Annotated in this window: 53 protein-coding genes (1 of these 53 only partly in view); 24 read left to right on the forward strand and 29 right to left on the reverse strand. The window is 64.9% G+C overall.

What is annotated here, in order from left to right; genetic code table 11:
- Positions 1-292 (reverse strand): IS110 family transposase (locus ABD050_RS12930; RefSeq protein WP_343889783.1); only part of this gene is annotated, 292 nt, incomplete at its 3' end.
- Between the two features lie 503 nt (positions 293-795).
- On the opposite strand from ABD050_RS12930, the gene ABD050_RS12935 reads away from it, so the two are divergent.
- From ABD050_RS12935 to ABD050_RS12950, 4 genes are all read left to right on the forward strand, one after another.
- Positions 796-1,212 (forward strand): group II truncated hemoglobin, encoded by a 417-nt coding sequence (locus ABD050_RS12935; protein WP_343889784.1) that lies wholly within the window; start codon positions 796-798, stop codon positions 1,210-1,212.
- 394 nt (positions 1,213-1,606) lie between these two features.
- Positions 1,607-1,993 (forward strand): hypothetical protein, encoded by a 387-nt coding sequence (locus ABD050_RS12940; protein WP_343889785.1) that lies wholly within the window; start codon positions 1,607-1,609, stop codon positions 1,991-1,993.
- A gap of 242 nt (positions 1,994-2,235) precedes the next feature.
- Positions 2,236-2,517, forward strand: a complete 282-nt coding sequence (locus ABD050_RS12945; RefSeq protein ID WP_343889786.1) for a type II toxin-antitoxin system Phd/YefM family antitoxin — start codon at positions 2,236-2,238, stop codon at positions 2,515-2,517.
- Between the two features lie 73 nt (positions 2,518-2,590).
- The gene (locus ABD050_RS12950) at positions 2,591-2,926 is read left to right on the forward strand and encodes a hypothetical protein (RefSeq protein WP_343889787.1); all 336 of its coding nucleotides are present in this window, start codon (positions 2,591-2,593) and stop codon (positions 2,924-2,926) included.
- A gap of 41 nt (positions 2,927-2,967) precedes the next feature.
- Here ABD050_RS12950 and ABD050_RS12955 read toward each other — a convergent pair whose 3' ends face one another.
- Entirely contained in the window at positions 2,968-3,204 is a 237-nt protein-coding gene (locus ABD050_RS12955) for a DUF6429 family protein (RefSeq protein WP_343889788.1), read from the reverse strand.
- A 101-nt stretch (positions 3,205-3,305) separates the two neighbouring features.
- Positions 3,306-4,160, reverse strand: coding sequence for a hypothetical protein (locus tag ABD050_RS12960; RefSeq protein WP_343889789.1), 855 nt, complete (start codon positions 4,158-4,160; stop codon positions 3,306-3,308).
- A 342-nt stretch (positions 4,161-4,502) separates the two neighbouring features.
- On the opposite strand from ABD050_RS12960, the gene ABD050_RS12965 reads away from it, so the two are divergent.
- From ABD050_RS12965 to ABD050_RS12975, 3 genes are all read left to right on the forward strand, one after another.
- Complete coding sequence (locus ABD050_RS12965; RefSeq protein ID WP_343889790.1) at positions 4,503-6,083, forward strand: lysozyme family protein; 1,581 nt, start codon at positions 4,503-4,505, stop codon at positions 6,081-6,083.
- A 285-nt stretch (positions 6,084-6,368) separates the two neighbouring features.
- Positions 6,369-7,199 (forward strand): hypothetical protein, encoded by an 831-nt coding sequence (locus tag ABD050_RS12970; protein ID WP_343889791.1) that lies wholly within the window; start codon positions 6,369-6,371, stop codon positions 7,197-7,199.
- 239 nt (positions 7,200-7,438) lie between these two features.
- The gene (locus ABD050_RS12975; protein ID WP_343889792.1) at positions 7,439-8,506 is read left to right on the forward strand and encodes a hypothetical protein; all 1,068 of its coding nucleotides are present in this window, start codon (positions 7,439-7,441) and stop codon (positions 8,504-8,506) included.
- Positions 8,507-8,564: 58 nt separating this feature from the next.
- Here the strand turns inward: ABD050_RS12975 and ABD050_RS12980 are convergent, their stop codons facing one another.
- Together ABD050_RS12980 and uvrA are read right to left on the reverse strand one after the other, a co-directional pair.
- On the reverse strand, positions 8,565-9,428 hold the full coding sequence (locus ABD050_RS12980; protein ID WP_343889793.1) for a hypothetical protein: 864 nt from the start codon (positions 9,426-9,428) through the stop codon (positions 8,565-8,567).
- Positions 9,429-9,676: 248 nt separating this feature from the next.
- On the reverse strand, positions 9,677-12,646 hold the full coding sequence (gene uvrA, locus ABD050_RS12985; RefSeq protein WP_343889794.1) for an excinuclease ABC subunit UvrA: 2,970 nt from the start codon (positions 12,644-12,646) through the stop codon (positions 9,677-9,679).
- Between the two features lie 202 nt (positions 12,647-12,848).
- Between uvrA and ABD050_RS12990 the strand changes: the two genes are divergently transcribed.
- Together ABD050_RS12990 and ABD050_RS12995 are read left to right on the forward strand one after the other, a co-directional pair.
- Positions 12,849-14,351, forward strand: coding sequence for a PQQ-binding-like beta-propeller repeat protein (locus ABD050_RS12990; protein WP_343889795.1), 1,503 nt, complete (start codon positions 12,849-12,851; stop codon positions 14,349-14,351).
- A 243-nt stretch (positions 14,352-14,594) separates the two neighbouring features.
- A complete protein-coding gene (locus ABD050_RS12995; protein ID WP_343889796.1) occupies positions 14,595-16,226 on the forward strand; it encodes a tyrosinase family protein in 1,632 nt (543 codons plus the stop codon).
- Between the two features lie 16 nt (positions 16,227-16,242).
- Here ABD050_RS12995 and ABD050_RS13000 read toward each other — a convergent pair whose 3' ends face one another.
- Entirely contained in the window at positions 16,243-16,875 is a 633-nt protein-coding gene (locus ABD050_RS13000) for a trimeric intracellular cation channel family protein (protein ID WP_343889797.1), read from the reverse strand.
- A gap of 78 nt (positions 16,876-16,953) precedes the next feature.
- Here ABD050_RS13000 and ABD050_RS13005 point away from each other — a divergent pair, with 78 nt between their 5' ends.
- From ABD050_RS13005 to ABD050_RS13015, 3 genes are all read left to right on the forward strand, one after another.
- Positions 16,954-17,610, forward strand: coding sequence for a YoaK family protein (locus ABD050_RS13005; RefSeq protein ID WP_343889798.1), 657 nt, complete (start codon positions 16,954-16,956; stop codon positions 17,608-17,610).
- A gap of 184 nt (positions 17,611-17,794) precedes the next feature.
- Positions 17,795-18,121 (forward strand): helix-turn-helix domain-containing protein, encoded by a 327-nt coding sequence (locus tag ABD050_RS13010; protein WP_343889799.1) that lies wholly within the window; start codon positions 17,795-17,797, stop codon positions 18,119-18,121.
- Complete coding sequence (locus ABD050_RS13015; protein ID WP_343889800.1) at positions 18,108-19,850, forward strand: SulP family inorganic anion transporter; 1,743 nt, start codon at positions 18,108-18,110, stop codon at positions 19,848-19,850. The genes ABD050_RS13010 and ABD050_RS13015 overlap by 14 nt, the downstream gene beginning before the upstream one ends.
- Before the next feature lie 25 nt (positions 19,851-19,875).
- On the opposite strand, the gene lpdA is transcribed toward ABD050_RS13015, so the two are convergent.
- The 7 genes from lpdA to ABD050_RS13050 form a co-directional block, all read right to left on the reverse strand.
- A complete protein-coding gene (gene lpdA / locus ABD050_RS13020; protein ID WP_343889801.1) occupies positions 19,876-21,267 on the reverse strand; it encodes a dihydrolipoyl dehydrogenase in 1,392 nt (463 codons plus the stop codon).
- Between the two features lie 89 nt (positions 21,268-21,356).
- Positions 21,357-22,574, reverse strand: coding sequence for a 2-oxoglutarate dehydrogenase complex dihydrolipoyllysine-residue succinyltransferase (gene odhB, locus ABD050_RS13025; protein WP_343889802.1), 1,218 nt, complete (start codon positions 22,572-22,574; stop codon positions 21,357-21,359).
- 127 nt (positions 22,575-22,701) lie between these two features.
- On the reverse strand, positions 22,702-25,638 hold the full coding sequence (locus tag ABD050_RS13030) for a 2-oxoglutarate dehydrogenase E1 component (RefSeq protein WP_343889804.1): 2,937 nt from the start codon (positions 25,636-25,638) through the stop codon (positions 22,702-22,704).
- A gap of 118 nt (positions 25,639-25,756) precedes the next feature.
- Positions 25,757-26,641, reverse strand: a complete 885-nt coding sequence (sucD, locus tag ABD050_RS13035) for a succinate--CoA ligase subunit alpha (RefSeq protein WP_343889805.1) — start codon at positions 26,639-26,641, stop codon at positions 25,757-25,759.
- A 77-nt stretch (positions 26,642-26,718) separates the two neighbouring features.
- A complete protein-coding gene (mdh, locus tag ABD050_RS13040; protein WP_343889806.1) occupies positions 26,719-27,681 on the reverse strand; it encodes a malate dehydrogenase in 963 nt (320 codons plus the stop codon).
- A 133-nt stretch (positions 27,682-27,814) separates the two neighbouring features.
- Positions 27,815-28,114: a hypothetical protein gene (locus tag ABD050_RS13045; RefSeq protein WP_343889807.1), complete on the reverse strand. Its 300-nt coding sequence runs from the start codon at positions 28,112-28,114 to the stop codon at positions 27,815-27,817.
- Positions 28,111-28,437, reverse strand: coding sequence for a YbjQ family protein (locus tag ABD050_RS13050; RefSeq protein ID WP_343889808.1), 327 nt, complete (start codon positions 28,435-28,437; stop codon positions 28,111-28,113). Before ABD050_RS13050 ends, ABD050_RS13045 begins: the two co-directional genes overlap by 4 nt.
- 23 nt (positions 28,438-28,460) lie before the next feature.
- On the opposite strand from ABD050_RS13050, the gene ABD050_RS13055 reads away from it, so the two are divergent.
- Entirely contained in the window at positions 28,461-29,681 is a 1,221-nt protein-coding gene (locus tag ABD050_RS13055; protein WP_343889810.1) for an acyltransferase family protein, read from the forward strand.
- Here the strand turns inward: ABD050_RS13055 and zapE are convergent.
- The 3 genes from zapE to ABD050_RS13070 all read right to left on the reverse strand — a co-directional run bounded on the left by zapE (position 29,620) and on the right by ABD050_RS13070 (position 32,014).
- Positions 29,620-30,732 (reverse strand): cell division protein ZapE, encoded by a 1,113-nt coding sequence (gene zapE / locus ABD050_RS13060; protein WP_343889811.1) that lies wholly within the window; start codon positions 30,730-30,732, stop codon positions 29,620-29,622. The genes ABD050_RS13055 and zapE overlap by 62 nt on opposite strands.
- A 3-nt stretch (positions 30,733-30,735) precedes the next feature.
- Positions 30,736-31,152: a PaaI family thioesterase gene (locus tag ABD050_RS13065; RefSeq protein WP_343889883.1), complete on the reverse strand. Its 417-nt coding sequence runs from the start codon at positions 31,150-31,152 to the stop codon at positions 30,736-30,738.
- Between the two features lie 76 nt (positions 31,153-31,228).
- On the reverse strand, positions 31,229-32,014 hold the full coding sequence (locus ABD050_RS13070) for a succinate dehydrogenase iron-sulfur subunit (protein WP_343889812.1): 786 nt from the start codon (positions 32,012-32,014) through the stop codon (positions 31,229-31,231).
- Positions 32,015-32,126: 112 nt separating this feature from the next.
- Here ABD050_RS13070 and ABD050_RS13075 point away from each other — a divergent pair, with 112 nt between their 5' ends.
- Positions 32,127-33,275: an alpha-hydroxy acid oxidase gene (locus ABD050_RS13075; RefSeq protein ID WP_343889813.1), complete on the forward strand. Its 1,149-nt coding sequence runs from the start codon at positions 32,127-32,129 to the stop codon at positions 33,273-33,275.
- Positions 33,276-33,403: 128 nt separating this feature from the next.
- On the opposite strand, the gene creD is transcribed toward ABD050_RS13075, so the two are convergent.
- The 10 genes from creD to ABD050_RS13125 form a co-directional block, all read right to left on the reverse strand.
- Positions 33,404-34,780 carry a cell envelope integrity protein CreD gene (creD, locus tag ABD050_RS13080; RefSeq protein WP_343889814.1) on the reverse strand — a complete coding sequence of 459 codons (1,377 nt, stop codon included), beginning with the start codon at positions 34,778-34,780 and terminating at the stop codon, positions 33,404-33,406.
- Positions 34,781-35,206: 426 nt separating this feature from the next.
- Entirely contained in the window at positions 35,207-35,770 is a 564-nt protein-coding gene (locus ABD050_RS13085) for a ClpP family protease (RefSeq protein WP_343889815.1), read from the reverse strand.
- A gap of 63 nt (positions 35,771-35,833) precedes the next feature.
- Positions 35,834-36,715 carry a glycoside hydrolase gene (locus tag ABD050_RS13090; protein ID WP_343889816.1) on the reverse strand — a complete coding sequence of 294 codons (882 nt, stop codon included), beginning with the start codon at positions 36,713-36,715 and terminating at the stop codon, positions 35,834-35,836.
- Between the two features lies 1 nt (position 36,716).
- On the reverse strand, positions 36,717-38,519 hold the full coding sequence (gene sdhA, locus ABD050_RS13095) for a succinate dehydrogenase flavoprotein subunit (protein WP_343889817.1): 1,803 nt from the start codon (positions 38,517-38,519) through the stop codon (positions 36,717-36,719).
- On the reverse strand, positions 38,519-38,905 hold the full coding sequence (gene sdhD, locus ABD050_RS13100; protein ID WP_343889819.1) for a succinate dehydrogenase, hydrophobic membrane anchor protein: 387 nt from the start codon (positions 38,903-38,905) through the stop codon (positions 38,519-38,521). Before sdhD ends, sdhA begins: the two co-directional genes overlap by 1 nt.
- Position 38,906: 1 nt before the next feature.
- The gene (gene sdhC, locus ABD050_RS13105; RefSeq protein WP_343889820.1) at positions 38,907-39,323 is read right to left on the reverse strand and encodes a succinate dehydrogenase, cytochrome b556 subunit; all 417 of its coding nucleotides are present in this window, start codon (positions 39,321-39,323) and stop codon (positions 38,907-38,909) included.
- A gap of 161 nt (positions 39,324-39,484) precedes the next feature.
- Entirely contained in the window at positions 39,485-40,645 is a 1,161-nt protein-coding gene (locus tag ABD050_RS13110; protein WP_343889821.1) for a diguanylate cyclase domain-containing protein, read from the reverse strand.
- 250 nt (positions 40,646-40,895) lie between these two features.
- The gene (locus ABD050_RS13115) at positions 40,896-41,930 is read right to left on the reverse strand and encodes a zinc-binding dehydrogenase (protein WP_343889822.1); all 1,035 of its coding nucleotides are present in this window, start codon (positions 41,928-41,930) and stop codon (positions 40,896-40,898) included.
- Positions 41,927-42,424, reverse strand: coding sequence for a nuclear transport factor 2 family protein (locus ABD050_RS13120; RefSeq protein ID WP_343889823.1), 498 nt, complete (start codon positions 42,422-42,424; stop codon positions 41,927-41,929). Before ABD050_RS13120 ends, ABD050_RS13115 begins: the two co-directional genes overlap by 4 nt.
- 1 nt (position 42,425) lies before the next feature.
- On the reverse strand, positions 42,426-43,229 hold the full coding sequence (locus tag ABD050_RS13125) for an SDR family NAD(P)-dependent oxidoreductase (protein ID WP_343889824.1): 804 nt from the start codon (positions 43,227-43,229) through the stop codon (positions 42,426-42,428).
- 241 nt (positions 43,230-43,470) lie between these two features.
- Here ABD050_RS13125 and ABD050_RS13130 point away from each other — a divergent pair, with 241 nt between their 5' ends.
- From ABD050_RS13130 to ABD050_RS13145, 4 genes are read left to right on the forward strand one after another with little or no spacing between them, the layout of a single operon-like run.
- Positions 43,471-44,814 carry a methyl-accepting chemotaxis protein gene (locus ABD050_RS13130; RefSeq protein WP_343889825.1) on the forward strand — a complete coding sequence of 448 codons (1,344 nt, stop codon included), beginning with the start codon at positions 43,471-43,473 and terminating at the stop codon, positions 44,812-44,814.
- A 22-nt stretch (positions 44,815-44,836) separates the two neighbouring features.
- Entirely contained in the window at positions 44,837-46,207 is a 1,371-nt protein-coding gene (locus tag ABD050_RS13135) for a methyl-accepting chemotaxis protein (protein ID WP_343889826.1), read from the forward strand.
- A gap of 59 nt (positions 46,208-46,266) precedes the next feature.
- Complete coding sequence (locus tag ABD050_RS13140; protein ID WP_343889827.1) at positions 46,267-46,965, forward strand: SDR family NAD(P)-dependent oxidoreductase; 699 nt, start codon at positions 46,267-46,269, stop codon at positions 46,963-46,965.
- Entirely contained in the window at positions 46,955-47,899 is a 945-nt protein-coding gene (locus ABD050_RS13145; protein ID WP_343889828.1) for a 50S ribosomal protein L11 methyltransferase, read from the forward strand. The genes ABD050_RS13140 and ABD050_RS13145 overlap by 11 nt, the downstream gene beginning before the upstream one ends.
- Here ABD050_RS13145 and phhA read toward each other — a convergent pair.
- On the reverse strand, positions 47,883-48,767 hold the full coding sequence (gene phhA, locus ABD050_RS13150) for a phenylalanine 4-monooxygenase (protein WP_343889829.1): 885 nt from the start codon (positions 48,765-48,767) through the stop codon (positions 47,883-47,885). The two genes, ABD050_RS13145 and phhA, sit on opposite strands and share 17 nt — an antisense overlap.
- A gap of 23 nt (positions 48,768-48,790) precedes the next feature.
- Here phhA and ABD050_RS13155 point away from each other — a divergent pair, with 23 nt between their 5' ends.
- Together ABD050_RS13155 and ABD050_RS13160 are read left to right on the forward strand one after the other, a co-directional pair.
- Entirely contained in the window at positions 48,791-49,510 is a 720-nt protein-coding gene (locus ABD050_RS13155; RefSeq protein ID WP_343889830.1) for a TIGR02117 family protein, read from the forward strand.
- Complete coding sequence (locus ABD050_RS13160) at positions 49,507-50,259, forward strand: esterase/lipase family protein (RefSeq protein ID WP_343889832.1); 753 nt, start codon at positions 49,507-49,509, stop codon at positions 50,257-50,259. Before ABD050_RS13155 ends, ABD050_RS13160 begins: the two co-directional genes overlap by 4 nt.
- Before the next feature lie 458 nt (positions 50,260-50,717).
- On the opposite strand, the gene ABD050_RS13165 is transcribed toward ABD050_RS13160, so the two are convergent.
- Together ABD050_RS13165 and ABD050_RS13170 are read right to left on the reverse strand one after the other, a co-directional pair.
- On the reverse strand, positions 50,718-50,975 hold the full coding sequence (locus ABD050_RS13165; RefSeq protein ID WP_343889834.1) for a hypothetical protein: 258 nt from the start codon (positions 50,973-50,975) through the stop codon (positions 50,718-50,720).
- Positions 50,976-50,988: 13 nt separating this feature from the next.
- Positions 50,989-51,987, reverse strand: a complete 999-nt coding sequence (locus ABD050_RS13170; RefSeq protein WP_343889884.1) for a glycerophosphodiester phosphodiesterase — start codon at positions 51,985-51,987, stop codon at positions 50,989-50,991.
- Between the two features lie 159 nt (positions 51,988-52,146).
- On the opposite strand from ABD050_RS13170, the gene ABD050_RS13175 reads away from it, so the two are divergent.
- The 4 genes in view from ABD050_RS13175 to ABD050_RS13190 are tightly spaced (at most 7 nt apart) and all read left to right on the forward strand, a layout consistent with a single transcriptional unit that may run on beyond the window.
- On the forward strand, positions 52,147-52,659 hold the full coding sequence (locus ABD050_RS13175; RefSeq protein ID WP_343889835.1) for a 2Fe-2S iron-sulfur cluster-binding protein: 513 nt from the start codon (positions 52,147-52,149) through the stop codon (positions 52,657-52,659).
- Positions 52,656-53,630 carry an FAD binding domain-containing protein gene (locus tag ABD050_RS13180; protein WP_343889837.1) on the forward strand — a complete coding sequence of 325 codons (975 nt, stop codon included), beginning with the start codon at positions 52,656-52,658 and terminating at the stop codon, positions 53,628-53,630. Before ABD050_RS13175 ends, ABD050_RS13180 begins: the two co-directional genes overlap by 4 nt.
- Positions 53,627-55,834, forward strand: a complete 2,208-nt coding sequence (locus tag ABD050_RS13185; protein ID WP_343889840.1) for a molybdopterin cofactor-binding domain-containing protein — start codon at positions 53,627-53,629, stop codon at positions 55,832-55,834. Before ABD050_RS13180 ends, ABD050_RS13185 begins: the two co-directional genes overlap by 4 nt.
- Positions 55,835-55,841: 7 nt before the next feature.
- Positions 55,842-55,881, forward strand: partial view of an XdhC family protein gene (locus ABD050_RS13190; protein ID WP_343889842.1) — the start only. Its footprint extends 899 nt past the window's final position; 40 of the gene's 939 nt are visible here — the first part of the coding sequence; it begins with the start codon at positions 55,842-55,844; its stop codon lies beyond the right edge, outside the window.

The raw sequence follows: 55,881 nt of genomic DNA on the forward strand, positions 1-55,881 counted from the left end.
AGATCGCCTCGGCATCGGCCGCGTCGTTCTTGTGCCGCTTCACGAACGGCTTCACATAGGATGCCGGTATCAGGCGCACTTCATGCCCAAGCCGCATCAGTTCGCGCGCCCAGTGATGCGACCCGCCGCATGCCTCCAGCGCCACCAGGCACGGCGGCTGATCGGCGAAGAACTCCAATACCTTCCGCCGCACGATCCGGCGGCTGAACAGCTGCCGACCGCTCGCATCCGCACCATGCGCGTGAAAAACCTGCTTTGCGATATCCAAACCGATCGTGCTAACCTCGCTCACGGACGCCTCCTATCAGGTGCTCAACAACACCTCCTTGGTACATCGATACCGTCGGGGGGCGTCCACCCCATCTGTTTTCCGCTGTTCTTCGAAAAATTATTTTTTCCCGCTGTTATGTTGGATTTTCTGGGAGAATTTCGCGCGTATTATCAGATGCTTATGGATGATCCCGCTGTTATCGAATAACAGCGGGAAAACAGCGGCGGAACAGCGGCGAGGCGGCGCCCGAACAGCGGGATTAACAGCGGGCGTTGGAAAGAACAGCGGCGCGCCACCGTTCGATAAATATGGACATGTCAAAGAGCAGGACGGGAACCGGTGCAGCGCCCCATCCGCCCGCGCCGTCCCACGATCCGCGCCGGGGTTGAATCGACCGGCCGATCCCTACCGTGTTGCACTCTATCGGGTGCAGCGGTGCGGGGATTGAAGGCGCCGCCACTGCAATCCCGGACTTTTGACCCCGGTCAATTGTGACCGCCGCGCTTCCCTCCATAAGCCGGCCCATGACGACCGGCCAACAAACCCCCTATGACCTGCTCGGCGGCGCCCCGGTGATCGGGGCGATCGTCAACCGTTTCTACGATCTGATGGATGAGGACCCGGCCTATGCCGCGCTGCGTGCGATGCACGCGGCCGACCTGGCGCCGATGCGCGTCTCGCTGGCGGGATTTCTCGCGGCCTGGGCGGGCGGTCCGCGTGACTGGCATGAGGAACATCGCGGGACGTGCATCATGTCGCTCCACGGGCGGATGCGGATCGACCCCGAAGCGGGGCGGCAATGGAGCCAGGCAATGGCGCGGGCGATCGCCGAACAGCCCGGTATCGCGCCGCAGCTGGGGCAGGCGATGACGGCGGCGCTCGACCGCGTGGCGCAGGCGATGTCGCGCAACCCCGCCACGCAGGCGAGCAGTGCTGGCTGAAGCACGCGCCGGCCCGGCCGGATCGGGCCGGCCCGCCTGCCTCGCGATGGCATCATCCGACATGCGACAAGGATGGCTGATCCGAATGACGGGCCGCCCGCTGCAACCCGCGCGCATCCGCACCATGCGGCTGAAACAGCGCCTTCCGGGGCCAATGAAAAGCGCCTGCCGGCGACACCGGAATTCAGGAAAACCTATAGCCGAGTCGGGAAACGGATAGGGGGTGCGGGCGGATGTCATCTAGGTTGCGCCCCATGGGTGGGGAATTCGCATTTACCGGCTTCGAAGGACTGGCCACGCGCTTGAATCCGGCGGGGCTGCGGCCGACCGGCCCGCTATCGGCAACGCTGCGATCGCCTGCCAGACGCCTTTCAACAACGGGCCACGGCACGCGATGACCGACCTTGCAACCCTCGCCCGCGAGCTGAATACGCTTGAGGCAGTGCAGGCCGCGCTGGCCGGCATCGCCGATCGCACCGACGATGCGCGCAAGCACGAGCTGATCAAGCTGCGCCGCGACCTCTCCGCCCAGATCGCCAAGGTCGGCGAGGTTGCCGAGCCGATCTTCCGCGCGGCCGACCCGGGCCTCAACCAGGAATATCGCAACAAATTCTCCCGGATGCGCTCGGCCGCCGCGCTGCATCAGGCTGCCTGGCCCGCCATCAGGCTGGGCGAGAATATCGCCGACTACAAAGCCTCGGCACGGACGGTGCGCGAGGCCAACAAGGCGTTCGTCGCCTGGGTTCGCGGCACGCTCTCCCAGCTTCAGCAAGACCGGTAGCTGCCGCTTCGGGCTCGGGATCTCCGCTGCGCTGCGCGCCGCCCTTATCGAAGCGCACGCCCTGAAGCAGGAAGCCAACGCAGCAGTCAAAACGGGCTGACGGGCGCTTTCTGATCACGCCGTCGACCGGCGGGCTGGCGACCCGCCCTTATGCCCTCATTTTTTCCCGAATTTTCGAAAATATTGCTTATCCTTATAATCGCCATTATAGCCAAAATGGCTATCGACCAAGGAGGGTCATCATGGCAGAACCCCTGTTCGCCGTTTCAGCGAAGGATGTGGCCGGCCGGTTCGGTTTCTATACCGACGAGGCGATGCTGCGTCCGGTCGGAATCCAGCGGCACGGGACGACTCGCGTCGTAATGATTTCGCTCAAGGAATATGAGCGGCTCAAGCGACGGGACCGTCAGGCGATCAGGACGGAAGACCTGGATGACGAAACCCTCGAAGCCCTCCAAACCGTCAGCGCCCCAGCCAAGTCGATCGCGCTCAACCACCTCATGGACGATACCGGAACCGACTGACGTCCTGTCCTACGCCTATCTCTGGGCACGTGAGGCCGAGCGGGGCGAGGAGGATGGGCGCAAGGATCGCCCGGTGGTTGTCGTCATCTCGCGAAAGATCGTGGACGATGGCACTGAATTGCTCGTGGTGCCGATCACGACTCAGCAGCCGCGCCACCCCGCCGACGGGTTCGAGGTGCCGACCAGGGTGAAGGCGCATCTCGGCCTCGATGCCGAGCGCTGCTGGATCATGGTGACCGAGCTCAACCGTTTTCTATGGCCCGGGCCAGATGTCCGCCTGGTCGGGCGAGGGCCCGCCGCGACGCCCTTTTACGGGTATATTCCGCAGCAATTGTTCGATTCCGTGCTGGCGGCGATCCTCGCGCGGGCCAAGTCGGGGCGCGTGGCGATCACGAAGCGGAGCAGGTAGAATGGTTTGCGATCACCGAGTGGGTCGCACCTGCGCGGTAGTCAGGCGTCGCTTTCCTCACCGAATAGCCTGGCACAGGCGGCCTTAGCGGCAGCCAGCCCCTCATCGGTGAGGACCACCGATTTGTTCTTGTTACGCGGATCGGCCAGCAGACCCCTTGCGTGAAGGCGATCGGTCGCGTCCCAATCGAACCCCTTCCAGGCACGGCGCTCGTCGTGCAGGCCCAGATAGAGCAGCGCGAGCGTGGCTTCGTCGATCCGGTCCAGGTCGAGTGGCATGGCGGGATTGGAACCGAGGTTGGTGGTTATGTCAATCGGGCGCTGAGTTTGGGGGTTATTGCACGTGGCACCGTAATTGCGCGTGCCTTGTGCCCTTTACGCTACGGCCCCGGAAATTTCCGTCCGTCCACCATCAGGTAATCGTCCACGTCAATCGAGAGAATATCGCCGGACACCACGCTGGCCGCATCGCCGCGGGAGACGATTTTCAGGATGGTTCCAGGCCCTGGAAAATCGATCGAATAGCAAATCACGCCCGGCTGCGCCGGGCAGGACTCGACGACCCCGATATCCGAGGCGCTGCCGACACCAGCAACCTCCTCTTCGCAAGAGTGGTAGAGCGCGGGGAGAAAATGGGGGCATGACTGGAGCTTCAGTGTGCCTGCCTTGACGGCCGCAAGCGCCTTTTCCAGCAAGAAGCCCGCCTGCACGACCTGAAATGCATCCTTCGCGTCAGCCCAGGTGGCCCGATCCCATTCCCCGAGTTCCCGACCATCGGCACGGGCCCGTTTCAGCCAGGCCTTGTCGACATCGACACAGGCAGGTTGCCAGATGTGCGAGGCGTCCGGCTGCCCCATATCTTTCTCGACCTTGGGAAGGTGGACGATATGAAAAACGGGTCGCGCCTCGATGCTGTACGGGCGAACCGGCTTGTCCCTGCTCGGTGCACCGGGCACCGCCCCCGTGTAGCGCAGGGTGAGGGTGTCGCGGCGGCAGACGCCGTCGAAATCGGTGCCGAACGACCGCGTGTTCAGGGTGACATCATGGAGTTCGCGCCACATCTCGGCGCTGATCTTTCCGGTCGGCTCCAGGATCGAGAGCAGATCGTCCTGGGCCTGCCGGTTCGCCTCTTCGCGCGACATCTTCATGATCGCTCTGGTCGATGGGTGGTATTCAGCATCGAGCGGCGCCGCGATCAGCGCGCAGAGGACGATGCCGGCCGAGAGCGCGACCACGGTCCACGCTGACCGGCGCGATCCCGAGAAATGGTGTTGCCGTGCCATGCCCCTCTCCCCTGCCCTCAATCCTTCGGTCTCACCGGAGCCGAATCGCATCGACCGCGCGAGAACAAAAAGGGATCATAACTCGAGAAGGAACGCCTGGCCAGAGAGAGTCGCGCCAAATGCGATGGACCTGCGCCACCGTCCGGCACGCAGCCCGGCGACCGATGCGACGCCAGCGCGCCGGCACAATCCAGCTTCGGCCAAGGCTGATTCAACCCTAGGTCGAACATGGCTAGCCCCTTTTCGGCGGCGCTGGAGCGGTCTCCAGCCTGCCCGAGACCAGCGAGGCCCGAAATGCCCATCGACCCCTTCACCGACCCGTCCGACGCCGTCGACAGCACGGCGCAACCGCCCGCCTCTCCAGCCGAGGCGCCGGCGACGAACCCGAGTGCCGCTCCGGGTGCGGGCGCGCCGCCCCTCTCGATCGGACAGACATCGCCGGCCGGTCCGCCGCCGCCTGCCCCGCCCGCCACGAAGCAGGGAAGCCTGCGCGTGCCCGACGACATGGCCGCGCTTCACCCCAAGGGCGGCTATATCGCGATGCGCCTGCTCTCGCGGATGCAGAGGGACCTCGACGTGCTGACCGAGGGCAAGCGCGCCGCGACCTATCCCGAAGTGGAGGAATATCTCGGCCATGCGCTGGTGGCGGAAGGAATCGCCCCGCGCGGCTACAGCGCTGCGCAGGCAGCGACATGGTGGGCGATGGGGGGCTCGGCTGCGCTTCGGGCGCCGGCGAATGGTGGGGGAGACGGCGGATTGATCGCGAGGGGTCCATCGGAGACCAATGGCGGCGAGGTGATCGATCCGGAGGCCGGCCCGAATGTCGTCGATGGCGGGCTGTCGAGCCAACCGGGCAATGGCGGGTCGGGCGGGCCGACCCCTGACTATTCGGCGGACGACTCCGCGCGAGATGCCGCGCCCGATATGGCTGCGCCCGGAGTATCGGATGCATCGACACCGCCGGATAGCGCCAGCACGACCGAAAATGCCAGCGTAGCAATCGCCGATCCGACGCCCGCCACGCCTTCACCCGCCAGCGCGAAGGCCACCCAAGCCGCCGACGCCAAGGCTGCGAAAGACGACGGTGCGAAGGCCGCGATGGATGACGCCATCGCACGGGCCAAACAGGCGATCGCGGCGGCGAAGACCATCGTGAAGACGCAGAGCCCCGCACCGTTCGGCGACGACCTTTTGAAACGCTTCGGCGGCTTTGGCGGCCAGAAATATTCTTTCGGCAATGACTATCGGACAACGCCGCAAATGCGCGCGTGGCTTCCAGAAATCGAACCGCTCGCCAAGCCGGATATTCCCTATCCCGACGGCCTGCAGATCAATGAGAAAAGATCGCCTGCGGAGCGTAAAAAGATAAGGGACTATGTCGCCTATCTCTACACTCTGCCCGAGGTGAAGGCCCTTCTCGACGTGATCGCGCACAATGAGGGTGCGGACAAGCTGGGCTATTATTTGTCCCATGGCAAAAATCCACCCAAACTCCCAGATCTCGACACCTTTCACGGTGGCAGGTCCGCGAGCGGGCGCTATCAGATCGAGCCTGGCCCTTGGCAAAACTTCGGCCAGAAGCTGTGGTCCCGGAATGACTTTTCCCCGGTCACGCAGGATCTGATCGCTATCACGCAACTATATCAGAGCCGCGCTATCGACGCCTTGATGAACGGCGATTTGAGCAGGGCCCTTACTCTGGCGTCAGGCGTGTTCGCCTCGATCCATGTCAGCATGGACGAGGACCATAGCCGTTACGGTTATCAGGACAAGAATAGGTTACAGGGAGGGCCGAAGAGCCCAAGCCAGCCTTTCCGTGATCTGCCCGCCGAGTTCGCAAGGCATCTTGCATTAAGGCGGGCGGAATTCAGCTAGGCCGAGCAGGCCTGGAAGACCGACAAGACGCTTCCATGGGCTTTCATCCCGCCCACCAGATGGGACGCTTTCGGGATAAAGGGATTCCCGATCCCCAAGACACAATAGGTGTTGACCTAATCGGAACAAAAGGGGATCATTGTATTTGCGGGTGCGGCATGATGAACGGGTGGCGCGATGAAGAGGCGATCAGTTTTTCTCGCGGTCCTTTGCCTGGCGTCATCCTGCTCGGGCAAGGAAGGCGGCGACCATGCCCGACCTCGCGCCAAACCGTCGCGGACAGTGATGTCCGCCGATGAGGACAAGGGGGCTCCCGCGCCGATCCTGAAGACGGGGATATGGTATCAGGCCGGCAGCTATCGTGTTCGGTCGCTCGTGCCCAATGTCTCCATCGCGCCGAGCCTCGATTTGCCGGTGGTTGCCTACAAGAAATACGAAAGCGACTTTTGCGGCTCTGAGGGGCCAATACGGGAGACGCCCGAAGGGAGATGGGCGAGATCGCGCGGCTGGCGCGTGGATGACCAGGGGACGTTCGGACCGCTGACTGTTGTGAGTGTTCTGCGCCGATATGATTATCAGGCGCAGTTCTGCGGCCAGGTCGATGGCAGAATTATCCTGTTCGACCATGGCAAGCCGATTGCCAGCGTCCATGTGGGCGATGCCGACGACGAAGGCCAGGTCGACGGGCTCGGGGTGAGGGCGAACGGCGCCTTGAGACTCACGAATATGTGGTTCAAACCCTTTGGCGATCTGTTTGTCGAGGGGCGGGACATCGAGGTGCGGCCCCTGCCGCGATCCGACAGCATTTGTGATGGCGCGGCGACATTGCCCAATGTGTTCGGAAAGCCGATTGCCCAGGCGCGTTCGATACTAGGCAGATCGGGATGGAAGGCCGATCCGCAACCGCCGCCGGTCGTGACGAAGAATCCCGATGGCTCCCTAGAGTTCGAGAACAGCGACGACTATAATATGTATAATAGAGGATTCAAAGAGGAAAAAAATTGCGATCCGAGGGGATTTTGCGAGTTTCACTATAAGCGTGGCGAAATAAAAGTCATGCTTTATACACAAGGAGAGGAGGTGGTGCAGCATTACGAAGAATGCCAAACCAAGTAATACTATCCGGTATTTATCGAAATCCTCGCTTTATCAGTGTGGATAATGTAGCGAAACAGATGTGGTATTGAGAGGATGCCGGTAGCGGACGAAGCCGTTGCTCCGCCGCCATGCTCTCCCGCCCGCGCCGAGCAGCGGCTCGAAACAATACCCCATGAAGCTCCCTTCGCCTTGGCCACCTGTTCGGGCGTGACCTTAGCGACGGTCCCCCGGTCCTTCGTGCACGCTCGGGCTCCGGTTTGATCGACTGCTGGAAAAGCCAATTGACTTCTTTGGAACAAAAGGGGATCAATTCTGCTTGGGCAGGATTAGCGCGGGGCGAGGCGATGGAGGGCCGATCAGGAGTGTTGGCGGCCCTTTGTCTGCTGGCTGCATGTTCAGCGAAACAGGAAGAGAAGCACTCGGCGGCTGGCGGGAGGTCGCGTCATCCGGCAAAGATTGCGCCAACATCGACAGTGGCGCGGGAAACGGATGACCGGCCGGTGTTTGCGTTCAAGCCGGCATTGCATGTCGGAACATGGTTTCATGCCGGCAAATATGATGTGCGAACGCTGGTACGCACCGCGTCGATCGAACCGTCCACCGACCTTCCGGTGGTTGCCTTCAGGAGAGATCAGTATGATTTCTGCGGCCGGTATGTTCCGCCGCCGGTAACGCCAGCCGGCATCTGGGCGAGATCGCGAGGCTGGCGTGTCGCGGCGGAAGCGCGGCTTGGACCGCTCACTTTCGTCAATGTCCTGCGGAGCTACTATTATGAGGCCCAGACCTGCAGCCAGATCGACGGGAGGATTAGCGTTTTTGACGGAGATCGGCCGATCGCGACAATCGTGACGAGCAGCGTCAATGGCTATCAGGCCGATTATTTCGGCGGCCCCGACGATCGCCTGCGGCTCCAAAACATACGGGAAGTGCCATTCGGCGACGTGGTGCTGAAAGCGCGGAACATCGAGATAAAGCCACTGCCGCCGGTGGACAGGTTCTGCGGGGGGCGGAAGGCAGTGCCCAATATATACGGCCAATCGATCAATCGCGCGCGCAGCATATTGCGCAAGGCCGGATGGCAACCGGTGCGGGCGGCCCCTCCCGAAATCGCCAAGGACCCAGACGGCGATGATTTTTTCGCGGATCTCGAAGGAAGTGATTTTTATCGAAAGGGGATAACCGAGGTTACCGGGTGCAGCCCCACAGGGTTCTGCGGATTTCGCTATCAATCGGGCAGGGCGTGGATGGAAGTGCAAACATCGGGCGGAATCATCACCGACTATGAGCCGGATTGCTCCGGCACAATGGTTTTGCCGCCCCGGTGAGCACTGAAAACGGCGATCGCGACCAGCCGATTGCCATCACCGCGCCGCACGCATGGCATCACTGACGACGACGCGCACGCCCGGAGCAGTTTTCGTCATGGCGATACACGAACTCGCTCCCGCCATCGGCGATCACCGACAACTCCGTCACGATTCCGCGGGAGCGATACTGGAAACCGCAGACGGCCATTGGGGTGCATTCGGTAACCTCGGACAGCCCTTTGTCGTACCGTGCAGCTACGCCGAGGTTTTCGGCCAGTTTCGATGTCGGCGGCGGCACCGGCCTCCAGCCGGCGCCACGCAGCACTCTGCTTGCCTCAATGATGGGCACGCCGAAAACATTGGGAACGGCCGCCCTGCCGTCACAAACCATATCCTGTGGCGGGAGCGGTTCAGCTTCGATCCGACCATGGCTGAACACGAGATCACCGAAGGGCACATCGTTCGAGATGGTTTCCACCCGCAAGGCAGCGCGCTCGGTTGGCTCGACCAGGCCGATCTGAATGAGCTCGGTGGGCGCCGTTATAACGGTAGCGACGGGCTTGTCCCTGTCGAACAGAACAATCCGGCCATCGAACGACCAGCACCCCTGGAACGTGTAGATATAGCGCCGAACCAGGACAGTGGCGGTCAACGGTCCGAGTGGCGCCTCGAATGCCACCCGCCAGCCTCGGGCGCGCGCCCATCGGCCAGCCGACGTGCGGGGCTCGGTCAGGCTAACGATGCGCTCGCACAGCTCCGGACTGCCGCCATCGTGCGCGACGCTCTTGCTCGTCGGGCTATAGGGAATAGTCGGCAGGTTGCTTGTCGGCACTATCCAGAGCTTGGGTTCACGGGAGCGAACCAGATATGCGCCAGCATGCTCCCAGCGGCCTGGGCGCGGCGACGGCGTCATCACGCTTCTCACGAGCCAGCCATCCACGGATAGCCCCGCCGATGCGGGAGCGGATGTCGGCACCGTAACCGCCGCATGGCCCGAAATGTGCGGCCTGGCGGGAGCCCGCTCAGTCTTTTGCGAGCAGGCAGACGTCAGCACAAAAGCCAGCGTCAGCGTTTTATCTCTCCTCCCGCACAGTATCACGCCGTGGCACAACAGAGTGCGCTATAGAGAACATATTAGCAACATCATTCGCGCAGCGGCTCGGCGAGGATGCATTACCCCATCACAACCTACTCCGCCGCCACGCTCTCCCGCCCGCGTTCCAGCAGCGGCTTGAGATAATGACCGGTAAATGAGCCCTTCGCCTTGGCCACCTGTTCCGGCGTGCCTTCCGCCACGATCTCGCCGCCCTTCACGCCGCCCTCGGGGCCGAGGTCGAGCACCCAGTCGGCCGTCTTGATGACATCGAGGTTGTGCTCGATCACCACCACCGTATTCCCCTGATCGACCAGCGCATGGAGCACTTCGAGCAGTTTGCGCACATCCTCGAAATGCAGGCCGGTGGTCGGCTCGTCGAGGATGTAGAGGGTCTGGCCGGTCGCGCGGCGCGAGAGTTCCTTGGCTAGCTTCACGCGCTGCGCCTCGCCGCCTGAGAGCGTCGTCGCCTGCTGGCCAACCTTGACGTACCCGAGGCCGACCTCGGCCAGCATCGCCATCTTGTCGCGGATCGGCGGGACTGCCTTGAAGAATTCGACTGCATCCTCGACGTTCATGTCGAGCACATCGGCGATGCTCTTGCCCTTGAACTTCACCTCCAGCGTCTCGCGATTGTAGCGGGCGCCGTGGCAGACGTCACAGGTGACATAGACATCGGGCAGGAAGTGCATCTCGATCTTGAGCAGGCCGTCGCCCTGGCACGCCTCGCAGCGGCCGCCCTTGACGTTGAAGCTGAACCGGCCCGGTTTGTAGCCGCGCGCCTGGCTTTCGGGGAGGCCGGCGAACCAGTCGCGGATCTGGGTGAAGGCGCCGGTATAGGTCGCCGGGTTCGAGCGCGGGGTGCGGCCGATCGGCGACTGATCGATGTCGATCACCTTGTCGAGATATTGGAGGCCGGTGACCTTCTCATGCTTGCCGGCGAGGACGCGGGCGCCGTTCAAGGAGCGCGCGGCGGCGGCATAGAGCGTGTCGATGGTGAAGCTCGACTTGCCCGAGCCCGACACGCCGGTGACGCAGGTGAAGGTGCCGAGCGGGATGCTCGCGGTGACGCCGCGCAAATTGTTGGCGGTGGCGTTGTGCACCGTCAGCTTCTTGCCATTGCCCTTGCGGCGCTGGTCCGGGAGTGGGACCTCGCGGGTGCCGTTGAGATAGTCAGCGGTGATGCTGCCCTTGGAGGCGAGGATCTGGTCGAGCGTGCCCTGCGCGACCACCGCGCCGCCATGGACGCCGGCGCCGGGGCCCATGTCGATGATGTAATCGGCGGTGCGGATCGCATCCTCGTCATGCTCGACCACCAGCACGGTGTTGCCGAGATCGCGCAGCCGCCTGAGCGTCTTGAGCAGCATGTCGTTGTCGCGCTGGTGGAGGCCGATGCTCGGCTCGTCGAGGACGTAGAGCACGCCCGAGAGCCCTGAGCCGATCTGGCTGGCAAGGCGGATTCGCTGGCTCTCGCCGCCGCTCAGCGTGCCGCTGGTGCGATCGAGGTTGAGATAATCGAGCCCGACATTGTTGAGGAAGCCGAGCCGTTCGAGGATTTCCTTGAGGATGCGCTCGGCGATCTCGCGCTGCTGGCCGGTGAGGACGTGCGGAACGTCCGTGAACCAGGCGAGCGCATCCACCACCGAGAGGCGGGTGACCGAGGAGATGTCGCGCATGCCGATCTTGACCGCCAGCGCCTCGGGCTTGAGCCGCGCGCCGTGGCATACCTCGCAGGCGGCGCTGCTCTGATATTTCGACAGCTCCTCGCGCATCCAGGCGCTCTCGGTCTGGAGCAGGCGGCGGTTGAGGTTGCCGATCACGCCTTCGAAGGGCTTCTTCACGTCGTACGACTTGCGGCCGTCGACGAAGGTGAGCGTGACCGGCTTGCCGGCGGTGCCGTGGAGGATGATCAGCTTCACCTCGCCGGGGAGATCCTCCCAGGGCGTATCGAGGCTGAAGCCGAATTCGCGAGCCAAGCTGCCGAGCACCTGCATGTAATAGGGGCTGGGCGGGTTGGACTTGGCCCAGGGCACGACCGCGCCCTTCTTGATGCTGAGCGCGTGGTTGGGGACGACGAGTTCCTCATCGAACAGCATCTTCTCGCCGAGGCCGTCGCAGGCCGGGCAGGCGCCTTGCGGGGCGTTGAAGCTGAACAGGCGCGGCTCGATCTCGGCGATGGTGAAGCCGGAGACCGGGCAGGCGAATTTTTCCGAAAAGACGATCCGGTTGGCGGGGATGCCGGTGTTCTTCATCTTGCCTTCGGCGACGAAGGTTTGCGGGGCTTCGCGGACGGCGTTCTTCTTAAGCCCCTCCCCTTCAGGGGAGGGGCTTAGCTGAGCCACGGTCGTATCCACCAGATCCACATAGGCCAGCCCCTCGGCCAGCTTCAGCGCCGTCTCGAAACTGTCCGCCAGCCGGGTCGCCATGTCCGGCCCGACCACGAGCCGGTCGACCACTACTTCGATGTCATGCTTGAACTTCTTGTCGAGCGCCGGCGCCTCATCGATCTCGTGGAGCTCGCCGTCGATGCGCACCCGGGTGAAGCCGGCCTTCTGCCATTCGAGCATCTCCTTGCGATACTCGCCCTTGCGGCCGCGCACGACCGGCGCGAGCAGATAGAGCCGCGTGCCCTCGGGCAGCGCCATCACCCGGTCGACCATCTGGCTGACGGTCTGCGCCGCGATCGGCAGGCCGGTCTCGGGCGAATAGGGGATGCCGACCCGCGCCCATAACAGGCGCATATAATCATAGATCTCGGTGACGGTGGCGACGGTCGAGCGCGGGTTGCGGCTGGTCGTCTTCTGCTCGATCGAGATGGCGGGCGAGAGGCCCTCGATATGATCGACATCGGGCTTCTGCATCAGCTCGAGGAACTGGCGCGCATAGGCCGAGAGCGACTCGACATAGCGGCGCTGCCCTTCGGCATAGATGGTATCGAAGGCGAGGCTCGACTTGCCCGAGCCCGACAGGCCGGTGATGACCGTGAGCGTGTCGCGCGGGATGTCGATCGAGACATCCTTGAGATTATGTTCGCGCGCGCCGCGGACGGATATGTGGGTCAGCATATCGGCGTTTGTTCCAGATTTGTTCGGATTGGGCAAGGCCTGAGCCGCAGGGTGGCGAGATGGGAATGAAATCGCCAAACGCAAGCGGCGGCCGGATTGCGGCGGGAAAGGTAATCGTGCATTTCAGTGACTTGCGAGTCGCAGCAGGCGGCGAGATGGGCGCGTTGACCACGCGTCGACCCGGGGGGGGGGGGGATAATTCATGCGCGCAATGAAATCGACCATCGGTGCCCTGGCGGCGCTGTGGGCGGTGCCCTCCCTCGCGCAGACAAGGCCGACGCTGTATCCGGCCGCGCAGACAGTCGACGTCACCGAAGGCGCCACCGATACGGCGATCAAGTTCAGGGCATCGACGCCGGCATATGACAAGCCACTCTTCCCAGATGTCCAATTCGACCCTGCGAAGCTGAGCCAGGACGGGCCGATCGTCATGTCGGCTCCGAACGTCTATCGCGCTGCGTTCAAGTCGGTTGCTACCCTGCCGGGGGGCGTGACCACCGGCACGGTCACTTTCCGCATGTGCCGCGACAGCCCCTGCGCCCATCCATGGCCGGGCACCGAACAGGTTTTCACCTATACGATCAACGTCGCGCTGAAGGACTGGGTAACCTATCAGCGCGATGCCGGGCATAGCGGCTATGTCCATGCCAGCTACACAGGCACGTTCAAGAAGCGCTGGGTGTGGCAGCCTGCCGGCACGGGCGGCATGTCGGCGGTGGCGACCAAAGGAAGCTCGATCTTCATTGTGCGGGGAGACTATTCCTCCAACAGCATCGTCTCGCTCTCGATGCTGGGCGCACCGCAATGGGTGTATCCGATCGGCACGACCGCTTATGTGAGCGCCCCGGCGATCGCAGACAACAAGGTCTTCGTTCCCTATATGGTGATGTCGTCCGTCACCAATCCAATTGTTGCCCTCGACGCCGCGACGGGCAATGTGGCGTTGTCGAACATGACGTTCGCCTCGCAATGGTCGCCGTTCACCGCCCCGACCCCCTATGGCGACGCTCTGCACCTGGCGGCCGGATATTTCGGCAACGAGGTCACGGCATACGCACTTGCGAGCGGCGAGACGCGCTGGGATTCGGCAGGGCAGGGCCCTTGGATTTATGGTGGAGAAACCCCCGCCGTCGACGCCCAGCATGTCTATTACTATTCGGGTTCGTCCCTCGACGTTTTCGACCGCCTGACCGGGACGCGAGTCAATTCTTTTGCTGATCCTTATTTCAGTTGGGGCGGCTACACTTATCTCGGCGGACCGATGCTGGGCACGAATGGCAACGTCATCCTGCAAAGCGGGACGGGTTATTACAAGCCGCTTGTGAAGTTCACTTCGGGCGGAGCGGCTACCCAGCTTGGAACCAACAGCTATGTGACTGCACCGGCAATCGCTAAAGGAACGATTTATTCAGCGACTCTGTCGCAGCTTGATGCTGTGAGCGAGGCCGATGGATCGATCCTGTGGTCATGGATGCGTCCCCAGGACGACTATACCTATATCACCGGCAATATCGTCGCGACCGATACGCTGATTTTACTGAGCACCGGCCTGAAGCTCTATGCGATCTCGGCAACCGATCCGGCGCACCCGGTTGTCTGGTCAGCGACGACTCCTGGGAATATCGCCATATCGCGCGACGGTCTGCTACTGGTAACGACCACGCTGAACGGAAGCCCGGCACTGGTGGCCTATAGCGTGAAGTAACGGGAGCCGGGCCGCCGCGGCGAGCACGGCGCATTTCTTCGCCGTATTTGCAATTCAGCGACAGTCTGCGCCGCCTTTCCCACCAGACCGGCTTCATCTCTCCAAGACCAGCGCAGTACTAGCCCCTATTATCATGGCGGAGACGGCGAAGTTAACCGCCGCGAGTCGGAGCGTCGACAGGACTACCGACTGAAGCGCTATTTGTGCGTTCGGGACATTGTACTCGTTCGAGGGGTATCCGCCATGAAAACACTGTACTCAATCGCCTTTTTCGGGGCTGCCACGCTGGCAATGCCAGCCGCTTATGCCGGGACGAGCGCCACCACGTCGGCCGCGCGCTCCCCGTTCCTCGCATCGGCCAGCGACCCGCAGCTCGACCGATGGATGTGGGCCTTTGCGACCGCGCAGCTGCAGACGGTCGCCGCCGATGCGCTGGGCACGACGGTCGGCGGGCTGCCGCCACCACCGCCGCTGAACACCACCCGCCAGTCGATCACCGCCCTCAACGCGACCCAGCTCGCCAGCCTGCGCCGCGGCATCGCGCAGATGATCGCCTGGAACTCGGCGCCGCAGGGCAGCGCCGACTTCAAGCGCAGCCTGCGCTATTGGGCGAACATGCACGCCTATATCGGCACCGGCTGCTCGTCAGCTTCCGGTCTGAACTATCCGGGGATGAGCGGGCTCTCGCTGCAATCCAAGGCGACGCCCGACCAGATCGCGACCTGGTGCACCTGCCAGCACGGCACGATCCAGTTCCTTACCTGGCACCGCATGTATCTCTTCTATTTCGAGCAGGTGCTTCGGCAGGCGGCGGGCGACCCCAATCTCCGCCTGCCTTTCTGGGATTATGAGACTGACGGCCATATCCCGCCGGCCTATCGCAGCCCGACCTATGTCGATGGCGGGGTGACCAAGCCCAACCCGCTGTACGTCGCCAACCGCCAGGCGCAGCTCAACGCCGGCACTGCGGCGCTGTCGTCGTCAGTGACGTCGACTGCCGGGGCGATGCCGGCCTCGACCTACAGCCCGTTCAACAGCGCGATCGAGCAGACCCCGCACGGCGCGGTGCACTGCGCGACCGGGGTGGCGAGCTGCCCGAGCGGCTATATGGGCTATGTGCCCTCGGCCGGGAACGACCCGATCTTCTACAGCCATCACGCCAATATCGACCGGCTCTATGAATGCTGGCTGCGGATCAATCCGTCGGCGCGGTTGCCGAACAACCCGGCGCAGCTCGCGGCGCATTTCAGCTTCATCGACGGCGCCGGCAATCTGGTATCGCCGATGGTCGGCAACATGCTGACGACAGCGCAGCTGGGATATCATTATGCGGCCGGCGGCGGCTGTCCGCTGGTGATCAAGCTGCCGCCGATCCATATCCTGCTGGAGACCCCCTATCATGTCTATCCATTGATCGGCCCGACCATCCTGCAGCGCGGGACGACGGTGGTGCCGCTGAAGCTCGCGGCCGCCACGCGCAAATCATTGCTGGCGGCGCCCCCGCGGAAGGGCGGCGCCTTGCGCTCGATGCTGGTGATTGACGGCCTGGCCTATGACGAGCCGCCCGGCGTGCTCTACAATGTCTATGTCCAGGGCCCGGGCGGCAAGCGCCAGCTGGTCGGGGTGATCAACTTCTTCAACGACACAGCGCCGCGCCACGACGACATGGAAGGCATGAAGGGCGAGATGGCCGACATGTCGACCCGGACGTTCGATGCGACCGACGCGCTGGCCGCTTTGGGCGCGACCGGCGACGCCTCGCTGGTGCTCGAGCCGACCACGGGCTTGACCGGCAGCACCGTGCTGAAGGCGGCCCAGCAGATCAGCCCGCGCGCCAGGGTGCGGTTCAGCGCGGCACGGATCGAGCAGCGATAGGCAGACCCGCGCCGCCTCAGCGCCGCCCGCGATAGCTTGGCAGCGCCAGCTTCCAGTGGATCGCGACCGCGCGCAGGCCGAAGCCGGCCGTCGCGGCGATCGCTGCGGCGGCAAAGGCAGGGATTCCCGCCGATACCAGCGCGACATGGCATCCAGCGGCCAGCGCGGCGGCGGTGACGTAAAGCTCCGGCCGCATCAGGATCGAGGGCTCGCCGGCCAGCACGTCGCGGATGATGCCGCCGACACAGGCGGTGATGACGCCCATCAGCGCGGCGGGCACCGGCGGCACGCCGAACGCAAGCGCCTTGGCCGCGCCGAACACCGCATAGGCGGCGAGGCCCGCTGCATCGAGCCAGTCGAGCGCCGCACCCCGCCACCATGCCTGGGGCGTCATCCACACCAGCACCGCGACCGCGAGGCAGACCGCTGCCACAAACGGATCATGCACCCAGAAGACCGGCGCCCCGATCAGCAGATCGCGCACTGATCCGCCACCAACCCCGGTGATCAGCGCGAAAAAGGCTGCCGTCACGAAGGTCTGGGCGCGGCGGGTCGCGGCAAGCGCGCCGGTGGTCGCGAACACCGCGATGCCGAACAGATCGAGCCAGGGCAGGATCGAGCCGAATTGCCAGAGGAGCGAAGCGTGCATCATGCCGGTCTATCGCGCGACCGCCGCGCGCGCAAAGCGGCCTTGCTAGGTCGATGGCGGCTGGGACATATGGGCGCGATGCAACGCTATCAGCCGCCGATGATCGCCCTTGCCGTCTGCCTCGCCGCGCTCGCCGGGTTCGTTGATGCCCTTGCCTATTCGAGTCTGGGCGGCTTCTTCGCCTCGTTCATGAGCGGCAACACGACGCGGCTCGGCGTCGCCGTCGCCGCGGCGCACTATGACGAAGTGCGGATGGCGGGTGCGCTGATCCTGAGCTTCGTCGCCGGCGCGATGGTCGCCACTGTCATATCGCGCCGTTGGCCGCAGCACCCGCAGGCGGCAGTGATGATCGCCGTGACATTGTTGCTCGCCGCTGCGGCAATGCTCGCACGGCTATATCCCGGGAGCCAGGCGTTGTTGCTGCTCGCCGTGGCGATGGGCGCCGAGTGTGGGGTCGGCATCGGCGTCACCTATATGAGCTGGACGCTGGTTCGGATGGGGCAGACACTGGCCGGCACCCTGATGGGGGATAGTGATCGCTGGGCCTGGCTGCGCCATCTGCTGCTATGGCTCGCTTTCCTGCTCGGCGCCGTCACCGGCGGACGTTGCCACGGCGCTTTCGGGGCGGGCGCACTGTGGCTCGCTGCGGGCGCCGCGGGCGTGATAGCAATTGCCGTAGCCACCATTGGCGGTGGCCCGCGCAAGCCCGGGCCATGGGGGCCGAGCACGGGCTGACCGAACGCGCCGCGACGATCATCGACGCGCGCTTGCGCACTTCAGATTTCATCCGGGCATTCGACCCATCGCTCCATCGACGAGGAATCGGCGGACGATCAGGTTTGCGCGATTAGACGATAGCGTCCGCGGAATTAACATGATAAGTGATGTTTGAAACATCATTCATCAGGTTTGAAACAGGATGATCACTGCCGCCCAGATGCGCGCCGCACGCGCTCTTTCGGGAATCGACCAACGACAGCTCGCCGAGCTTTCGGGTGTCTCGCTTCCTACCATCCAGCGGATGGAGGCCAGCGACGGTAATGTGCGCGGCGTCATCGATACGCTCGTCAAGGTGGTCGAGGCGTTCGACCGGGCCGGGGTCGAACTGATCGGCGAGGGAGCGGCGAGCCGTGACGGCGGCCGCGGCGTTCGGCTCAAACAGGCGGGTGCGACGCGGAACGGCGCTGACACCAGTCTGATGAACGCCGATGGTTCGATACAGGAGTCAGCTCATGGCGATCGCTGAGCGCACCAGCCGGTGGGATTTCCTCGCCCTCTATACACCCAAGCTCGTCACCGTGTTACGCGAGCATTACAGCCTGACCGACCTGAAGGCGGATGCGGTTGCCGGGCTGACCGTGGCGATTGTCGCCCTGCCGCTGTCGATGGCGATCGCGATCGCGATCGCCTCCGGCGTTACGCCTGACCGCGGCCTCTACACGGCGATCGTGGGCGGATTCTTCGTCTCGGCGCTGGGCGGGAGCCGGTTCCAGATCGGCGGGCCGGCCGGCGCGTTCATCGTGCTGGTCGCGGCAACGGTCGCCAAATATGGCATCGACGGGCTGATCCTCGCAACGATGCTCTCGGGCCTGATCCTGCTGGTGGTGGGATTCCTCAGGCTCGGCACCTTCATCAAATATATTCCCTATCCGGTGACGGTCGGCTTCACCTCGGGAATCGCCGTCATCATCTTCGCGAGCCAGCTCAAGGACCTGCTCGGGCTGACGCTGACCGGCGCCGAGCCCGGCCCGTTCCTGCCCAAGCTCCTTGTGCTCGGCGGCGCGCTGCCGAGCCTGAGCGTCACCGCGGCGGCGATCGCCGGCATGTCGGTGGCGGCGATCCTGGTGCTGCGCCGGCTGCGCCCGCACTGGCCGGGCTTCCTGATCGCGGTTGCGCTCGGCGCGCTTGCCGTCTGGCTGCTGGCCCTTCCGGTCGAGACGATCGGGACCAAGTTCGGCGGAATCCCGCGCTCGCTGCCGATGCCGCATCTGCCCGACCTGTCACTTGCCAGAATTGAGGAGGTGCTGCCGGCGGCCCTGTCCTTCGCACTGCTGGGCGCGATCGAAAGCCTGTTGTCGGCGGTCGTGGCCGATAGCATGACCGGGCGGCGCCATCGCTCGAATTGCGAGCTGGTCGCGCAAGGCGCGGCCAATATCGCATCCTCCCTGTTCGGCGGCATCTGCGTGACCGGCACCATCGCCCGGACAGCGACCAATGTCCGCGCCGGCGCGCGCGGGCCGATATCGGGGATGCTTCATTCGCTGATCCTGCTCGGCTTCATGCTGATCGCGGCACCGCTGGCGAGCCTGATTCCGCTTGCCTCCCTTGCGGCGGTGCTGGTGGTCGTCGCGTGGAACATGGCCGAGAAGCACGAGTTCGCGATCCTGCTGCGCGCGTCGCGCGGCGACGCGGTGGTATTGCTCGCGACCTTCCTGCTCGTCGTGTTCCGCGATCTCACCGAGGGCATCTTGGTCGGCTTCGGGATCGGCGCGCTGCTGTTCCTGCACCGCATGGCCCAATCAGTCGAGATCGAGCGCCCGGCGCTGATCAGCGAGGAGGATCGCGCCGATGAGGCGGGGGATCGCGGCCCCTATGATGTCGCGCTCGCGACTGACCCCGATATCCTGGTCTACCGCATCACCGGCGCCTTCTTCTTCGGCGCGGCGGGTGCGGTCGCGGCGGCGCTCGACCGGATTGGCGAGCACCCCAAAGCCTATGTGATCGACTTTTCCGGGGTGCCGATTCTCGATTCGACCGCAGCCGCCACGATCGCGGGCTTTGCACGCGATGCCCGGCGGCACGGCGCCACCGTCTTCGTCTCGGGCGCGCGACCGGCTGTGCGACGCCTGCTCCTGCTGCAAGGCGTACGGTCGCCCGAGGTGCGGTTCAGGACGACAATCGCCAGGGCGGTCGCTGCCGCGCGGCGTTCCATCGACGCCGGCGACACAACCGGTCGGGCAGTGCTGGCCGGCTGAGCCGAGACCGTTCGGGCGAGACAGGTCAGATGTGGATCGGTTTGCCCAGCACCGCCATCGCCGCTTCCTTGATCGCTTCCGAATGAGTCGGATGGGCGTGGCAGGTATAGGCGATGTCCTCCGAAGTCGCGCCGAACTCCATCGCCTGCGCCGCCTGGGCGATCATCGTCCCGCCGACCGAGGCAATGATCCAGACGCCCAGCACGCGATCGGACTTGGCGTCAGCGATCACCTTCACGAAGCCGTCGGGTTCATGGTTGGTCTTGGCGCGCGAATTGGCGGCCATCGGAAATTTGCCGACCTTGACCTCGCCGCGCTCCTTCGCCGCTTCCTCGGTCAGGCCGACGCCGGCGATCTCGGGGTTGGTATAGACGACGCTCGGGATCACGGCGTGATTCACGATGCCGGTCAGGCCCGCGATGTTCTCGGCGACCGCAATGCCTTCGTCCTCGGCCTTGTGCGCAAGCATCGGGCCGGGGATGACGTCGCCGATCGCCCAGATGCCGTCGACCGCAGTCTTGAAGCGATGATCGGTCTCGATCTGGCCGCGCTGGTTGGTGGCGAGGCCAGCCTTGTCGAGGCCCAGGCCTTCAGTGTTGGGGCGCCGGCCGATCGACACGAGCACTGCGTCAGCCTCGAGCGTAGTGGCTTCACCGCCCGCGGCCGGCTCCAGGGTAAGCGTCGCCGTATCGCCGTTGACCGCAACGCCGGTGACCTTGGTCGAGAGGCGGAATTCAAGCCCCTGCTTCTTCATGATCTTGTTGGCTTCCTTGCGGACCTCGCCATCGAAGCCGGGCAGGATCTGGTCGAGGAATTCGACGACCGTGACCTTCGCGCCGAGCCGGCGCCAGACCGAGCCGAGCTCGAGCCCGATCACGCCGCCGCCGATCACGACCATCTGCTTCGGCACCGACGGGAGTTCGAGCGCACCGGTCGAATCCACAACGACCTTCTGGTCGATGGTCACGCCGGGTAGCGGCATGACCGACGAGCCGGTGGCGATGACGATGTTCTTCGCACGGACCTCGCGGTCGCCGACTTTGACGCTGTCCTTGCCGGTGAAGCTGGCATAGCCCTTCAGCCACTCGACCTTGTTCTTCCTGAACAGGAACTCGATGCCGCCGGTCAGCTGCTTGACCGCGTCCTTGCGCTGGCCGTGCATGGTATCGAGATCGAGGCTGGTCTCGACCTTCACGCCGAGCTTGGCGAGCCGGCCGGAGACTGCCTCGTCATACAGGTCGGATGCGTGCAGCATCGCCTTCGAGGGGATGCAGCCGACATTGAGGCAGGTGCCGCCCAGCGTGTCGCGGCTCTCGACGCAGCCGGTCTTCAGGCCGAGCTGCGCAGCGCGGATCGCAGCGACATAGCCGCCGGGCCCGGAGCCGATGATCAGGACGTCGAAATCATAGTCAGCCATTACAGTCTCCGTTCCCCGGCAAAGGGCCGGGGTCCAGTTACGGCCGGCCCGCTACGGGCCCCGGCCTTTGCCGGGGGATATAGGAAGTCTCAGAGGTCGATCAAAATCCGCGTCGGATCCTCGATCGCGTTCTTCAGCGCGACGAGGAAGGTCACCGCTTCACGGCCATCGACCAGACGGTGATCATAGCTGAGCGCGAGGTACATCATCGGGCGGATCACGATCTGGCCGTCGCGGACGACGGGACGGTCGTCGATACGGTGGAGACCGAGCACCGCCGACTGGGGCGGATTGATGATCGGGGTCGACATCAGCGAACCGAACACGCCGCCATTGGAGATGGTGAAGGTGCCGCCCTTCATCTCTTCCATCTTGAGCGTGCCGTCCTTGGCGCGCCTGCCGAAATCGCCGATCGTGCGCTCGATCTCGGCGACACTCATCTGGTCCGCATCGCGCACGACCGGCACCACCAGGCCCTGGGGCGCCGAGACAGCGACCGAGATATCGGCATAATCATGATAGACGATCTCGTCGCCCTCGATCGAGGCGTTGACGCTCGGCACGTCCTTGAGCGCGAGGCAGGCGGCCTTGGCGAAGAAGCCCATGAAGCCCAGCCGGACGCCGTGCTTCTTCTCGAACAGATCCTTGTACTTCGCCCGCGCCTCCATCACCGCCGTCATGTCGACGTCGTTGAAGGTGGTCAGCATCGCCGCCGTGTTCTGCGCTTCCTTGAGGCGCTTCGCGATCGTCTGGCGGAGGCGCGTCATGCGGACACGCTCTTCCTTGCGGCCCGATGCGGCGGCGACCGAGGGCGCGAGCTGCGGTTCAGGCGACGGCGCCGGGGCCGGGGCGGCGGCAGGGGTCGCGGCGGCAGCGATCACGTCATCCTTGGTGATGCGGCCGTCTTTCCCGGTGCCCTTGACGGTGGCCGGATCGACGCCGTGCTCGAGGACGGCGCGGCGCACTGACGGGGAAAGCGCGGCCGGGCCGTCGCCGGTGCCGGGCGCCTGCTGGCCGGCTCCGGCCGGGGCAGGCGGCGGCGCGGGCGGGGCGACGGGCGCGCCGCTGCCGGCAGCCTCGATCGTCGCGATCATCGCGCCGACCTGGACCGTGTCGCCGACCTTCACGGCCTGCTCACCCATCACGCCGTCGACCGGGCTCGGCACCTCGACCGAGACCTTGTCGGTCTCGAGGCTGGCGATCGGCTCGTCGGCCTTCACCGGGTCGCCGGGCTGTTTCAGCCATTCGCCAAGCGTGGCTTCAGTGATGGATTCGCCCAGCACGGGCACAGTGACTTCGATTGCCATCTCTTCTTCCCTTCCCCGGTGGAGCCCGGGGTCCAGTTACGCAGCGCTCATTGTCGAGCGCCGCGCGTCATTGCATCTGCCATCCCAGCCGGTCCCTGGCTTCACCGGGGAAGCGGTTGGGTCACGTTCAGCTCTTCCGAGTCCGCCGGATCTCTTCACGGACATTATGACCGAGCGCATCGGCGACGAGCGCTGCCTGTTCCATCTGGTGGCGCTTCATCAGGCCGGTGGCCGGCGATGCCGAGGCGGCGCGGCCCGCATAGCGGGCGCGCTGCGGCTTGATGCCTGACTCGACCATGCATTCCTCGATGAACGGCTCGACGAAGGACCAGGCGCCGTTGTTCTTCGGCTCTTCCTGCGCCCAGACCACTTCCTCGAGATTCGCCATATTCTTCAGGCGCACCGTCAGCGGCTCGCTCGGGAAGGGATAAAGCTGCTCGACGCGGACGATCGCCGTGTTCCTGTCGCCCGCCGCGTCGCGTGCCTCGATCAGGTCATAGGCTACCTTGCCGGTGCACAGCACGAGCCGCTTCACGTCCTGGTCAGCCGGCGCCGACGGATCGGACAGGAGCCGCATGAAATGGCTCTCGCCCTGGAAGTCGGCCGCCTTCGAGACGGCGAGCTTGTGACGCAGCAGCGACTTGGGCGTGAAGATGATCAGGGGCTTGCGGAACGACCGATGCATCTGGCGGCGCAGCAGATGGAAATAATTGGCCGGGGTGGTGCAGTTCGCGACCTGCATATTGTCCTGCGCGCACAGCTGCAGGAAGCGCTCCACGCGCGCCGAGCTGTGCTCAGGCCCCTGCCCTTCATAGCCGTGCGGCAGCAGCAGCACCAGGCCGTTGGCGCGCAGCCATTTTGCCTCGCCCGACGCAATGAACTGATCGATCATGATCTGCGCGCCGTTCATGAAATCGCCGAACTGCGCCTCCCAGATCACCAAAGTCTTCGGGTCGGCGAGCGCATAGCCATATTCGAAGCCGAGCACGCCATATTCACTCAAGGGGCTATCGAGCACTTCGATTCGGCCATGCTCGATCTGGGCGAGCGGCAGATATTTATGCTCGTCCTTCTGGTCGACCCAGACGGCATGGCGCTGGCTGAAGGTGCCGCGCCCCGAATCCTGGCCCGACAGGCGCACGCCATAGCCTTCAGAGAGAAGCGAGCCAAAGGCAAGCGCCTCGCCGGTCGCCCAGTCGAACCCGGCACCCGATTTGAACATCTCGCGCTTCGCATCGATCACACGGCCGAGCGTCTTGTGGATGGTCAGGCTGTCGGGGATCGTGGTGAGCGTGCGGCCAAGCGAATCGAACAGCTTCGGCTCGATCGCGGTTTCGACATTCCGCCGCGCGCTCTCCGCATCGGCCGGTGCGTGCAGGCCCGACCAGCGTCCGGCGAACCAGTCGGCCTTGTTGGGCTTGTACGCAGCGCCCGCCTCGAACTCACCTTCGAGCAGGGTGGTGAATTGCCTGATATTGTCATCGATCCAGGCCTGGTCGATCACGCCCTGCGCGATCAGGCGCTTGCCGTAGATCTCGCTGACCGGGGGATGCTGGCGGATGCGCTCGTACATCAGCGGCTGGGTGAAGCTCGGCTCGTCGCCTTCGTTATGGCCGAAGCGCCGATAGCACCACATGTCGATGACGATGTCGCGGTGGAAGCGCTGGCGGAACTCGATCGCCATCTTGCAGGCGAAGGTGACTGCCTCGGGATCATCGCCATTGACGTGGAAGATCGGCGCCTGGACGCCCTTCGCCACATCCGACGGGTAAGGCGAGGAGCGCGCGAATTGAGGGGAAGTCGTGAAGCCGATCTGATTGTTGATGACGAAGTGGATGCAGCCGCCGGTATTATAGCCACGAATGCCCGAGAAGCCGAGACATTCCCAGACGATCCCCTGCCCGGCGAACGCAGCGTCGCCATGGATCAGCACCGGCAACGCCGCCTTGTGCTCGCCGAGATCATTGTTGATCGTCTGGATCGCTCGGGTCTTGCCGAGCACGACCGGATCCTCCGCCTCGAGATGCGAGGGGTTGGCGACCAGCGACATATGGACGCTGATCCCGTCAAACTCGCGGTCAGTCGAGGTACCGAGATGATATTTGACGTCGCCCGAGCCGGCCACGTCATCGGGATTGTCCGAGCCGCCGCCGAATTCGTGGAAGATCACCCGGAAGGGCTTGGCCATCACGTTGGACAGCACGTTCAATCGGCCGCGGTGCGCCATGCCGTACACGATCTCGCGCACGCCGAACTGGCCGCCATATTTAATGACGCTCTCAAGCGCCGGGATCATGGCCTCGCCGCCGTCGAGCCCGAAACGCTTGGTGCCGACATATTTCCGGCCGCAGAATTTCTCCCACTGCTCGGCTTCGATCACCTTGTTGAGGATCGCCTTCTTGCCCATGGCCGAGAATTCGATCGCCTTGTCCTTGCCCTCCATCCGCTCCTGGAGGAAGCGGCGCTCCTCGACATCGGCGATGTGCATATATTCGAGGCCGACATTGCCGCAATAATTGGCGCGCAGGATGTCGACGATCTCGCGGACAGTCGCCCATTGCAGGCCGAGCGTGCCGCCGAGATAGATCGGCCGATCGAGGTCCGCGTCGGAAAAACCATGATATTCAGTCGTGAGATCAGCGGGCATCTCGCGCTTGGACAGACCGAGCGGATCGAGATTGGCGGCGAGGTGGCCGCGCACGCGATAGGTGCGGATCAGCAGCATCGCGCGGATCGAATCGGCAGCGGCGCGGACGATATCTTCCTGCCTCGGCGCCGCGGCGACTGGAGCGGCGGCGGCCCGCGCGCCGCCCTTTACGGGCTTGGGCGCCGGCTCCATCTGGGTCGGATCGAGCGCTGCCGTCAGATCGTCGGTGGTCGAAACGGGCCAATTGGCCTGTTCCCAGCTCGGGCCCTGGGCTGAGCCCTCGAGTCCTTCGAACCACGAGCGCCATGAAGGCTCGACACTGTCAGGGGACACTTTGTACCGCGCGTACAGCGTCTCGATAAAGGCGGGGCTCACGCCACCCGCGATCTCCGCAAAATCCTGGCCTTCATAGCCCATCGTCTTCGTCCTTCCTTCCCTCATCCGCTCGGGAGAGGTGGGCGAAAGGTTGCGTTACCGCTACCATCGCCCATTTCGCGCCACGGCGCTACCTTCCGCCATGCGCGAAAGGATTTGGTTAGCCCTTCAATACCGCGAGCAGCGTCGTCCCGAGTTCCGAGGGACTGTCCGCCACCTTGATCCCTGCAGCTTCCATCGCCGCGATCTTGTCCTCGGCGCCACCCTGGCCGCCCGACACGATCGCACCGGCATGGCCCATGCGACGGCCCGGAGGGGCGGTGCGGCCGGCGATGAAGCCTGCCATCGGCTTCGAACGGCCGCGCTTCGCCTCGTCGCGAAGGAACTGCGCCGCCTCTTCCTCGGCCGAGCCGCCGATCTCGCCGATCATGATGATCGACTTGGTCTCGGGGTCGGCAAGGAACAGTTCGAGCACGTCGATGAAGTTCGTACCGTTGACCGGATCGCCGCCGATGCCGACCGCGGTCGTCTGGCCGAGGCCGGCGTTCGAGGTCTGGAAAACCGCTTCATAGGTAAGCGTGCCCGAGCGGCTTACAACACCGACCGAGCCCTGCTTGAAGATGCTGCCGGGCATGATGCCGATCTTGCACTGGCCGGGGGTCAGGACGCCCGGGCAGTTCGGGCCAATCAGCCGCGATTTGGAACCCGAGAGCGCGCGCTTGACCTTGACCATGTCGAGCACCGGGATGCCTTCGGTGATCGTCACGATCAGCGGCACTTCGGCGTCGATCGCCTCGAGGATCGAATCGGCGGCGAAGGGCGGCGGGACGTAGATGACCGATGCGGTGGCGCCGGTCTTCGCGACTGCCTCGGCAACGGTGTCGAACACCGGCAGCCCGATATGCTCGGTGCCGCCCTTGCCGGGTGTGACGCCGCCGACCATCTGCGTGCCGTACGCCAGCGCCTGCTGAGTGTGGAAGGTGCCGGTTTCGCCGGTCATTCCCTGAGTGATAACCCTGGTGTTCCTGTCGACGAGGATGCTCATTCGGTTTTCTTCCTCATTGTTCCCGCGATGGCTGCGCCCGCCGGGTTTGATATATGCGCCGTTGCCGGCGAAACGGATCAGGCCAGCGAGCCGTCAATCGCCTTGCACGCGACCAGCAATTCCTTGACCGCCTCGACCGACACGTCGAGATTCTTCTTGGCCTCGGCATCGAGCTTGATCTCGACGACCTTTTCGACACCGCCCGCGCCGATGATCACCGGCACGCCGACATAGAGATTGTCGACGCCGTACTGGCCGGTGAGGTGAACGGCCGCCGGGAGCAGGCGCTTCTGGTCGTAAAGATAGGCCTCGGCCATCGCGATCGCGCTGGTGGCGGGGGCATAATAAGCCGAGCCGGTCTTGAGCAGCGCGACGATCTCGCCGCCGCCCGAACGGGTGCGCTGGACGATCGCGTCGATCCGCTCCTGAGTCGACAGGCCCATTGCGATCAGGTCGGGAACCGGGATGCCCGAGACGGTCGAATAGCTGATCACCGGGACCATGGTGTCGCCGTGGCCGCCGAGCACGAAGGAGGTGACGTCCTTGACCGAAACCTTGAACTCCTCGGCGAGGAAGTGGCTGAAGCGCGAGCTGTCGAGCACGCCGGCCATGCCGACGACCTTCTGATGCGGGAGCCCCGAGAATTCGCGCAGTGCCCAGACCATCGCGTCGAGCGGGTTGGTGATGCAGATGACGAAGGCGTCGGGCGCGTTCTTCGCGATGCCCTCGCCCACCGCCTTCATGACCTTGAGGTTGATGCCGAGCAGATCGTCGCGGCTCATGCCCGGCTTGCGGGCGATGCCGGCGGTGACGATGATGACGTCGGCGCCTGCGATATCGGCATAGTCGTTCGAGCCCGTGATCGTCGCGTCGAAGCCCTCGACCGGACCGCACTGGCTGAGATCGAGTGCCTTGCCCTGGGGAATGCCCTCGACCACGTCGAACAGGACGATGTCGCCAAGACCTTTCAGTGCAGCGAGATGGGCAAGCGTGCCGCCAATGTTCCCAGCGCCGATCAGCGCGATCTTCTTGCGGGCCATTCTTCATCCTTTCGGAGGTGATATTGCCGCGCGCGCGGCGAAACTGCGCGGCGGCTTAGGCGCGTTTTGACGTCGGGGCAACCGGTAAAGACCAGCAAGTAACGAAGCTTGATGCGAATGCTTCGCAAGTGCATTAAGATGGAGGGGCGCCGTCGATATCGACATAGCGGCGCTCGCCGGTCGCTTCATTATACCAGACCGACACCGGCCGGCCGCTCGCATCGTCGACGAAACGCTCGGGCGTCTCGCGCCACGCGCCGCCGCTTGGCTTCGCCTGCGCCGCGCCGTAGCGCCGGCGTTCGAAGATGATTCCCGCCAGCACCAGGGCCGCGGCAATCAGCGTCGGCCACACGGCGGGATCGATCACCGCGCCGACCAGCGCTGCGGTGAAGAGCAGCAGCGCCGCCACGAGGACGAAGGTCCGCAGCATCATTCGGGCGGCGGATCGAGGATGACGGCGGTGCCGTATGCGACAACCTCGTTCATCGCCTGCGCGATCTCGCCCGAATCGAAGCGCATCATGACGACCGCGTTCGCCCCCATCAGCGTCGCATTGGCGACCAGCCGGTCGATTGCATGGCGGCGGGTCTCCTCGACGAGGCGGGTATATTCTGGAATCTCACCGCCGAAGAGCGAACGCAGGCCGGCGGTGATGTTGCCGCCGAGCCCGCGGCTGCGGACGACGACGCCGAATACCTGGCCCAGGGTCGCGCGGACGCTGTGGCCCGGGACATTCTCCGTGGTGGTGACAAGCATTCGGCCTCCCTGTTTGCGGCTGCATGATATCAGTCGCGGCGGCAAAGGCGAGCGCTATACCCGATCTTAAACCGTCGGGTGCCATCACCGGCAGCATGGCCAATTCGAAGCCTCGGGCGATCATCGCCATTGACCTGCTGCGGTTCGCCTGCGCGCTGCTCGTCCTCGCCAATCACTTTGGCGGCGCCTTTGCTCGCGCGCCGAGCGCATCGGCCCGGTACATGCTGAGCGGCCTCCACGCATCGGACGCGGCAATCAGCTGGAGCTGGTTCGGGTGGATCGGTGTCGAGCTGTTCTTCGTCATTTCCGGCTTCGTCATCGCCTTGTCGGCCGAGGGCAGCAGCTGGTCCGGCTTTCTGCGACGGCGGGCCCTGCGCCTGGTGCCGGCAGCGTGGATCTGCGCGACGGCCACCTTCCTGATCCTCGCTGTCGCGGCGCCTTCGACGACGCTGCCGGCAAAATGGGGTGCCACCCTCGCCTTCTGGCCAGTCGGCCCGTGGATCGATGCTTCCTGCTGGACGCTCGGAATCGAGATCTGCTTCTATCTGCTGATCGCAACCGGGCTCGGGCGAACCGGCCGCGCCGCGATGATCGAACGCTATGCAGTCTGGCTGGGCGCGGTGAGCGCCGCCGGCTGGTTGTTCGCCGCACTTTCCGGCTGGGTCGGCACGCCCCGGATGGACGACCGGATGCTCCAGCTATCGCTGCTGCCGCATGGCTGTCTCTTCGCACTCGGCGTGCTTGCCTCCGCCATGACGAGGCGCGGCGTGACGGGCGCGCGTGCCGGGCCGTTCGCGCTGTTTCTGCTTCCCGCCTGCGCGGAGATCGCGTCGCGCACCATCGAGCGAACTCAGACCTTCGGCGTAAGCGCCGGTCCGCTCGTACCCACGCTATTGTTCCTCGCCGGACTGGCGATGGTGCTTGGGTCGGGGCGAATGCAACCCTTTTTGTCGCGGCGGATCGATGCCCGGCTTGCGGCGACGTTGGGGCTGATGACCTACCCTCTCTATCTCATCCATCAGGAAGCTGGCGCGGCGCTGATCGCGACGCTGATGCGTGCGGGAATGCCTTATTGGCCGGCATCCGGCGTCGCCTTGCTGGCGGTATTGGTTTTCGCCTGGTGGGTTGCACATGCCGCTGAGCCCGTGGTGCGCGCGCGGCTCGCATCTTTGATGGACGCCGTCAGTGCCCGCCGTGGCCGAGCTCCAGATACGCCTCCGAGCCCATCTCCTCGAGCCGGCTGACCGTCCGTTCGAACTCGAACCGCCCGTCGCCTCTTTCGTAAAGCCCGGCCGGCGACGCATCGGCGGCCGCGAGCAGCTTCACCTTGTGCTCGTAGAGCGCGTCGATGAGGCTGACGAAGCGCGCCGCCTCATTGCGGTTTTCCGGGCCGAGCTTGGGTATGCCAACGATGATGATCGTGTGGAAACGGCGGGCCACGGCGAGATAGTCCGCCGCGCCTCGCGCCTCGCCGCAGAGCCGCTTGAACGAGAAGACAGCGACGCCCTTCAGGCTCTTCGGCACGTGCAGGGTGCGGCCGCCGCCGACCGGCAATTCTTCGGACGGCACATGCTCGCGGTCCTCGGGCGGATAATCGGTCAGGCGGAAAAAGGCTGCCGAGAGCTGGGCAGTCGCCTCGGGGCCGTTGGGGACGAGCCAGGTCTCGACCTGGCCGAGACGGTCGCGGCGATAATCGACCGGGCCGTTGAGCGCGAGCACCTGCATCTTCGTCTCGATGAGGTCGATGAAGGGCAGGAAATGCTCGCGGTTGAGCCCGTCCTTGTAGAGGTCGCGCGGTGGGCGGTTCGAGGTCATCACGACCGTGACGCCCTCGCGCAGCAGCTCAGTGAAGAGCCGCGAGAGGATCATCGCGTCGGGGCTGTTGGTGACCATGATCTCGTCGAAGCAGAGGACCTTCACCTCTTCGGCGATCGCGGCGGCGACGGGGAGGATCGGATCGCCAATCTCCTTCTCGCGCTCGACCCGGAGCCTGGCATGGACGTCGAGCATGAATTCGAGGAAGTGGATGCGCCGCTTGCGCCGCATATGCACCGAGCCGAAAAACAGGTCCATCAGCATCGACTTGCCGCGGCCGACCCCGCCCCAGAGATAGATGCCGGCCGGCGCGTCAGGCCGGCGGCCGAGCGCGCGCCAGAGGACGCTGCCGCGCTTGGGCACCGCTTCGAGCTCGGTCGCCAGCGCATCGAGCCGACGCGCTGCCTCGGCCTGTTCGGGATCGGGCTTCAGCTCGCCCGCGGCGACCAGGGCTTCATACCGGACGAAGACGTTGGGCAATGCTCAGCCTTCGACCGGCGGCGGGGCCAGCCTCGCCGATTTGCGGATGGTGCCGGAGAAGCTCGAAATCTTCTCGTCGCCCTGAAGCACCAGCCCACGCAGGAAAAGAAGGCGGCCAGTTTCCTTGAGCAGCTCGACCTGCGCCTCGACTGGCTCGCCGATCCGCCCGCCACCGATGAACTGGACCGAGAGATCGAGCGTCACTGCCGTGCCGGCGGTAATCACGCCGAAGCTGCGCGCGGCGGCGAACAGCGCAACATCGATGAAGCCGAGCAGCGCTCCGCCATGGACATTGTCGCGCAGATTCGAATGGCGGCGTTCCGGCGTCATCCTGACTCGGGCGATTCCGCCCTCGACGCGCACCATCATCGGCCCGAGAAAGCTGTTGTAGCGCGTCGGATCAGTGAAGCCCCAGCGCATCCAGCCTGGATGATCGGGGTGTTCCTCGTAGAGAAAGGTGGCGGGCTGGCTCGTATCGGTCACTGGATCGCGGCGCTCAGACCACCCGCTCCATTTCCATCTTCTTGATCTCGGCGATCGCCTTGGCCGGGTTGAGGCCCTTGGGGCAGACATTCGCGCAGTTCATGATCGTATGGCAGCGATAGAGACGGAACGGATCCTCGAGCTCGTCGAGCCGCTCGCCGGTCATCTCGTCGCGGCTGTCGGCGAGCCAGCGGTACGCCTGCAGCAGGATGGCCGGGCCGAGGAACTTGTCGCTGTTCCACCAATAGCTCGGGCACGCCGTCGAGCAGCAGGCGCACAGGATGCATTCGTACAGGCCATCGAGCTTCTCGCGATCGGCCGGCGACTGGAGCCGCTCCTTGCCCGAGGGCGGCGGGGTGACGGTCTGGAGCCACGGCTTGATCGAGGCATATTGCGCATAGAAATGGGTGAAATCGGGGACGAGGTCCTTGATCACATCCATGTGCGGCAGCGGGCTGATCTTGATGTCGCCCTTCACATCCTCGATCGCGGTGGTGCAGGCGAGGCCGTTCTTGCCGTCGATGTTCATCGAGCAGGAGCCGCAAATGCCCTCGCGGCACGAGCGGCGGAAGGTGAGCGACGAATCCTGCTCGGACTTCATCTTGATCAGCGCGTCGAGCACCATCGGGCCGCATGTATCGAGATCGATCTCGAACGTGTCGTAATGCGGGTTCTCGTTGGCATCGGGATCATAGCGGTAGATCTTGAAATTCCTGATCCGCTTCGCGTCTGCCGCCGCCTTGTGGACCTTGCCGCCCTTTTTGGGGCGGCTGTTCGGGGGCAGTCTGAATTCGGCCATGCCTGAAAGTCTCCGGCGGATGCGAAATGGTGCGTTGCGGTTGCGGCTATGCCTTTCGGCGCGCGCGTGCAAGCCTTAGAGCATCGTCAGGGCGAGATGAATCGGAGACGGAATGCGACTGAGCGATTGCCACAATGTGGAGGATTTCCGGACCCTCGCCCGCAAGCGCCTGCCCGGCCCGGTCTATCACTATATCGACGGCGCCGCCGACGACGAGGCGACCAAGGCGCGCAACACCGAAGCGTTCAGCGATTGCGACCTGGTGCCGAGCGTTCTCGCCGGCGTCGAGACGATCGACATGAGCACCACCGTGATGGGCCGCAAGATCGCGATGCCGCTGTTCCTGTCGCCGACTGCGCTGCAACGGCTGTTTCACTGGCAGGGGGAGCGCGGCGTGGCACGGGCGGCGGAGAAGTTCGGCACCTATTTCGGCATCTCGAGCCTCGCGACGGTCGGCATCGAGGAGATCGGCCGGACGATATCGAGCCCCAAGATGTTCCAGCTCTATATCCACAAGGACAAGGGGCTGAATCACGCGCTGGTCGAGCGGTGCAAGGAGGCAAAGTTCGACTGCATCGCGCTGACCGTCGACACGATCGTCTCAGGCAATCGCGAGCGCTGCCTGCGCACCGGCTTCAGCTCGCCGCCACGGCTGACGCCCTCCTCCGCGATCAGCTTTGCGACTCACCCGCGCTGGACACTCGACTATCTGTTTCGCGAGAAGTTCGAGTTGACGAACCTCAAGGACCATGTGTCGGAGGGGACCAATGTCGCGCTTTCGGTCGCCGACTATTTCAACAAGATGCTCGACCCGGCGATGGACTGGAGGACGGCCGAGAATGTCCGGGCCCAATGGGGCGGAGAGTTCTGCCTGAAGGGAATCATGTCGGTCGAGGATGCACGACGCGCGGTCGATATCGGCGCGACAGCGATCATGGTGTCGAACCATGGCGGGCGGCAGCTCGATGGCAGCCGGGCCCCGTTCGACCAACTGGCCGAAATCGTCGATGCGGTCGGGGACAGGATCGACGTGATCTGTGATGGCGGCATCCGGCGTGGGAGCCATGTGCTGAAGGCGCTGAGTGTCGGGGCGAAGGCGTGTTCGGGCGGCCGGATGTATCTTTATGCGCTGGCGGCGGCAGGCCAGGCCGGGGTCGAGCGGATTCTCGGGCGGCTGCAGGGCGAGATCGAGCGGGACATGAAGCTGATGGGGGTGAAGTCGGTTGCTGAGCTGAACCGGGGGAATTTGCGCTGGCGGTAAAATTCCCTCTCCCGTCGGGAGAGGGAAGGAGGAGCGAAGCGACGGGAGGGTGAGGGTGACACTCAATCACCCTCACCCGCGCTCCTTCACAACTTGCCCCTCTTCCGTTGAGAGAAGGGAAGAAGCACTCACTCCGTCGTCGCCGCCTCCAGCTCCGGCGCCGCCCCGCCCCAATCGATTCCCCGGGTCAGGTACATCACCGCGGCAAGGGCCAGGAAGAGCAGGACCGAGCCGGCGAGGAGGGACAGATCCTCGAGGCTGAGCAGCAGATAAAGGATGCCGTAGAGCGCCGAGAGCAGGAGCGCGATGAACAGGCCGCGTTTCCAGCTTGCGAGCACCGCCGCCGAATAGAAGGTGAGCAGCGAGATGATCGCGCCGCCGGCGATGCAGTAAGCGAGGGTGAAGCCGACCACCTCGGCAAAGGCGAGCAGCATCACGAAGAACAGGATCAGCCCGGACCCAACCAGCGCATATTCGATCGCCGACACCCGCACGCCGCCGATCACGTCGAACATCAGGAAGGCGAGAAAGGTGAAGCCGATGAACAGGAAGCCGTATTTCACCGAGCGGTTGACCTGGCTGTAGAGATCGACCGGGGTGATGAGATCGACCCGCGCCTGATGATCGTCGCCGGCCCGGCCATTGCCGTCACCCTGCGGCGGATCGGCGACGGCGAGTGCCGTGCCAAGCGCGAGATTGCCGACTCGCCAAATCGCGGTGAAGCCCTTGTCGTCGACCGACTTCTCACTGGGCAGGAAGCCGCCCTGGAAGCTCGGGCTCGACCAGGTCGAGGCGACCCGCCAGCTCGTGTCGCCGCCGCCGGGGACCAGCGCCAGCGACCCGTTGCCACGAAGCTGATAGTCGAAGGTCACGCCGATCGCGCGGCCCTTCAGCTGAGTGGCGTCGATCCAGGCCGAGAAGCCCGAACCACCGGTCTCGCGCATGCCGTTGCCGGGCTGGAGGGCCAGCTTCTTGCCGTCGACGGTGACGGCGGGCGGTGGCCCGAACAGCCCGCGCGAGTCGCCGATGCCAAAGCGGAGCTGGGCTCGATCGAAAGCGAGTGCGTCGAGCGGCACGCCGGTGCGATCGAGATCAGGCGGCAGCGAAAAACGTGCCGAGCCCTGATTGCGCGCCTCGTACACGACGACGTCATAGATCGAGCGATGGCGCAGGCTCGGTGTGAGATCGGTCTTCACGCTCGCCGCCTCGGGGGACAGGACCAGCTGGTGCCATTCAGTTGTCGCCTTGGTGACGCGCTTGCCGTCATCCGCGGTGACAGTCTCGTTGACCTGTTTCGACCAGGGAATCACCAGCACCGGCCCGGCAATCAGCTGGGCCCCGCCCCAGCCAGTCGCGATCGAGGCCTGAGCGGTCTCTGACTGGTTCTGGCGATCATAGACCAGCAGGTAGATCGCGAAGAGCGGGATCGCGAGCAGCGCGCCGATCAAGGACGGCAGCAACAGCTTCATCGCCGGCGAGCGTTGGGATGCGGATCGAGCGGACATGGTGAACCTCCCTGTAGGAGGCTCCGGGATAGGGATGCGCGATCGGGCGGGCCAAAGTCGATCGGGAGGAATGATCGTGCAGATCGAGTGCAGGCGGCCAGCGCCGCCGGAGCGGTGCAATTTCCCTGTTATGCGCGAGTAACAGGGAATTTATCAGGGAATGGAATTTTTTTCGACGAGGCCGCCGTCCGAATTTCAAATATTCTTTTCATTTACAATTACTTGGTGAACGCGATTTGATGTCGCTCACCTCGAACAGGGAAATAACAGGGAATTATCAGGCAAATGCGGCACGCGGGCCGTCGCCGACCGCCGCCGAAAACATCAAGATACCGACCATAAGAAAGAGCAAATCGGATTTCTGACGTTCCGCGCACATCCTAATGCACGATCTCGCGATGCGGTTGAATCGCGGCAAGCCCCGGTTCAGATCACGTCGAGCACCAGCCCGAGATCGCGTGCTTCCTCCGCCTCGATATACCAGTTGGCCGGTGCCTTTTCGCGCAACTCCTCGAAATCGACCCGGCTGCCCTTCACGATATCGCGAAAGCCCTCCTCCTCGATCAGGATCGAATGCTCGATCTCGTGCAGCGCTGCCTTGATCGAGGCGACGCACATGCGCAGCGGGCCGTTGATGTTGAGTTGCTTCGAGATGATCCGTTCATGGATCATCAGCCGCGTGTGGCGGGTGAGGAAGCGGCGATCGACCGGGAAGGCGGCCATGAAGGTGGCGCCCGCCGAATAGACCGCGACCTTGCCGAGGAACAGGATCTCGCGGCCATCATGATCCTCGAGCAGGCGGATATCATCGGCCATGGTGCGCGCGACCTCGGGATCGCCGCCCAGCGTGGTGAGCGCGATGACCAGCGCGCCCTCCTCGGGGCAGGCCTCGAGTTGCTGGCGGAAGCTCTGGTACATGAACTGGTCGACGGTGCCCGACAGGCGGATGTGCGGCCTGGCGAGGAGCGGATATTTGGCTGTGTCGGACATGGCGCCCCCAACCGAGATTGAATGCGGTTGTTCCGGCAGAGGCGGAATTTGCCCTGATCGAGATCAGCACTGCTCGGCGGTGTTGGCCGGGAGCGGGCCAGGCGGGATTCGGGCGTCACTGAGGTAGAAAGGGTCGGCCGCGATGTGATGCGTCGGGCCGTACGCCTTGCCGAGCGCGGCGTAGAGGGCGGGATCATAGGCCTTCAGATCGGCATCTGAGAGAATGCGGCGGCCATCGAAGATCGCGATCCGGTTCGAGTTGAACCAGAACTGGCTCCCTTCCGCCCAATATTCGCCGATGCTGGTCGAGGCATATTCGCGTTTCCATCGGCCGGCCTTCAACGCCGATGCATAGGCATGGTCGACCTCGGCATAGAGCCGGGGATCCACGGCCTGAATTGCGTCGAGCACGTCATGGGAGAATTCGTGGAGGAAGATCGTCTCGCCATAATAGCGCGAGCTGCGTTCGCCGAGCAGATCCTCGACCGCACCGCTGGTCAGGCGCCCGGCCATGCCGCGTGCGCGGGCGTTCCAGTAATCGCGGTCCGAAAGGCGCCCGATCCGCTCGTCATAATGTTTGCGCTCGCAATAAGTAAGCCGGGGATCGTCGCGTGCCGGCTTCTTCCAGGTGCGCTGCTCGGGCAGGTCGGTCGTGCTCTCGTCAGGCGCCATGACAGCGACGCGGTAGTGCCAGGCGACCAGAGTGCGGGCGAGATCGGGGCGGTAGGCAAGCATCCCTTCGACGATCGCCCGGGCCGCGAGCAGCGCCTGGTCGGGCACCTTGGCCGAGGACAGGATGGGGATGCCGTTCGCATCGACATAACGGGCGTAAAAGGGGTCCGCGAGGCCGGCCGGTGGCGAAGCCACACCGGGAGACCCGCCCGTGGGGCCGCCCAGCGCAAGCAGGAAAAGGAGCGGCAGGGCGATCGCGCCTGCCGCCGCCATCTCAATAAACCCGCTTCTTCGGCTTGATGTACTCGACGTCATCGGTGAGCGTGTAGTCGTGGACGGGGCGATAGCCGATAGTGGTCGCGCCGCCCGTCCCTCCCCAGCCGGTGAAGGTCGCGGTGGTGTGCTTCATCCAGTTGGCGTCGTCGCGCTCGGGAAAATCCTCGTTGACGTGCGCGCCGCGGCTTTCCTTGCGATTGGCGGCCGAGTTCATCGTCACCACCGCCTGGGCGATGAGATTGTCGAGCTCGAGCGTCTCGACCAGATCGGTGTTCCAGATCAGCGAGCGATCCTGGATGCCGATATCCGTCATGCGGGCATAGGTCTTGGCGATCTTCTCGACGCCCTCGCCCAGCAGCTCGTCCGAGCGGAACACCGCGCAATGCCTCTGCATCGTGCGCTGCATTTCGAGGCGGACCTCGGCGGTCGGCGAGCCGCCCTTGGCGTTGCGGAAATGATCGAGCCGGCCGAGCGCAAGCTCCTCGGAACCCTTGGGCAGCGGATTGTGCGGGGTGTTCGGCTTCAGGGTTTCCTTGAGGCGGAGGCCGGTGGCGCGGCCGAACACGACCAGATCGATCAGCGAATTGGAGCCGAGCCGGTTGGCGCCGTGGACCGAGACGCAGGCGGCCTCGCCGACCGCGAACAGGCCGGGGACGATCGTATCCGGATCGCCATCCTTCAATTGCACGACCTCGCCGTGATAATTGGTCGGGATGCCGCCCATATTGTAATGCACCGTCGGGGTGACGGGGAGCGGCTGGCGGGTCAGATCGACGCCGGCGAAAATCTTGCCAGTCTCGGTGATGCCAGGCAGCCGCTCGTGCAGCACCTTGGGATCGATATGGTCGAGATGGAGATAGATATGATCCTTCTCCTTGCCGACGCCGCGCCCCTCGCGGATTTCCATCGCCATCGACCGTGACACGACGTCGCGCGAGGCGAGGTCCTTCGCGCTCGGCGCATAGCGCTCCATGAAGCGCTCGCCCTCGGAGTTGGTGAGATAGCCGCCCTCGCCGCGCGCGCCCTCGGTGATGAGGACGCCGGCGCCGTAAATGCCGGTCGGGTGGAACTGGACGAACTCCATGTCCTGCAGCGGCAGCCCGGCGCGGAGCACCATGCCGCCGCCGTCACCGGTGCAGGTATGCGCCGAGGTCGCGGAGAAATAGGTGCGGCCATAGCCGCCGGTCGCGAGCACCACGGCGTGCGAGCGGAAACGATGGATCGAGCCGTCGTCCATGCACAAGGCGATCACGCCGCGGCACTGGCCATTCTCCATGATCAGGTCGAGCGCGAAATATTCGATGTAGAAATCGGCGTCGTACTTCAGGCTCTGCTGGTAGAGCGCGTGGAGCATCGCGTGGCCGGTGCGGTCGGCCGCGGCGCAGGTGCGCTGCGCGGGCGGCCCCTCGCCCATATTCTGCATCATGCCGCCGAACGGGCGCTGGTAGATCTTGCCCGCCTCGGTGCGGCTGAACGGCACGCCGGCATGTTCGAGTTCATAGACGGCGGCGGGCGCCTCGCGGACCATATATTCGATCGCGTCCTGGTCGCCCAGCCAATCCGATCCCTTGACGGTATCGAACATGTGCCAGGTCCAGTGATCAGGCCCCATATTGCCCAGGCTGGCGGCGATGCCGCCCTGCGCCGCGACGGTGTGGCTGCGGGTCGGGAAGACCTTGGTGATGCAGGCGGTCTTGAGCCCGCTCTCGGCGATCCCCATCGTCGCGCGCAGGCCCGATCCGCCGGCGCCCACGACCACCGCATCATAGGTGTGGTCGATGATCTTGTAGGCATCAGCCATTATGCGGGGACTCCGGCGAGCGCGATCCTGAGGATCGAGAAGATGGCGATCGCGGCGGTGGCGATCGTGAAGAAGTTGAGCAGCAGCATCAGGGCGATTCGGCTCTCGTCATGCACATAATCCTCGATCAGCACCTGAAGGCCGAGGCGGAAATGATAGAAGACCGAGACGATCAGCAGGATCATCGGGATGGCGACCCAGGCGGAAGCGAGCCAGGCGTGGAGGCCGGCATAATCATAGCCCGGCAGATGCGCGATGGAGACAAGCAGCCACAGCATCAGGAAAAGATTGCCGCCCGCGGTCACCCGCTGGTGCCACCAGTGATGCGCGCCCTCCTTTGCCGAGCCGAGACCGCGGACCCGGCCGAGTTCAGTGCCGTTGCCCATCTTATTTGCCCCCGATCAGATAGGCCCAGTACAGGACCGTGAGCGTGACCGACGCCACGAACGTGAGCCAGGCGCCGGTGCGGTTGGCCTTCAATTCATAACCCGCGCCGGTGTCCATCACGAAATGGCGGATGCCACTCGCGATATGCTGGAATAGCGAGAAGGTCAGGCCGATGCCGACGACATAGCCGATGATGTTCAACTGGCCCGTCGAGTATGTGAAGACGTTGGTGAAAGTCTCATAGGCTTCCTTACCGCTCGCCAGCGCAGCCAGCCACCAGACCAGCAGCACGGTACCGACCGTTGCCATGCCGTCTCCGGTAATGCGGTGCGTGATCGAGACGATCATGTGGATGCCGGGCTTCCACGCGAAGAGATGCGGCGAAAGCGGGCGACCGGGATTGCGTGGGCTGGCCAAGGCGTAGGATCCTCTCGGGCGATAGTGGCGCCGTATTAGTCCGCGAAGCGGGCGATGCAAGGCGGATTGGAACGACGCCTCATAGAAGGGGGCCATCCGGCTACCCGGCGCCACCCGTGCTGATTGGTGGAAGGTGCGGATTATGGGCGGTGACCGCGCCTTCAGGCCACGGCCTGTCGGCCGATGTCGCGATCGCCCGACCCGCAGAATCGAAGCTGGCCCTTGCCGCCCGCCTTGGAGCGATAGAGCGCGCCATCAGCACAGGCGATGAGATGATCGAGATCCCGCCCCTCTTCGGGTGCGAGGGCAATGCCGACACTGGCCGAGATCCGCAGATACTCGCCGTTGATTTCGTAAGGCGCGCTCAGGCTCCTGATGAGCCTGCGGGCGAGCATCTCGGCTTCCCCATCCTGGGCGATCCCCACCTGCAGAACGACGAACTCGTCGCCGCCGAGTCGCGCCACCGTGTCGCCTGCGCGCACCGTCGCCAGCATCCTGCGGGCCACCTCCTGCAGCACAAGGTCTCCGGCGGGGTGCCCATGCTGATCGTTGATCGGCTTGAAGCCATCCAGGTCGAGGAGGTGAAGCGCCAGCCGGGTGGTGCGACGCGACATCAGCGCGGCGCCTTTCTGGAATTCCTCGCGCAGCAGCAGGCGGTTGGGCAGTTTGGTCAGCGCGTCGCGCTTGGCAAGAAAGGTCATGTCGTGCTTGGCGGTCAGATGTTCGGCCATCGAGAGATAGAGATATCTGACGCTGTGCAGGCTGAGGATGGTCGTTGTCGCGACCAGCACCGCTTCGATCGCGAACAATTCGGCGTGGAGCGGGCTCTCATCGGCCGTGAGGGAGTGAAGGAAGAAGCCGATTGTTGTCGGCACGGCGACGAGAAGGAGGCTCCGGACGCAGATCACCGGACGGATCGAGATGCGCGAGACAAGGCCTGCGCCGAAGCCGAACACAAGGCTCACGGTCAGCATGTGCACCAGCGGATCGTGGAACATGAGCACTCGGCAGTTGAGCGCCCCAAGGGTGAGCGCGAACGCGTAATTGCCGAGCGCGTAGCGTTTTTCCCAGCGCTCGACCTGCACGATGTCCACCCGCGTGTCGCGGGCCCGGCGGTACGCTGCGATGACGATGACGCGCACCGTCGTGACCAGGGCTGCGGTAACCGCCAATATCGCGACAACCGGATCACCCCATTGCCAGGCGACGAGCGCGGCTACTGCGACGACGATAATGCCCATTGCGACCATCGGCAGCATCATGCCGAAAAGCATGTCGATGAACTCGCGATAGACCACTTCCGGCAGGGGTGCGGGACTCAAGCGACGATTGATTGCGCGACGGAGCGAAGAGGCCGCTCGACCTGGGGGGAGGCGAGTCATTTCCAACCAGTACAATAACCTCGGTTAACGGAAAGCGACAGCGGGACCCGCCCTGTCACAAATGCAGGCGGGTCGCTCCTGCGCACCACCCGTGGGAAGCACCGCGAATGTCGGCGCGAGGCAAGCTAGCGGCCGCCCTGCTGCGCGACGCGCGCGGGTCAGGCGCGACCATATCCGTGCGCTGGCCGAATCAGAGCCGGCGCGGATCGACCAGGTTGCCGATCGGCGCGAGCGGACCCGACATAGCGGCAACCGCGTCGGCCACGGCGCCGAGGCCGATCCGCTCGCTTAGCCAGGGACTGATGTCGATCCTGCCGTCGGCGATGCAGCTCAGCGCGAGATCCATGTCCTGCTGTTCCTCGCCCGCCGCGAAATGAATGGTCAGGCGCTTGTTCTGCGCGGCGAAGACGTGGAATTGCTCGGCCTCCATGCAATAGCCGCCCATCACGATCCGCGCCTCGAAGCCGACCGCGCCGATGATCTGCGCGAGCAGGCCAGGCTGCCCCACGCACTCATAGACCAGGGTCGCGCGGCGATTGCCGAGATCGGGAATCTGACCATAGGGAGACAATTGTCGCGGATCGACAGCGATATCGGCACCCATCGCGATCGCGACAGCGCGGCGGCGGGCATGGAAATCAGCGGCGATGATCGGGGCGATGCCGAGCAGCTTCAGGCCCGCGATTACGCCAAGGCCGATCGCGCCGCAGCCGATGACCAGAGCAACATCGGCGGCGGTCGGGCGGCCGCGGCGGGTATGTTCGAGGCCAACCGCGAGCGGCTCGGTCATCGCCGCCATGTCATCGTCGAGGTCGGACGGGATTTCCATCAGGACAGTCTCGTCGAGCAGCATGAGCTCGCCCCAACCGCCCGGGCATTCATGGCTGAAGCCGATCACCGAGTGACCACCGTCGCGGCGCATGATCGGAACCGAGGTGACGCGCCGGCCCGGTCTGACGGCGCGCAGGCTGCCCGGGCCGTAATCGATCACCTCGCCGACAAATTCATGGCCGGGGACGAAGGGCCGGGCGAAGTCGAGCCCGGCATAGGGGCCGCCGAACTGGCGCGAGAGGTCGATGACATTCTGGCCGGCATGAAGGAAATGCTGCTCCGACGCGCACAGGCCGCAACTATGGGTTCGGACCAGCGCCTGGCCCTTGCCCGGCACCGGATCGGGCATCTCGCCGACCAGAACCTGGCCGTTCTCGATATAAGCGGCTTTCATCGCCGGGCTCCCAGCACGGCGTAGGAAGGGTCGCTCGAATCACGCGCGCCCATTTCGTGGCGATCCATTTCGGTCACCTCGCGGACCTCGTCGAAGTCGCGGATGGCAAGCCTGTTATCGAGTCCCCAGCGGCCGTCGCGCCGCGACCAGCTGTCGATATAACGGCTCCAGACGCTCATCTGGAGAAGCTTCTCGCCCCGCATCATCCGCAGCGTGGCGGTGACATAGGCTTCGCTGCCGGCGCGGTCGCCGTCCAGCTCGATCAGGATATTGGACACCTGGTGCGAATGATGAAGCGTGTGGCGGTGCTGCGCGCAGATATGGTCGATCACGCCGCGCCCATCGCCCTGATAGACTTCGGGGCCGTAATCGGCCTGGCCGTCTTCATGCCAGATCGAATGGCCGAGCGGCACGTCGAGCCGGTCGACCGAGCGGCAATAGGCGTAGATCAGGTCGGAGATCGCCTGTCGGTCAGCGAGTGCCTGAATATCCATGTCACGCCTCGCCAAAGACGTGGGCACTGGCCGCGCCGACGGCGAGCGCGCGGTTGCGGCGGTTGGCGGCGGAAATCATGGCATAGCCCGGCTCCTCGTCGTCGAGCCCCCAATTCTGAACCGGCCCATGAGGCAGGCGCGCCAGGCCGAGCGCGGCCACGTCCGCCGGTCGAGCGATTGCATCGGGGACAGGCAGGCCCTTTTCAGCGAGCAAGGCGCGGAGCGCCGGCGTGTCGGTCATGTGCATGACGAGGGTGAGAACATCGACGCCGTGCGGGTGCAGCTCGTCCCACAGGCCCTCGGCAAAGGCGAGCGTGAAGGCCTTGCTGGCCGAATAGGCAGCCATGAAGCGCGACCCGCCATAGCAGGCGCCTGAATTGACCAGCAACAGACCGCCGCTGCCCCGCGCGCGCATCGGCCCCGCGAAATGATGGCAGCATTCCATCATGGTGATTGCATTGCGCTGGACCAGCGCCATCCAGGCGCCGAACGGGCGATCGAGGAAGAGCGCGCCGTTGGGATCGGCGCCGGCATTGCTGACGAACAGGCCGATCTCGCGATTTCCGACCGCATCGACGATCCGGTCGAATGCGTCCGGCACCGCGAGGTCGATCGTGGCGGTGATGCATTCGATTCCGGTGTCAGCGCGGATTTCGTCGGCGAGCGCCCCAAGCGGTTCCTCGCGCCGCGCGATCAGGATCGAAGGCATACCGGCCGCCGCGATTTGCCGCGCGAATTCACGTCCAGTGCCTTCCGAGGCGCCCGTCACGACGGCCCAGGGCCCATAACGCTCGGAAAAGAGCATGTATCTCTCCTCGTCAGCTGCAGCCCGGTGCCGAGCGGTCGACCTACCCCTGTCGATGCCTGTCTACCGCGGGCGGGAGCCATTCGCGCACGATAACACCCAGCCAGGTGACTGATCGTCGCGGCGATGGCAGGATTCGCCCGCAACCCAAGCCCAGCCTAACCCCCCCTTAACCTTATCGCGCTAGCCCGTGACCGGTAACGATCGCCAGCCACGGAGCCACGTCTTGAATCCTGCCGAAATGCCAGCCTCCGGCACGATCGCCGCCCGGATCGATCTCACCGCACGGCTGCGCGTCTTCGATGCGGACGGCTCGCTGGCGAGCGCCGGCCGCGAGGCGTGGACGGTGATCGAGCCTGAGGTCCGCCTGGTGTCGGAGGCCTATTGGCAGCAATGGCTTCGGTGCTTCGCTGACGACAGGACCTGGGCGCAGCATGAAACCCAGAAGATGATCGACGTCGGCTGCGTCTTCCTGAAGAACCGCTTCCTCGATACGGCGGGCCGCGCCTGGATCGAATCGATCGAGCGCTCGGTCGCCGCTGCCTGTGTCGGCGACGTCTCGCCGCTGGCGCTGCTTTCGATGATCAACGCAAGCGACCGCGCCGCGCTCGGGGTGATCACCCGCACCGTCGACCGCGCCGATCCGCGGCTGCCCGTGCTGGTCGACACGCTCATGCGGCTCTCGGCGATCGAGGGCGAAATCACCGTCGCCATCTACAATGGCTATCGCGAACATCATGCCCAGTCGGGCCGTGACCAGCTCGCCGCCGAGTTCCGTGACGGAATCGCTTCCATGGTCGAAAGCGCGACGAAGGAATCGGGCGCACTCAGGGGTCAGTCGATGCGCACCTCGACCTCGGCGCGCGGCATGCTGGGCAAGACATCAGAAGTGGCGGCCGCAGCCGAGGAATCGGCGGTGGCGATGCGCGAGGCGGCACAGACTGCGGCAGGCCTGATCCGCGCCATCGAGGATGCGCGCAACGAGGTCGAGGCGGCAGCCGAGATCGCCACCCGCGCCTCGTCCCAGGCAGGCGCCGCGGTCGGCATGTCGGAGGCGCTGAGCGGCCATGCCAATTCGATCGAGAGCATCCTCGGCCTGATCCGCGACATCGCCGGCCAGACCAACCTGCTGGCGCTCAACGCGACGATCGAGGCAGCGCGCGCCGGCGATGCCGGGCGCGGCTTTGCCGTCGTCGCGCAGGAAGTGAAAAGCCTCGCCAACCAGACCGCACGCGCCACCGACGACATTGCCGGCAAGATCGCCGCGATCCAGTCGGCGACGCGCTCGACGGTCGACACCAATGCCTCGATCAAGGCAACCGTCGCGGAGGTGCAGGAAAGCGCCAACCGGATTCGGTTCGCGATGGAAGCCCAGGCACAGACCGTCACCGCGATCACCGCGGCCGTCGACGAGACGGCGCTCGCGGCTGATTCAATGTCGAACACGATCGCCGCGATCCGCGAGGACACCGAAATGGTCGCGTCGGAGATCGAACGTGTCGGCCAGGGATTCGATTCCCTGGATAACAGACTTGGTACGCTCAAGAACAGCGCCGGCGAATTCGTCGCCAAGGTTGCTGCATGAGCATTTTGGGGGTGAATGACTGATGGCGCAGAACCATTCGGAGAGTCTGGGCGGCTGGAGCGGCGAGGAACGCCTGATCGCCGATCGCGTGAAGGATTATGACTGGGACGGGGCGATTGTTCCCGCCACGATCGAAATCGCGGGATTGATCGAGGGCAGGGAAACCGAAATATCGACTGCCTTCTGGGAATATTATCTCTCGCTCCCCGCGACCGCCCATCTCAGGCCCTTCTTCGACAGCGAGCGGCTCGCCAGGCAGATCGCGAAGAGCGCCACCTATACCCGCACCAAATATCTTCATGTGCTGGACGAGGAGTGGCGCAAGACCGCCTATTCCCACGCGACGGAATCCCACAGGGCGCAGGTACCGCTCCCCGCCCTGCTGTCGGCGCTGAGCCTTGCCCATAGCCGCACCCTGCTCGTGATCGAAGAGAAGCTGGGCGACGACAACAAGGACTTCCGGCGGCTCGCGGACGTCATCCAGCGCCTCGGGCTGGTCGAGGCCGATGTGATGGCCTCGCATCTCGGCGCCCAGGATGCCGATAGCGCCCGCGACGAGCGGCGGACCCGATCGGCCCAGTTCAGCGAGAGCATCGCGCGATCGATCGAGGGCGCAGCATCGCTTGGCAATCGCATCCGAGTCCAGGCGCAGACCGCCTCCGCTTCGGCGCGGGGCATGCTGGGCAAGACGTCCGAAGTCGCCGCTGCGGCCGAGCAATCAGCCGTCGCGATGCGCGAAGCGGCGCAGACCGCCACTGGACTGATCCGTGCGATCGAGGATGCGCGCAACGAGGTCGAGGCAGCAGCCGAGATCGCCACCCGCGCCGCCTCGCAGGCGGGCGCCGCCGTCGGCATGTCCGAGACGCTGAGCGGCCACGCCAATTCGATCGAGAGCATCCTCGGCCTGATCCGCGACATCGCCGGGCAGACCAACCTGCTCGCGCTCAACGCGACGATCGAGGCCGCGCGCGCCGGCGATGCCGGCCGCGGCTTTGCCGTCGTCGCGCAGGAAGTGAAGAGCCTCGCCAGCCAGACCGCACGCGCCACCGACGACATCGCCGGCAAGATCGCCGCGATCCAGTCGGCGACGCGCTCGACGGTCGACACCAATGCCTCGATCAAGTCGACTGTTTCTGAAGTGCAGGAAAGCGCCAACCGGATTCGGTTCGCGATGGAAGCCCAGGCACAGACCGTCACCGCGATCACGGCGGCGGTCGACGAGACCGCCCTCGCTGCCGACTCGATGTCCAACGTGATCGCGACGATCCGCGAGGACACCGAAAGCGTCGCAAGCGAGATCGACTCGCTCGAGCGCGAGTTCGGCGAGGTGGACGACCGGCTCAGTACCCTCAAGGGGGCGGCGGAGAGCTTCTCGGCGAGCGTCGCGGCCTGAGGCATCGCCGGCGAACGCCGGGGTGACGGATATGGGTTGCAGGCGCTATGGCCACCGCCATGACCCATATCCTTCTCACCGGCAGCAGCCGTGGCATCGGCGCGGCGATCGCCGTCGCACTCACGCGTCCTGACGTCGATCTTGCCGGCCACGGCACCGCGAGCGGCATCCCGGCCGACTTTGCCGACCCCGCCGCGCCGCTGGCGCTGTGGGACGCCGCGCTCGACCGGCTCGGCGGGCGGATCGACGTGCTGATCAACAATGCCGGCATCTTCGAGGCGAACCCGATCGACCGGCCGCAGGACGAATGGGTCGCTGACTGGGAGCGGACGATGCGGATCAATCTGACCGCCTCGGCCGAGCTCTGCCGGCTTGCGATCCTGCACTGGCAGAAGCGCGGGTCCGGCGGGCGGATCGTCAACATCGCAAGCCGCGCCGCCTATCGCGGCGACAGTCCGGCGCACTGGCATTATGCCGCGTCCAAGGCCGGCATGGTCGCGATGACCAAGAGCATTGCCCGCGGCTATGCGGCCGAGGGCATCCTCGCCTTTGCGGTGTGCCCGGGCTTCACCATGACCGGCATGGCAGAGGACTATCTGGCGAGCCGCGGCGGCGACAAGCTGCTCGCCGACATCCCGCTCGGCCGGGTGGCCGCACCGGAAGAAGTGGCCGAGGCAGCCCGTTTCCTCGCCCTCGACGCGCCGCCTTCAATGACCGGCGCGGTGATCGACGTGAACGGAGCAAGCTATGTCCGCTAGGCCGCTCGACCGTCTCGCCGGCGATTTCGGCGAAAGCTGGAAACTGACCTTCCCCTGCACCCGCGCCGAGGCGGAGGCGATCGATGTCGATTTCTCGGCGCTGGCGATGCTCGAACCGCCCCCGGTGCTGATGACCACTGAGGAAGTGGTCGACGATGCCGAGCGCTGGCGGCTCGATGCCTATTTCGACAGCAAGCCCGACAAGGCGACGATCGCAGCGATCCGCGCCCTGGTGCCGAGCGCCGCGGCGAGCACGGCAAAGGCGGAGCGGGTGCCCGACGCTGACTGGGTGACGCTGAGCCAATCGGGACTCGAGCCGGTCAGCGCCGGGCGCTTCTTCGTCCACACCGCTGAATATGCCGGGGCAATTCCGCCTGACGTGCGGGCGTTCGCGATCCCGGCCGGGCTTGCCTTCGGGACGGGCCATCACGAGACCACCACCGGCTGCCTGACGATGCTCGACGCGATGAAGCGCCGCGGTGCGCGGGTCGACAATCTGATCGATCTCGGCACCGGCACCGGCCTGCTCGCCTTCGCCGCGCTGCACCTGTGGCCGCGCGCCTATGCGACCGCAACCGACATCGACTCGATCGCGATCGACGTAACGATCGAGAATGCCGAGGCGAACGGCATTGCCCTCGGGCAGCGGCAGGGACGCGTTGCGCTGAGCGTCGCCGACGGGACTGACGATGCGCTGGTCCAGCGGCGCGCGCCTTATGACCTGGTCATCGCCAATATCCTGGCCGGACCGCTGGTCGAGATGGCGGGCGACATCGCCGGGATCTCGGCGCCGGGCGGGCAGCTGGTGCTCGCGGGCCTGCTCAAGACCCAGGCCGAGGGCGTGGCCCGGGCCTATCGGCGCCAGGGGTTCAGGCTCGCGGAGCGGCTCGACCTGGGAGACTGGGCGATCCTGCGGCTCAGGATGCGCCGATAGCGGTCGCCTTCTCGCGCGCATAGTCTTGCGAGCCATAGGTCAGCACCAGATCGTCAGGCGCGATTGCGGCGACCGGGATGTCAGGCTGCGCCATGATCCTTTCGTAGAGCGGCGCGAAATCGGTCTCGACCGTTACCCGGAGCAACTCGTCGAAGCTCGGGATGACGAAGTAGTTCTGCTGGAAATCGTCGATCCGGTACTCAGTCCGCATCACCCGTTCGAGATCGAAGGCGATCCGGTTGGGGCTCGGATCCTCCAGCGCGAAGCGGCTTTCGGCGAAGCTGCTGACGATCCCCGAGCCATAGATGCGCAGGCCTTCGGGCTCGGCGATCAGCCCGAACTCGACCGTGTACCAATAGAGCCGTGCGAGGTGCTTGAGCGCGCCGAGCTCGAGCGCCCGCTGCCCGCCCTGGCCATAAGCGACGAGATAATCGGCGAACACCGGATCGGCGAGCATCGGCACATGGCCGAACACGTCGTGGAAGACGTCGGGCTCCTGCAGATAATCGAGCTGGTCGGGCCGGCGGATGAAATTGCCGGCGACGAAGCGGCGATTCGCCATGTGCTCGAAGAACACATCGTCCGGCACCAGGCCGGGGACGGCGACGACCTGCCAGCCGGTAAGCTTCATCAGCCGTTCGGAGAGTTCCTCGAAATCGGGAATCCCCGGCTTGGAAAGCTTGAGCACGTCGAGCCCGCGCAGATAGGCCTCGGAGGCGCGACCGGGCAGCAGGCGCGCCTGACGCTCGAACAACATGTCCCACACCGCATGTTCCGCGGCGGTGTAGTGCGACCAGTCCTGCGGGATCGTCCAGTCAGCGGACGCCCCTTCGGGGGGGCGATCAAGAACATGCGTTTCGTCTGCCATGAAAATGCCATATCACACTCTCGATGCAGCCGAACATACCAGCCGTGCGAACCGGCATCACTTATGTCGGACGTACCGCCAAAGGGCTGGCCGCGGGGCTGTTCCTGATCTTCGCCTGTTATGGCGCGGCCGGCATGGCGGGCGGGGCGATCCCGTCCAATGCCGGCTGGACGGCGCCGGCTTCGGGCGTGCGCATTTATGTCGAGAGCAACGGCATCCATACCGGGCTGGTCCTGCCGGTGACGGCCGAAGGCGTTGACTGGCGCGATCTGCTCAGGCCGGAGGACCTGCGCGACCCGCGCTATGCCGGATACAGCCATGTCTCGATCGGCTGGGGCGAACGGATCTTCTATCTCGAGACGCCGACCTGGGGCGATGTCAGGCTGAAGACCGTGGCCGCCGCCGCGATCGGCAGCGACCGGACTGTCATGCATGTGGAGCATGTGCCCGAGCCGCACGTTGACGCCGACAGCGAGGAGGACTTGCGTGTCATCACGTTGCGGCCGGAGGAATATCGCCGCCTTGTCGATTTCATTCATATGAGCTTCAAGAATGAAGGCGGAGAACGGCCGGTCCATCAATATGGCTATGACGTTTATGACAGCTTCTACGACGCCCGCGGCCATTACAACGCAATCACGACCTGCAACGCCTGGACTGGCGATGCGCTGCGCCACGCCGGCGTGCGCGTCGGCGCCTGGACACCCTTTCCAGTGACGGTGCTCGGATGGTTCGCAGCATGACCCGGAATGGCGCCAACGCCCTGAACGTTGCGACAAGCCTGAGGTGCGAGGGCGAGATCCGCGCGCCGTCGTTGCTGCTCTGGGCAGCCGAGGTGCCGCGCGGCGCATGGGGGCTCGCATCCTTGCTCTGGTCGCAGGCGACGCTGGCCGCGGGGCCGAAAGGCGATGGCCGCCCGATCCTGCTCCTGCCCGGCCTCGTCAATTCGGACCGCTCGAACCTGCTGATGCGGCGGTATCTGAGGCATCTCGGCTACCGCGTCGAAGGCTGGGGCCTTGGCCGCAACCTCGGCGCCCGCGCGGTTGGCGCCGACGGCGAGAAGCTGGTCGAGCGGATCCGGGCGCTTCATGACGAGTCCGGCCAACAGGTCACGCTGATCGGGATCAGTCTCGGCGGGATCATGGCGCGCTTCGCCGCGCACCGTGCTCCCGAGCTGGTGCGGGAGGTCATCACGATCAGTTCGCCCTTTGCGGGATCACCACGGGCGACGAATGTGTGGCGCGCCTTCGAGCTGCTGACCGGGGACCGGATCGACAGCGACCGGGTCCGCGCCCAGGCCGCCGAAGTCGCGACCCCGCTCCCGGTGAAGGCGACCGCGATCTGGAGCCGGAGCGACGGGCTGGTGAACGGACTGATCTGCCGCGCCGACGATCCCGGGTGCCGCAATATCGAGATCAGGAGCAGCCATCTCGGCGTCCAGGTGCGGCCCGAGACGCTGCGCGCGCTCGCGGATGTGCTTGGCGAACGCTAGCCGGGTCCGAACGGCGGCGCGGCTTTCCCGCTGTTTTCCGCTGTTCTTCGAAAAATTATTTTTTCCCGCTGTTATGTTGGATTTTGAAGACGATTTGATCGCTCTTTATCAACCACTTGGCGGAGATTCCGCTGTTATCGAATAACAGCGGGGAAACAGCGGAGAACAGCGGGATTAACAGCGGGCGGAACAGCGGCGCAGTCGAAATAACAGCGGGAGGCCACCCGCCCTAACGTATAGCAGTCATGTCAAAGAGCGGGGTGGAGCGGTTTTGGGGCACCGTCCGCCAGGACAATCTCTCGATATTCGTTGGGGTTGAATCACCGCCCCACACCTCAACCGTCATGCCTGACTCGTTCCGGCATCCATCGTTCCGCATACAGATCAGCGTTTTGGTTTGCGGCGCGATGGACCCCGGAACAAGTCCGGGGTGACGCTGTAAGCTGGTCAAATTGCCCCTAATTCCGGCCGTCACGCTCATATTGAGCGCAATCGGGGCCGCCATGTTTGCGGCACTCTTTCATCGCCTTTTCGCGCTCCTTGCGGGCCTTGCGGCCGGCATTGCGATCAGCCTCGCTCTGGCTGGTCGTCGTCCAGTCGACCGCCTTGCTGGTGGCCTTGACGGGCAAGGTGACGACGTTGACCGCAGTTCGGGCGAGGCAGCCGCCCGCCAGCATCGGCAGCAGCGCGGCGACGGGAAACAGAAATCGGCGCATCGCGAAAAACTCTTCACTGGCCCGGGGCATTCCGGGCGGCGGCGTCGCGGGCCTGGACACCGATATAGGTGAAATCGGTGAAGAAGCCGTCGATGCCAAGTGCCAGATAACGCTGAATTTCGTCAGAAAGACGGCCATGGGCGCGCGGATTGATGCCGACGCGGAGCGACGACGGCAGGAAGTAATTCTCGGCGCGGAAAGTCCAGGGGTGGAGCCTGAGGCCGGCGGCGTGGGCATCGGCGACGAGCGTCGTCGGTGCCTTGTCGCCCTTCCGGATCATGTCCTTGTTGGGGCCGATTCCCCAGGCATAGGCGGCGACCGCCTTCAGCCCCTCGGGCGTTGCCATCGCGGCGTAACTCGGCGCCGCGTTGTCGGCCGGCGCGCCGCTTGAATCCATCAGCTGGATGAGACGGATGCCGGTGAGCCTGTGCAGCAGCTTGAGATTGTTCACCTCGAAGGACTGGATGAACACCGGCGCGTGCGCGTCGTGCCAGCCGGCCGCCTCGAGCTGCTCGACCAGCCTCTTCTCCATCGGCTTGCCGATCGAGGCGAAATAGCTGGGATGCTTGGTCTCGGGATAGATGCCGACGACCCGGTCGCCGACTGAATTCTTCTTCGCGAGTGCGATGATCTCGGCGAGCGTCGGCACCTCGAACTGGCCGTCGAATTTCGCATTGTCGGGGCGGAGCAGCGGCAGGCGCTCCTTCGCGCGGAGGGTCTTCAGCTCAGCCAGGGTGAAATCCTCGGTGAACCAGCCATGATGCTTCTCGCCGTCGATCACCTTCACCGTCTTGCGGTCGGCGAATTCGGGATGCTTCGAGACGTCGGTCGTGTCGGTGATGTCATTCTCGTGCCGGGCGACGAAGACATCGTCCTTCGTCAGGACCAGATCGGGCTCGATGAAATCGGCGCCCTGCTCGATCGCGAGCTGATAGGAGGCAAGCGTATGCTCGGGGCGCATGCCGCTGACGCCGCGGTGCGCGATGATGATCGGAGGGGAAAGCGGGACCATGGGCGCAGTCTGCCCGATGGCCGCGACCGGCGCCAGCAGCAGCAGGGCGAGGAAATTTCGCTTGTGAAAAGACAGCTTCAAAACTTTCATGCTCGTACCTATCTCCCGGAAACCATCCAGCCTGAACGCGTTACCCCAAAACCAGGAGGGGCATCCCCCATGCATTTCACGATCAACGGGGCGCCCCGCGAGGCTGAACCCGATATCCGCGCTTCGCTGCTCGATCTGCTCCGCGAGCATCTCGGGCTGACCGGCACCAAAAAGGGCTGCGACCACGGCCAGTGCGGCGCCTGCACCGTGCTGGTGAACGGCCGGCGGATCAATTCCTGTCTCACGCTCGCGGTCATGCATCAGGATGATGACATCTTGACGATCGAAGGGCTCGGCAGCGCCGACACGCTCCACCCGCTCCAGGCGGCGTTCGTGAAGCATGACGGCTTCCAGTGCGGCTATTGCACGCCGGGGCAGATCTGCTCGGCGGTCGGGATGCTCGACGAAGTCGCGAAGGGCTGGCCGAGCCATGTCAGCGGGTCGCTTGACGCAATCGACCTCAACGACGCCGAGATATCCGAGCGGATGAGCGGCAATCTCTGTCGCTGCTCGGCTTATCCCAATATCGTCGACGCCATATCGGAGGTCGCCGGGCTGGCGCCATCGGGTGCCGACGCATGAAGAGCTTCGACTATGCCAGGGCGGACAGCCCGGAGGCTGCGGTCGCGGCGGGAGGCCGATTCATCGCGGGTGGCACAAACCTGCTCGACCTGATGAAGCTGCAGATCGAGACGCCTGAAAAGCTGGTCGATATCAGCCGGCTCGACCTAGCCGATATCGAGGAGCGCGCGGACGGTGGCCTGACGATCGGCGCGCTGGTGCCGAACAGCGATCTCGCCGCCGACCGGCGCGTGATCAAGGGCTATCCGGTACTGAGCCGGGCATTGCTCGCCGGCGCCTCAGGGCAGCTCCGCAACAAGGCGTCGACGGGGGGCAATCTGCTCCAGCGGACGCGCTGCTATTATTTCTACGACACCGCCATGCCCTGCAACAAACGCGACCCCGGCAGCGGCTGTTCGGCGATCGGCGGGTTCAACCGAATCCTCGCCGTGCTCGGGACGAGCGACCAGTGCATCGCGACTCATCCGAGCGACATGGCGGTGGCGATGCGCGCCCTCGACGCGACCATCGTGACTCTGAAACCCGATGGCGACCGGCGCCGGATCGCGATCGGCGATTTCTACCGGCTGCCGGGCGACACGCCGCAGATCGAAACGGTGCTCGAGGGTGGCGAACTGATCACCCATGTCGAACTGCCGCCACCGCCGGCGGGCACCCAGCTCTATCGCAAGGTGCGCGACCGGGCATCCTATGCCTTTGCGCTGGTTTCGGTGGCTGCGATCATCTCGGTCGAGGACGACAGGATCGCCTCGGCCGCGCTCGCCTTTGGCGGCCTCGGCCCGATGCCGTGGCGCAATCCGGCCGTGGAAGCGGCGTTGGTCGGCAACGCCCCCTCCACCGCCGTGTTCGAAGCAGCGGCGGATGCGTTGCTCGCCGGCGCGAAGGGTTCCGGCTCGAACGACTTCAAGATTCCCCTGACGAGGCGCGTACTGATCGCGTGCCTGCGTGACCTGACCGGCGGTACTGCATGAGCGACTATGTGATGGACGCCGATCACCCCGGCCTCGCGATGGATCGCGGGGTGCAGGATGTGCTCGGCAAGGGGATCGACCGGATCGACGGCGTGCTCAAGGTGATGGGTGCAGCGACCTATGGCTATGAGCATCAGGTCGGCGACCAGGTCGCCTATGGCTATCTGATCACCGCACCCGCCGCGAAGGGCAAGGTGATCGGCTTCGATACCGACGCGGCGCGCGCCGTGCCCGGCGTGCTCGACATCATCGTCGACGACCCGCGTATTCCGCGCCAGGCGGCGGGCTTCGTGCCGGCGAAGCGCGGCAATGCGGCGATCGACCATTGGGACCAGGTGATCGGCGCTGCGATCGCGACCAGCTTCGAGGCGGCGCGGGAAGCGGCACGCGCAGTGCGGGTCGAGATCGAGGCCGAAGCCGGCCGCTTCGACACGCTCGCCCATGTTACCCATGCAAGCGGGCCGCCGGCGGATTCGCGGCTGAAGGATGTTGCCAAGGGCGATATCGAGGCGGCGATGGCCGAGGCGGCTGCCTGTATCGACCAGGTCTATTCGACCCCGCACCAGGTCCATGCCGCAATGGAGCCGCACGCCTCGATCGCGGTGTGGGAGGGGAAGAAGCTCACGCTGTATTCGAGCCTGCAGATCCTCGGCGCAGCCAAGGCAGTGCTCGCCGGCGCGCTGCGGATCGAGCCCGGCAATGTCCGGATCGTCTCGCCCTATATCGGCGGCGGATTCGGCGGCAAGATGCTCGGACCCGAAGCGGTGATGGCGGCGATCGCGGCCGAGCGGCTGGGCCGGCCGGTGAAGATCGCGATGGCGCGCGCGCAGCTGTTCCACAATGTCTATCGCCGCACCGACACGCATCAACGGATCCGCCTCGCCGCCGATGCCGACGGGAAGCTGACTGCGATCGGGCATGACAGCGTGGTGAGCCAGGGCCCCGACGGCGGATTCATGGAGCCGGTCGCGCTCGGCACGATCGCGCTCTACGCGGCGCCAGCGCGCCATATCAGCCACAAGATCGTGACGCTCGACATGGTCCAGGCCGGCGCGGTTCGGGCGCCGGGCGAGGCGGTCGGCATGCTCGCGCTCGAGACCGCCATGGACGAGCTGGCCGAGAAGCTCGGCCGCGATCCGATCGATTTCCGCAAGCTCAACGAGCCGGCGGTCGATCCCATGACCGGCGCGCCTTTCTCGACGCGGCGGCTGGTCGAATGCCTCGACGAAGGCGCGCGGCGCTTCGGGTGGGCGAACCGCTCGGCGACGCCGGGCTCGGTCCGCGAGGGCGAATGGCTGATCGGCATGGGCATGGCGGCGGCGGTGCGGATCAACCTGCTGATCGATTCCGAGGCACGGGTGACGCTCGGCAGCGATGGCCGCGCCCGAATCGAGACCGACATGACCGATATCGGCACCGGGACCTACACGATCCTCGCCCAGATCGCGGGCGAGTCGCTCGGGCTGCCGATCGACTGCATCGATGTGAAGCTCGGCGACAGCGACATGCCGACCGGCGCGGGCTCGGGCGGGTCGTTCGGCGCGGCCAGCGCCGGATCCTCGGTCGCGCTTGCCTGCGAGGATATCGTCGCCGAGCTGGCGAAGCGGATGGACACCAGCCCAGAGAACATGACGTTGAAGGATGGCCATGCCATCGCCGGCAACCGCCGCGTCTCACTCGATACGCTGGTGGGCGACGCGCCTTTGGTGGCGACCGGCAAGATCAGCCAGGGCAGCAATGCGCGCAGTTTCAGCCAGGCGGCGCATGGCGCGCAATTCGCCGAGGTCGCGGTCAATGCGGTGACCGGTGCCGTGCGCGTGCGGCGAATGCTCGGCGTGTTCGAGGCCGGGCGAATCCTGAACGCCAAGACGGCGCGGAGCCAGGCGATCGGCGGGATGATCTGGGGAATCGGCTATGCGCTGATGGAGGGCCTCGAGCTTGACACGCGCTACGGCCAGTTCGTGAACCATGATCTCGGCGAATATCATGTGCCGGTGCATGCCGATGTACCGCATCTCGACGTGCATTTCATCGAGGATGTGGACCGGCACGCCAACCCGATCGGGGTGAAGGGGCTTGGCGAACTGACCATTTCCGGCGCCGGTGCTGCGGTGACTAATGCGATCTACAATGCCTGCGGGGTGCGGGTGCGCGACTTCCCGATGACGCTCGACAAGGTGCTGGCGGGATTGCCGCCGATATGAGGTTCTGATGGCCGATAACGACACAGTCCTCGCCGCGGCACAAAGCT

Source organism: Sphingomonas oligophenolica (genome assembly GCF_039522915.1).
Classification (GTDB): domain Bacteria; phylum Pseudomonadota; class Alphaproteobacteria; order Sphingomonadales; family Sphingomonadaceae; genus Sphingomonas; species Sphingomonas oligophenolica.

What these genes read in the sequence shown, in the direction of transcription:
- ABD050_RS13175 (WP_343889835.1), top strand. Translation starts at nt 52,147, where the DNA reads ATGCATTTCACGATCAACGGGGCGCCCCGCGAGGCTGAACCCGATATC.
- ABD050_RS13115 (WP_343889822.1), bottom strand. Translation starts at nt 41,930, where the DNA reads ATGAAAGCCGCTTATATCGAGAACGGCCAGGTTCTGGTCGGCGAGATG.
- ABD050_RS13085 (WP_343889815.1), bottom strand. Translation starts at nt 35,770, where the DNA reads ATGTCCGACACAGCCAAATATCCGCTCCTCGCCAGGCCGCACATCCGC.
- ABD050_RS13140 (WP_343889827.1), top strand. Translation starts at nt 46,267, where the DNA reads ATGACCCATATCCTTCTCACCGGCAGCAGCCGTGGCATCGGCGCGGCG.
- uvrA (WP_343889794.1), bottom strand. Translation starts at nt 12,646, where the DNA reads ATGCTGACCCACATATCCGTCCGCGGCGCGCGCGAACATAATCTCAAG.
- ABD050_RS13170 (WP_343889884.1), bottom strand. Translation starts at nt 51,987, where the DNA reads ATGGTCCCGCTTTCCCCTCCGATCATCATCGCGCACCGCGGCGTCAGC.
- ABD050_RS12945 (WP_343889786.1), top strand. Translation starts at nt 2,236, where the DNA reads ATGGCAGAACCCCTGTTCGCCGTTTCAGCGAAGGATGTGGCCGGCCGG.
- ABD050_RS13065 (WP_343889883.1), bottom strand. Translation starts at nt 31,152, where the DNA reads ATGCGCTGGGGCTTCACTGATCCGACGCGCTACAACAGCTTTCTCGGG.
- ABD050_RS13160 (WP_343889832.1), top strand. Translation starts at nt 49,507, where the DNA reads ATGACCCGGAATGGCGCCAACGCCCTGAACGTTGCGACAAGCCTGAGG.
- ABD050_RS13045 (WP_343889807.1), bottom strand. Translation starts at nt 28,114, where the DNA reads ATGATGCTGCGGACCTTCGTCCTCGTGGCGGCGCTGCTGCTCTTCACC.
- ABD050_RS12940 (WP_343889785.1), top strand. Translation starts at nt 1,607, where the DNA reads ATGACCGACCTTGCAACCCTCGCCCGCGAGCTGAATACGCTTGAGGCA.
- lpdA (WP_343889801.1), bottom strand. Translation starts at nt 21,267, where the DNA reads ATGGCTGACTATGATTTCGACGTCCTGATCATCGGCTCCGGGCCCGGC.
- ABD050_RS12995 (WP_343889796.1), top strand. Translation starts at nt 14,595, where the DNA reads ATGAAAACACTGTACTCAATCGCCTTTTTCGGGGCTGCCACGCTGGCA.
- ABD050_RS13120 (WP_343889823.1), bottom strand. Translation starts at nt 42,424, where the DNA reads ATGGATATTCAGGCACTCGCTGACCGACAGGCGATCTCCGACCTGATC.
- ABD050_RS13055 (WP_343889810.1), top strand. Translation starts at nt 28,461, where the DNA reads ATGATATCAGTCGCGGCGGCAAAGGCGAGCGCTATACCCGATCTTAAA.
- ABD050_RS13135 (WP_343889826.1), top strand. Translation starts at nt 44,837, where the DNA reads ATGGCGCAGAACCATTCGGAGAGTCTGGGCGGCTGGAGCGGCGAGGAA.
- ABD050_RS13145 (WP_343889828.1), top strand. Translation starts at nt 46,955, where the DNA reads ATGTCCGCTAGGCCGCTCGACCGTCTCGCCGGCGATTTCGGCGAAAGC.
- ABD050_RS13090 (WP_343889816.1), bottom strand. Translation starts at nt 36,715, where the DNA reads ATGGCGGCGGCAGGCGCGATCGCCCTGCCGCTCCTTTTCCTGCTTGCG.
- ABD050_RS12955 (WP_343889788.1), bottom strand. Translation starts at nt 3,204, where the DNA reads ATGCCACTCGACCTGGACCGGATCGACGAAGCCACGCTCGCGCTGCTC.
- ABD050_RS13005 (WP_343889798.1), top strand. Translation starts at nt 16,954, where the DNA reads ATGCAACGCTATCAGCCGCCGATGATCGCCCTTGCCGTCTGCCTCGCC.
- sucD (WP_343889805.1), bottom strand. Translation starts at nt 26,641, where the DNA reads ATGAGCATCCTCGTCGACAGGAACACCAGGGTTATCACTCAGGGAATG.
- phhA (WP_343889829.1), bottom strand. Translation starts at nt 48,767, where the DNA reads ATGGCAGACGAAACGCATGTTCTTGATCGCCCCCCCGAAGGGGCGTCC.
- ABD050_RS12990 (WP_343889795.1), top strand. Translation starts at nt 12,849, where the DNA reads ATGCGCGCAATGAAATCGACCATCGGTGCCCTGGCGGCGCTGTGGGCG.
- creD (WP_343889814.1), bottom strand. Translation starts at nt 34,780, where the DNA reads ATGTCCGCTCGATCCGCATCCCAACGCTCGCCGGCGATGAAGCTGTTG.
- ABD050_RS13155 (WP_343889830.1), top strand. Translation starts at nt 48,791, where the DNA reads ATGCAGCCGAACATACCAGCCGTGCGAACCGGCATCACTTATGTCGGA.
- ABD050_RS13125 (WP_343889824.1), bottom strand. Translation starts at nt 43,229, where the DNA reads ATGCTCTTTTCCGAGCGTTATGGGCCCTGGGCCGTCGTGACGGGCGCC.
- ABD050_RS12965 (WP_343889790.1), top strand. Translation starts at nt 4,503, where the DNA reads ATGCCCATCGACCCCTTCACCGACCCGTCCGACGCCGTCGACAGCACG.
- ABD050_RS13185 (WP_343889840.1), top strand. Translation starts at nt 53,627, where the DNA reads ATGAGCGACTATGTGATGGACGCCGATCACCCCGGCCTCGCGATGGAT.
- sdhA (WP_343889817.1), bottom strand. Translation starts at nt 38,519, where the DNA reads ATGGCTGATGCCTACAAGATCATCGACCACACCTATGATGCGGTGGTC.
- mdh (WP_343889806.1), bottom strand. Translation starts at nt 27,681, where the DNA reads ATGGCCCGCAAGAAGATCGCGCTGATCGGCGCTGGGAACATTGGCGGC.
- ABD050_RS13030 (WP_343889804.1), bottom strand. Translation starts at nt 25,638, where the DNA reads ATGGGCTATGAAGGCCAGGATTTTGCGGAGATCGCGGGTGGCGTGAGC.
- ABD050_RS12935 (WP_343889784.1), top strand. Translation starts at nt 796, where the DNA reads ATGACGACCGGCCAACAAACCCCCTATGACCTGCTCGGCGGCGCCCCG.
- ABD050_RS13180 (WP_343889837.1), top strand. Translation starts at nt 52,656, where the DNA reads ATGAAGAGCTTCGACTATGCCAGGGCGGACAGCCCGGAGGCTGCGGTC.
- ABD050_RS13050 (WP_343889808.1), bottom strand. Translation starts at nt 28,437, where the DNA reads ATGCTTGTCACCACCACGGAGAATGTCCCGGGCCACAGCGTCCGCGCG.
- ABD050_RS13070 (WP_343889812.1), bottom strand. Translation starts at nt 32,014, where the DNA reads ATGGCCGAATTCAGACTGCCCCCGAACAGCCGCCCCAAAAAGGGCGGC.
- ABD050_RS13015 (WP_343889800.1), top strand. Translation starts at nt 18,108, where the DNA reads ATGGCGATCGCTGAGCGCACCAGCCGGTGGGATTTCCTCGCCCTCTAT.
- odhB (WP_343889802.1), bottom strand. Translation starts at nt 22,574, where the DNA reads ATGGCAATCGAAGTCACTGTGCCCGTGCTGGGCGAATCCATCACTGAA.
- ABD050_RS13075 (WP_343889813.1), top strand. Translation starts at nt 32,127, where the DNA reads ATGCGACTGAGCGATTGCCACAATGTGGAGGATTTCCGGACCCTCGCC.
- ABD050_RS13010 (WP_343889799.1), top strand. Translation starts at nt 17,795, where the DNA reads ATGATCACTGCCGCCCAGATGCGCGCCGCACGCGCTCTTTCGGGAATC.
- sdhD (WP_343889819.1), bottom strand. Translation starts at nt 38,905, where the DNA reads ATGGGCAACGGCACTGAACTCGGCCGGGTCCGCGGTCTCGGCTCGGCA.
- ABD050_RS12970 (WP_343889791.1), top strand. Translation starts at nt 6,369, where the DNA reads ATGTCCGCCGATGAGGACAAGGGGGCTCCCGCGCCGATCCTGAAGACG.
- ABD050_RS13130 (WP_343889825.1), top strand. Translation starts at nt 43,471, where the DNA reads ATGCCAGCCTCCGGCACGATCGCCGCCCGGATCGATCTCACCGCACGG.
- ABD050_RS13000 (WP_343889797.1), bottom strand. Translation starts at nt 16,875, where the DNA reads ATGCACGCTTCGCTCCTCTGGCAATTCGGCTCGATCCTGCCCTGGCTC.
- ABD050_RS13165 (WP_343889834.1), bottom strand. Translation starts at nt 50,975, where the DNA reads ATGCGCCGATTTCTGTTTCCCGTCGCCGCGCTGCTGCCGATGCTGGCG.